This window comes from Gilliamella sp. N-G2 (assembly GCF_002142215.1).
Classification (GTDB): domain Bacteria; phylum Pseudomonadota; class Gammaproteobacteria; order Enterobacterales; family Orbaceae; genus Gilliamella.
This window is the reverse complement of the sequence record NZ_NAST01000017.1, coordinates 1-51,735: the sequence shown is the minus strand read 5'-3', so window position 1 is coordinate 51,735 and position 51,735 is coordinate 1. Positions and strand designations below refer to the sequence as shown.

Here is a 51,735-nt window from a genome sequence, read left to right as displayed (position 1 = left end):
CACTAAACTGAGTATAAATAAATTAAATAAGGATTATTTTTATAGATGGTCTTTATCCCCCGATAAATTGCTCTATAATAATTATCATTTTTGACAATTGTACACAGGATATATTTAATGAGAACAATTTATTGCGGACAATTAAACGCAAGTTATATTAATCAAGAAGTCACACTATGTGGATGGGTCAATAAACGCCGAGATTTAGGTGGAATGATTTTTATTGATATGCGTGATCGTGAAGGAATTGTGCAAGTTTTTTTTGATCCTGATTACCCACAAGCACACGAATTAGCTAGCGAATTACGTAATGAATTTTGTATTCAAATTAAAGGGAAAGTAAGAGCAAGACCTGATGGTCAAGTTAATAAAGATATGGCAACGGGTGAAGTTGAAATTTTGGCCACAGAGCTGATTATTTTTAATCGTAGTGATATCTTACCTCTTGATTTTAATCAAAATAACAGTGAAGAGCAGCGTTTAAAATATCGTTATATTGATTTGCGTCGTCCGGAAATGTCTACCATTTTCAAAACTCGAGCCAAAATTACCGCATTTGTTCGTTCTTTCATGAATGAACATGGCTTTTTAGATATCGAAACACCAATGTTAACCAAAGCAACACCTGAAGGGGCTCGAGATTATCTTGTACCAAGTCGTGTTCATAATGGTGAGTTTTATGCATTGCCACAATCGCCGCAGTTATTTAAACAGCTACTAATGATGTCAGGCTTTGATCGCTATTATCAAATAGTTAAATGTTTTCGTGATGAAGATCTTCGCGCTGATCGTCAACCAGAATTTACTCAAATTGATGTTGAGACATCTTTTATGAGTGCTGAACAAGTGCGTGAAATTATGGAGAAAATGATTCGTGAACTTTGGTTACATGTGAAAAATGTCGATTTAGGTAGTTTTCCAATATTAACTTTTGCTGAAGCAATGCGACGATTTGGTAGTGATAAACCAGATTTACGTAATCCACTGGAAATTATTGATGTGGCTGATTTAGTAAAAGATATTGATTTTAAAGTATTTTCAACGCCAGCGAATGATCCAAAAGGTCGTGTTGCGCTACTTTGCGTACCAAATGGTGCACAATTAACGCGCAAACAATTAGATGATTATACGCAATTTATCTCGGTATACGGCGCTAAAGGTATGGCGTGGATCAAAGTTAATGAACGTAACAAAGGTTTAGCTGGTGTACAAAGCCCTATAGCTAAATTCTTTAATGAAACTCAAATGGAAGCTTTATTGAATCGTGCTGATGCTAAAGATGGTGATATTTTACTATTTGGTGCAGATAGCTATAAAATTGTTAGTGATGCATTAGGGGCTTTACGTTTGAAAGTCGGTAAAGATTTAAGTATAACTGATGAAAACAAATGGGCAGTACTTTGGATTGTTGATTTCCCTATGTTTGAAGAAACAGACGAAGGCTTAAGTGCTATGCATCATCCATTCACATCACCGAAGGATTTCACTCCAGAGCAATTAATCAGTAACCCTGAAAATGCGGTAGCTAATGCATACGATATGGTTATTAATGGTTATGAAGTCGGTGGTGGTTCTGTGCGTATTCATCGAAGTGAAATGCAACAAGCCGTATTCTCAATTTTAGGTATTAATGAAGATGATCAACGTGAAAAATTTGGCTTCTTACTTGATGCGCTAAAATATGGTACGCCACCGCATGCAGGTTTAGCCTTTGGCTTAGATAGATTAACTATGCTATTAACTGGAACAGATAATATCCGCGATGTTATTGCTTTTCCAAAAACAACTGCAGCCACATGTTTGTTAACTGATGCGCCTAGTCCAGCTAATCCAGCAGCGTTAAAGGAACTTGGTATTGAAGTGAGCCAAAAGTAACGGTATTTATATGCAAAAGTATAAGAACCCTGAGTCTGTTTTAGTTGTTATTTATTGTAAAAGCACTCAGCGAGTTCTTATGTTGCAACGTAAAGATGATCCTAATTTTTGGCAATCAGTTACAGGTAGTTTGGAAAAAAATGAATTGCCTAGGGATACGGCAATTCGTGAGGTTTTTGAAGAGACCGGTATAGATATTAATGGAAAAAATCTTAAATTAATTGACGCAAAACATGTGGTTGAATTTGAAATTTTCCCTCAGTTTAGATATCGGTATGCACCAGAAGTAAAGATAAATAAAGAGCATTGGTTTTATTTACCTCTTTGTGATGAGATAACGCCAGTGCTTACAGAACATTTATCTTATCAATGGTTAACTATAAATAGTGCAGCCAATCTTACTGTATCACCAAATAATTGTGATGCTATTGGTAAAATTGGTTCAATTGAGAAAATTAATTTAAGAGACCAAAAATGAAATTTAATCAATATATCTTTTTGTTGTTTAGTTTATTCTTTCTAATGTCAAACAGTTATGCTGAGATAAATATAAAAAAATGTAAAGCTAATCAAGGTGACTACATTATTTTTGATGAGTATGATTCTCAAATTGCCGAAAAAATTATCGACTATAAATTACATAATCAACCTGAGAAACGAGAAAATAGCATTATTAAAATTTTTGCCAATGAAAATAGTGATGATCGTAATTACTGGTTAGCTTCGATTCAAACTGATAATAAAGCTGAGGATTATTTATTTTATCAAGTAGATCAAAATAAATTTACTGAAGTTGATCAACAACAGTTTCAAATTTTATTACCTAAAATTGTTGAGTGTAATCAGATCAAAGAAGTTCCTATATATAGTGAAAACTTCGATGCAGATTAGTTAATATTTATCAGCTTGTATTTGATTAATGTAATTTAGAGTTGAAAGGAGTCATAATGGCATTATCTAATTTTCGAAATTTTTTAGATTACCTTGAGCAGCAAGGCGAACTGAAACGAATTAGTTATCCAGTTAATCCTTATCTTGAAATGACAGAAATCGCTGATCGTGTATTACGTTCACAAGGCCCGGCATTATTATTCGAAAATCCAATTGGTTATAAAATTCCAGTATTGTGTAATCTTTTCGGTACGGCTAAACGAGTCGCTATGGCGATGGGACGTAAAGAAACTACAGAATTGCGAGAAATTGGCGAATTACTCGCTTTTTTACGAGAGCCTGAACCACCGAAAGGTATTCGACAGTTTTTTAATGTTTTGCCTAAATATAAACAAGTTCTCAATATGCCGGTAAAGCGTTGCTCTTCAGCACCTTGTCAGGAATTAATTTTTAAAGATGATAAGGTCAATTTAACTCAATTACCTATTATGCATTGCTGGCCAGAAGATGTTGCTCCACTTGTAACTTGGGGGTTAACAGTAACCAAAGGACCTCATAAAGAGCGTCAAAATATTGGTGTTTATCGCTTACAATTATTGGGTAAAAATAAATTAATCATGCGTTGGTTATCGCATCGAGGTGGCGCGCTTGATTTTGCTGAATGGCAAAAATCTCATCCAAATGAAAATTTTCCTGTTAGTATCGCAATAGGCGCTGATCCGGCAACTATATTAAGTGCTGTTACGCCGGTACCTGATACATTATCAGAATACGCTTTTGCAGGATTGTTACGAAATAGTCGAACTGAAGTTGTTAAGTCATTATCAAATGAATTAGAAGTGCCAGCGACAGCTGAAATTATTCTCGAAGGTTATATCGATCCAAACGAACTAGCTGTTGAAGGTCCCTATGGTGATCATACTGGCTATTATAATGAAGTTGAAAAATTTGCCGTGTTCACTGTGACTCATTTAACTAGACGCAAAGATGCCATTTATCATTCCACTTATACTGGTAGGCCACCAGATGAACCTGCAGTAATGGGATTAGCATTAAATGAAGTGTTTATTCCAATATTGCAAAAACAATTTCCTGAAATTGTTGATTTTTATCTTCCACCAGAGGGATGTTCTTACCGGATTGCTATTGTCACAATAAAAAAACAATATCCAGGGCATGCCAAAAGAGTCATGATGGGCATTTGGTCCTATTTAAGACAATTTATGTATACTAAATTTATTATCGTCTGTGATGATGATATTAATGCTAGGGATTGGAAAGATGTTATGTGGGCGATTTCAACACGAATGGATCCACACCGAGATACTACATTTGTTGATAATACTCCAATTGATTATCTAGACTTCGCTTCACCAGTGTCTGGCTTAGGATCTAAAATGGGATTGGATGCTACAAACAAGTGGCAGGGCGAAACAAATCGAGAATGGGGTAGCATTATTACTAAAGATGAAAAAGTGGTTGCACATATTGATGAAATTTGGGATGAATTAGGCTTATAGCACATTTAATTTATCGGTATATAATATTTAACCATCATAAAAAATAACATTAACTTTCAATCAAATAAAGAAAAAAGGTAACTATAAAAAAACAAAACTATTCCCTTTTTAATCAATTATGTATAATTACTTTCAATATTATAGCATTTACACAATTATGAAAAGATTTCAAATTATATTGGCTTTGATGTTATCTATCTCTTGTGGATCATTTGCAAGCGAGGCTAAAACACAAACAGATACCGAGCTAAAAGTTAGTGATCCTAGTTCATTAATTCCTTCTTTGCTATTGTCTGCTGAAAAGGGTGATATGCAATCACAATATTCATTAGGAACAATTTATAAGCAGGGATTGGGAGTAGAAGTTAATGATTTAAAAGCCTTTTTTTGGTTCAATAAAGCAGCTGAACAAGGATTAGCTAAGGCACAAAACAATTTAGCTTATATGTATCAAAATGGATTAGGAACTAAAGAAAATTTATCTGAAGCATTTAAATATTTTAAATTGGCAGCTGATCAGAACTACGCTTTAGCTAAATATAATTTAGCGTTAATGTATAAAAATGGTGAGGGAGTTGCTAAAGACATTTCTGCTACGATTAATTATTTTAGCCAAGCTGGTGATCAAGGTATTTATGATGCCTATTTAAATTTAGGTATTATGTACTTTTTTGGTGATGGTGTAGAGAAAGATCGAATGATAGCTGCTGACTGGTTTAGTAAAGCGGCCAAAGATAATAATCCTGAAGCACAATATTATTTAGGGGTAATGTCTCAAAATGGTGATGGTTTAACTCAGGATTATGTTGCTGCGCTTTATTTTTATACTCAAGCTGCAGAACGTGGTCATATATTGGCTATGTATAATTTAGGTATTATGTATGCAACCGGTGCAGGAACAAGACCTGATAATACTCAAGCTGCACATTGGTTTACTAAAGCTGCCGAAGGTGGTAATGCTGACGCTCAATATAATATTGCTGTTATGTATGATGTTGGTGGTGGTGTACAAAAAGATGAACAAAAAGCGATAGAATGGTATACCAAAGCCGCTAAGCAAGGAAGTGTTGATGCGCAATATAATTTAGGAATTAAATATCTAGAAGGTGAAGACGTTAAACAAAATGATAACCTTGCGATTTATTGGTTCACTAAAGCCAGCGAGCAGGGCGATGAAGATGCGAAAGCTTATCTAGAAGAGATTTCAGCGAAAAGTAAAAAGGGCGAATAAGCCCTTTTTACTTTTTATTATCCTGAATTTCGCATTCCTGCTGCAATGCCTGAAATAGTTATCATTAACCCTTGCTCAACGATACTATTTTCATCATTATTTTTACGAGAACGACTCAATAATTCGGCTTGTAATAAGTTAAGAGGTTCAATATAAGTATTACGCAATGCAACTGATTCAGCAATCCAAGGCAGGTCTGCCATTAAGCTAATATCATCCGTGATGGTTAGTACAGTATTGATATCTTCAGTCAATAAATTTCTTAATTCATCTCCTAGTGGCCATAATGCTGGAGAAACTAGACGTTGTTCATAATATTCATGAATATTTGGGGCAGCTTTAGCATAAACCATTTCTAGCATTCCTAAACGAGCATTAAAAAATGGCCAATTATGATACATATCTTGCAATTGCTCTTTTTTGCCCTCACTGATAACAACTCTAAGTGCACTACCTGCACCGAGCCATGATGGCACCATTAAACGGTTTTGTGTCCAAGCAAAAATCCATGGTATTGCTCGTAGGCTCTCAATTCCCCCACCTGTTCGACGTTTTTGTGGACGAGAACCTAATGGTAATCTACCTAGTTCAGCTTCTGGTGTAACTGCTCTAAAATAATCGACAAATTCAGCTTTTTCTCGAACATAGCTTCGATAGCATTGGCAAGAATAATCTGACATTTCATCCATAATATCTCGCCAGACTTGCTTAGGCTCTGGAGGTGGAAGTAAATTTGCTTGTAAAATTGCTGAGGCATAAAGCATTAAACTACTAAGTGCAACCTCAGGTAAACCAAGCTTAAATCTAATCATCTCACCTTGTTCTGTAACACGTAAACCTCCTTTAAGTGATCCAGGTGGTTGTGAAAGTAAAGCCGCATGAGCTGGTGCACCACCACGTCCAATTGAACCTCCACGACCATGGAATAATACTAAGTTGATATTATATTTTTCAAATAAATTGACTAGTTCTTCTTGTGAACGATATTGTGCCCATGACGCAGCAAGTGTTCCTGCATCTTTCGCTGAATCTGAATAGCCAATCATTACCATCTGTTTGCCATTGATCTTTTCACGATACCACGGAATATCTAAAAGTTTTTGCATAACAGATTTAGCATTATTTAAATCTTCTAAGGTTTCAAATAATGGCGCAACAGGTATATTTTTTTGGCAATCAACACTTTTTAGAAGTAAATAAACGGCCAAAATATCAGAAGGTGCTTTGGCCATTGAAATTACATAAGAAGCAATTGATTCCTCACCAGCTTTTTTGATAACTCGGCAGGTATCTAACACTTCTTGAACCATTTCATCAGGTTGCCAATTATAAGGAAGTAATGGTCGATTAGATTGTAATTCAGCTAATAAAAATTCCTGTTTTTCTTCTTCTGTCCATGAGGCGTAACTACCTAAATTAAGTTCTTTAGTTAAGGCGTCTAATGCTTCTGTGTGTACAGAACTATCCTGGCGAATATCTAATCGAACTAATTGTAATCCAAAGCTTTTAATACGTCTTAGTGTATCTAATAATGGCCCATGAGCAATAGTTGACATGCCATTCTCTATTAAAGATTCATAACAGATATAAAGTGGTGTCCATAATTGTTCATTTTTAGTCAACAGATCGACTGGCGCTAAAACTTGCTCATTGTTTAATAGTGAAACGATATAACTATGGGTTTTAACTAAACGAGATCGTAGTTGTTTCATTACTGCTCGGTAAGGCTCTGATGCTGTTTTATTTTGTTCGTTTAATAAATCAATAACCGATTGACTACATTCTGTCATGGATAATTCACGAACTAAAATCTGAATATCAGCTAAAAATAATTCGATTGCTTTTAATCTGGCTTGTAACATGACCTTTTCAGTCACCTTTGCTGTTACATTTGGATTGCCATCTCGATCTCCGCCCATCCATGAGGTAAATTTAACGGGTACATGTTCAACGGATAGTTCTTCATTAAAGGAATCAACTAGCTGGTCATTGAACTCACGTAAAAATAAAGGAACACCTTCCCATAAACTATCTTCAATAACCGAAAATCCCCACTTAGCTTCATCAAGAGGAGTAGGACGTTTTTTACGAATTTCATCGGTATACCATGCTTGGCAAACGAGCTGTTTTAAACGACGCATAATCCGTTCTTTTTCATAATCGGCTAAATCATTATGGTCAAGTTGTGATAAGCAACTATTAATTGCGGTATAAGTATTAATCATTGTGCGGCGGTTGATTTCCGTTGGATGAGCAGTAAGTACCAACTCAATAGATAAATTATCAATCGCTTGTGAAATAGTCTGAGGGGCAAAATTTAAGTTTTTAAGTGATTTGAATAATTCAGTCATTTTTTTAGGACTACTTGATGCTTCGCCATGAGGCGAAATACCATAATACTCTGCAGCAGTGTTAACTAAATTTAAAAACTGGTTAAATGCACGTGCAACATGAAGTAGATCTTGATCATTAAGATTCTCAATTAACTTAAGTAATTCATTATGCGCTTGTTTATTTCCTTGTTGCGCCGATTTGGATAACTGACGGATTTTTTCGACTAAATCGAAAGTTTCATTACCTGTTGCGCGTTTAATTGCATCGCCCAATAGGGTGCCTAACATGTTGACGTTGCTTCGCATTGATGAGTATTGATTATTCATTCTATTCTCTACTTGTTTATATTTTGCCTAAGTACCTTTAAGCTGCACGATTAAAATGACAATTTAAAGAAAAAGGTATAAATATAGGTTAATCGCTCAGGATATATACTTTATAACAATGTTGTATTGAATTTAAATAATAAAATTTTATGGATTTTATTATTTCTATTGTTTTTATTATATTTGCTAAATGAATATTCTTACTATCATGAAAAGTTAAAATTCTATTTAGAAAGACTTTTTTGTATTAACACTAGGTTAGTAAACTGTATATTGTTGTCAATTAAGTATATACTAATGACATTATGAATAGGTATTGGATGAATTAATGATCGTTGTTTTTTATATCGCATCGATAATTGCTGTTGTTGCAAGTATAAAAGTGATTTTTTGTCGGCGAGTAGAAAAAGCAATTTTATATTTGGCTATATCACTTTTTGCATCAGCATTAATATTTATTCTACTAGAAACATATATTTCGGCTGTTTTATATATTCTCTTGTTTATTAGCGGAGCAGTCATCCTGTTTAGGGCTGTTTCTTTAAGGCTGGAAATGCGTCGTGACAATGTTGAAAATGGTAAACATGGTATTAGCCCCAAAATTTGGCTAGGGCCATTAGTTTTAGCATTTATTTTATTAGTTGTTCTTATTTATGGCGTAGTAAGTACTGACTATACGCAGTTCACTGAATCGCATGAATTGATGCACCAAATGTCAATCTATGCTTATGTATTAATGGCTGAGTTAGCTGCGTTTTTACTGTTAGGCGCTGCAGTTATATCTTATCATTTTATGCATCGAATGCTGTCGGAGAAATAATGTGATACCACTTATGTATGGTTTGATTTTTGCCTCAATCTTATTTGTAATAGGACTTTTAGGGGTAATGATTAGACGTAATCTCTATTTCTTATTGTTAAGTCTTGTCATCATGAATAATGGGGCCATCGCTGCACTTTTTGTCGCAAGTAGTTATTGGCAGCAATCCGATGGAGAGGTGCTTGCTATATTAGCGGTAACCGCTGTATTAGCTCAAATATCGGTCGGGCTTGCTTTATTGGTAAAATTAATTTATCGACGTAAAAACTTTAATATTGACTCATTGAGTGAAATGAAAGGATGAATTTACTTTATTTAACTATCATTGTTCCATTGCTATCTTTCTTGATATTAGTCTGTTTTGGGCGACAAATACAATCCATTAATGTTATGTTAATCGGGATTTGTACGATGTTTCTTGTTGGATTAATAACAATATTTTCTTGTATTGATTTTACTACCAATACAGTTCCAGATATGACATTGGTTTATACAAGAAATTTATGGACTTGGTTTTCAGTTGGTGATTTTGATGTTCCTATATCTTTAACGCTAGATGGCTTATCACTGACATTCTTGGTATTAATATCATTCTTTGGTTTGTTGATCTATTTTTTTGCTGCCTGTTATTTAAAATCGAGGAAAGATATTTACACTTTTTATGCATATAGCAATTTACTGATAGCAAGTGTGTTAACGGTTGTTCTTGTTGATAATTTGTTTGTGATGTTACTTGGTTGGGAAGGGGTGAGTATAAGTACTTACTTACTTATTGGTATTTACTACAAACAAGCTCGCAATAGTTATGCAGCAGTTAAAGCATTTGTTATGATGCATTTAACTGATATTTTTCTAATCATAGGTATATTTTTACTTTATCAGACTTTAGAAACATTAAAAATCAGTGATATTTTAATAAAAGCTCATAATGACTTAGCAGTTGATTCAGACATTATTTTTTGGATTACGTTGATGTTATTCTTTGGCGCTATGAGTAAATCAGCGCTTTTTCCAATGCATTCATGGTTCAAAGAAACAACACTAGCACCGATGCCTGCTATCGCGTTATTGCAATCTTCTACTGTTATATTCGCGGGTGTTTATCTAGTCTTAAGGCTAAGTAATCTGTTTATGATGTCAAGTGATACGCTTTATATAATGCTTTTATTCGCTTCTTTGACTGTTATTTTTGCTAGTAGTATCGCTTTGGTTCAAAATGATATAAAACAGATTATAACTTATATCAATTTAGCGCAAATAAGTTATCTATTTTATGCATTTTCGACACAGAGCTGGAATTTATCCTTAAGTTGTTTGATTAATTATACTGTTACTAGCACTTTACTCATTCTTGCTTCTGCAATTTTAATCAAACAGTGCCAAGGTGAACGGGACATCAATAAACTTGGTGGCTTGTTAAAGTCTAATAGAGTCTTATATGCAATCTTCTTAGTAATCATGTTATCACTTAGTGCCTTACCGTGGGTTTCCGCATCATTTTATATTAAAGGCGATATTATTTGGGGGTTAATGGCTCAAGATAGCTTAATGGCCGGTACTATTGGCTTATTAGGAATTTTATTGTCGAGTTTATGCATTTGGCGTTTGATATTTTTAGTTTTTCATCATTCAATTAAAATTGAAAAAATAATAAGAATCAGAAAAATAAATTATTATCCGATTTTTATTTTATTGATATTTACTACGGCACTGTTTATCTACTTGCCATTACCGATACAAGGGATAATCCCAATAGCCAATTTAGATACACAAGGCCAGGTCCTATTTAGAATATTGTTGTGTGCAGTAACCCTATTAAGTTTAGTTATTGCATATATTCTTTATGCTCATCCGAATGCTGAGGTTCATGAAATTCTCAATACTCCGATGATCAAATCGTTAGGAAAATTATGTAAAAGTGATTGGCGATTCGACTATTTGTTAAATAATCTTTTTGTAAAACCGTATATTTATTTAGCAAACTTATTGAAAAAGGATCCACTAGCCTTATGGGATGATTGGATCATGTGGGGGATAAAGAAAATAAATGCCTATATTGTCAGTTTAGAAAATGGACAAATAAGATGGTATATGGTTTCAATGGTAATAGGTAGCATTATTATATTAATGTTATTGATTTTTATTTGATAAAGGTGTGAACTTAATGTTGCTATGGCTTGTTTTCTTACCTGTAATTGGTGGATTTATTGGTTGGTTTTGTCATGTATTTTTACAAAGAATCGTGACTTCAACCGATATACAGTTGCGTTGGCAACGTTTACCAATGATGATTGCTCTTACAACCATATTAGTCACATTTATTTTGGTAATTGTTTCATGGTCAGATGCAAATACTGCTTTAGAACAAAGTCCAAATTGGATTGAAGAAGTTAATATTGATTGGATACCTTTACTTGGCATTCATTTTCATCTGGTATTAGATGGTTTATCTTTGATTGTTATTAGTTCGACACTCTTTATTGTATTGTTAGTTATTGTTTATTCAAGTAAAGAAAATCTTAATAATGTCGGATTATTTTATTTATGTGTATTATTTATGACATCAGCTATTATGATGTTATTCGTAATTACTGATCTGTTTTTAATGTTTTTCTTCTGGGAAGCGGTAGCTATTCCAATTTATTTTTTAATTTCATTGTGGGGCAGACGTGATTTAAATTCTCAATTACGTTTTAATGGAGCTAGCAAATTTTTAATTTACACTCAGATAAGTAGCCTACTAATGCTAATATCGATTGTGTCGTTGGCTTTGATCAACTGGAATCTAACGGCAAAATGGACTTTTGATTATCAGATTCTAACAAAGACGCCGATTTCAAGTAATACCGAATTTTTATTAATGCTAGGCTTTTTAGCCGCTTTTATTATACGTATTCCTTTAATTCCTTTTCATAATTGGTTTATTGAGGCACATATCGAATCTTCAACAAGTGGTTCGATGATGATTAGTGGTTTATTAGTTAATACGGCGGCATTTGGTTTATTACGTTTTGTGATACCTCTTTTCCCTAATGCTTCGTTAGCGATTATGCCGTTTATTTTAGTATTAGCTATATGCACGCTATTTTACACCGCGTTACTTGCTTTTAATCAAACCGATATTAAGAAACTGATTGCTTATATCCATATTGCTTTAATGGGGTTTGTGACGGCGATTATCTTTAGCGGCTCAGTTATTGCTTTCCAAGGTGTTGTTATTCAAATGGTAGCGATTAATTTAGCTATTGTTGGCATGTTTATAATAAGTGGTTTATTAGCAGAATGCTATTTAACTCGAAACATTAACCAATTTATTGGCTTAAAAGAGCAAGTAAAGTATTTGTCTTCTTTTACTCTGTTTTTTATGTTAGCTGTGTTAGGTATTCCCGGAACGGCTAACTTCATAGGTAATTATATGATGTTATTAGGTAGTTATAATTCATATCCTTATTACACTATTTTATTAGCAATTGGATTATTGTTATTGTCAATATCGTTAATTATTCGAATGCAACCTATTTTTTATGGTGAAGTTGATAAAATTACGGTTACAAAACACTTGCTGAGTAAAAAAGATATTTTTCTATTGTCTAGTGTTCTTATTGTATTAATTTTTATTGGATTATATCCAAAAATGGTTCTAGATATGTCTTATTCTATTGTTAACCAAACACTGCAATATATAATTACTGAACGAGTGGGAGAGTAATAACTTATGATAGCTTTATTGCCAATATTTATATTGAGCTTTGCCATAATAATTTTGCTCATCGCACTATTTATTTTTAAAATAGATACTAAAAAATGTGCTACTTTAACCATATCGGGATTAATTTTTGCACTAATTTGTTCTGCATTTTGGGGGTATAAAATTTCGTTTAATACCCAAGCAATATCAGATATTAGTAGTGATAATATGCAAATATCGGTTTCTTCGTCACCAGAAAATACCGATACAACATCTGCAACAGAACAAACAGTCACTATTGATAGCGTACCTACGGAGCAAGAAACCACCTCCTCAACAAGTGAAGAAGTTACCGAATCTATTGCGGAAAATAATGATATGCTGGGACCATTCCCTCAGGTTGATGATACTCAGCAGAATGATACTAACAATGAATGGCAAGCACGTCATGTTACTGCATTATTTACTTGTGATGGTTATGGATTACTTTATACCTGCTTAATTTTATTTATTTCAATCGTAGTTTCATCATTAGCTTATCGATGGTTTGTACAAGAAGAAATCAACCATGGGTTATTCTATTTAATTTTGCTGTTTATGACGTTAGGTGGAGTCACTTTAGTTTATGCTAGCCATTTAATGTCATTCTTTCTTGGCATTGAATTGCTCTCGATTCCATTTATTGGTTTAATCGGCTATCAATATATCCAAACCCATGCGCTTGAAGCCGCGATTAAATATATGATTTTGTCCGCCATTGCTAGTTCATTTTTGTTAATGGGAATTGCTTTCTATTATGCAACTACTGGCGAGCTCACATTTAGTGGTTTAAGTTATCAATTATCAACCATGACTTATCCAAGTACTTTATTATTAATTGGTATTTGTTTAATGTTAGTTGGTATTGGTTTTAAACTTTCGCTAGTACCTTTTCAACTTTGGTTACCCGATGTTTATCAAGGGGCTCCGACTGTTATTTCATTACTACTATCAACTGTAGGTAAAGTTGCTGTGTTTTGTGCTATTGCAAGATTATTTTTATTAGCGCCAATAGTAAATAATGAAACAATCCGTATTATTTTGGTTATTATGGCCTTCTGTTCAATTCTATGGGGAAATTTATCGGCATTATTGCAAAGTAGCTTAAAAAGGTTATTGGCTTATTCATCAATTGCTCATTTTGGTTATCTTTTGCTGGCATTAATTGCCGTGCAGTATCAAGTGCTCGCTTTAGAAACAATTGGTGTTTATTTAATTGGCTATATTTTTGCCAACATCTGTATCTTAGGCGTGATCAGCTTAGAGTCCCATTCCAATGAATTACAGGATCATGAAAAGGAAATTGATCTTTCGGGATTATTTTGGCGTCGACCTGTTTTAGCCTTAGCAATGGGAGTCGGCTTATTATCTTTAGCTGGAGCACCACTTACTGCGGGTTTTGTGGGGCGTTTTCTTTTAGTTTTATTAGGGGTTACTGCTGAATTATGGTGGTTAATTGCTGCAGTAGTGATTGGTAGTACCATAGGATTATATTTCTACTCAAGACTTATACTCAATCTATATATCAGGCCTATCAATCGTGATGATTCCTCAAGTAATAATTCTATTATTAAATTGAAGTGGCAAGACATAAAAGTGAGTGAATTGTTTATTGTTATCGCAGCATTTTTAACCATGGTATGTGGTGTTTATCCTAAATGGTTATTTAACTTGGTTAGTATGGCACAATATTTAACGACTTAATTTTTTTGCTGGTTCATTGTTGGTGGGTACTGTATTTAGTTAGTTAATTGAATAAAATAGTTAATAATAATGATATTTGTTGTTGACTTAAAAGATATTGGCAAGAAATAGTTAATAATCGATTTATTTATTGTGTTATAATTCTGCACTTTAATATTTTTATATACATTTAAGAGGACCAATATGGACTTTTTTATTTCTAATGCATACGCAGCGGATGGTGCTAGTGCTGAAGCAAATCCTTATTTTTTACCTATCATGTTAGTCGTGTTTGGACTGTTTTTCTATTTTATGATTATGCGTCCACAACAAAAACGTGCTAAAGCACATCGCGAGTTAATGGCTTCTATTTCAAAAGGTGATGAAGTGTTAACTAATGGTGGACTTATTGGTCGAGTATCGAAAGTTAATGAAAATGGTTATATTGTGTTAGAGTTAAATGATACAACTGAAGTTGTTATCAAACGTGACTTCATCACATCAGTATTACCAAAAGGAACAATGAAATCATTATAATAGATTTTCCTATTATAATTCATTGTATTAATTATCTAATCCCACAAGAGAATATGTCGTGCTAAATCGCTATCCTTTGTGGAAGTACATTATGTTGGTCGTCGTGATTTGCGTCGGCCTACTTTATGCTCTTCCAAATATTTATGGTGAAGATCCCGCTATACAAATTTCAGGTTCAAATAGTGCCGAAATTAATGTTGCTACGCAAGATAAAGTCAAACAACTTTTGGTGAAAAATCAAATTGAACCTAAATCACTGGTTTATGAAAATAAATCTATTTTAATTCGTTTAAGTGATAATGATACTCAGCTGAAAGCTAAGGAATTAATATCACAAGAATTAGGAGATGATTATACTGTTGCACTAAATCTAGCGCCTGCAACACCATCATGGTTAACGATGATTGGTGCCGAACCCATGAAATTAGGGCTCGATTTGCGTGGCGGTGTGCATTTCTTAATGGAAGTAGATATGACTACTGCGTTAAGTAAATTGACAGAACAATCGATTGAAAATTTAAAAGCAGAGTTCAATAAAAATAATCTAAAGTACAAAGCATTAAATAAAAGTAGTAATCAACAAATCTTAATGCAATTTGATAATACAGAAGATCGAAACAAAGCCATTAGTAAAATTAATGGATTGCAAGATTATGAATTAACTTCGCAAAGTGAAAATAGCATCGTTATTAGTGTTAGCCAACAGCGCCTACAACAAGCTAAAAGTGATGCTGTACAACAAAACACCACCATTTTGCGTAATCGTGTTAATCAATTAGGTGTTGCTGAACCAATTGTTCAACGTCAAGGCTCTGATCGTATTGTTGTTGAGTTACCTGGTATTCAAGATACTGCATTAGCTAAACGAATTTTAGGTGCAACTGCAACCCTCGAGTTTAGACAAGTAAATGAAGATGGTTCAATTAATTTAGAAGCTATTTTAAAAGGTGAAATGCGTGTTCCATATGGTTCTGAAATAAAATATATGGAAAATGGTCGTCCGGTCTTACTTTATAAACGTGTGGTATTAACGGGTGATCATATTACCGATTCTTCATTTAGAGTAAATGAATATAGCCAACCTGAAGTTTCTATTAACTTAGATAGTGCTGGTGGCAAAACTATGCTTGATTTCACGCAGAAACATCTGAAAGAAGCAATGGCAACATTATTTGTTGAATATAAAGATACGGGAAAACGTGATGAAAATGATAAACCTATTCTTGAAAAACAAGAGAGAGTTATCAATGTAGCAACGATCCAAGGTATTTTTAGTGACCGGTTCCAAGTAACTGGGATTAGTAGTGTTGATGAAGCTAGAAATTTATCACTACTATTAAGAGCAGGGGCCTTAATTGCGCCGATCCAAATAATTGAAGAACGCACAGTTGGTCCATCAATGGGGCAAGAAAATATCACTCAAGGTTTAGAATCTTGTATATGGGGATTATTAATTTCGGTAATCTTTATGTTAGTGGTATATCGTCTATTTGGTGTATTTGCTAGTCTTGCATTAGTTGCAAACTTAATTTTAATTGTTGGTGCAATGTCTTTATTACCTGGAGCAACATTAAGTATGCCAGGGATTGCCGGTATCGTACTAACTGTAGGTATGGCGGTCGATGCTAATGTTTTAATTAATGAACGTATAAAAGAAGAGCTCAGTAATGGTCGAGGTGTCCAACATGCAATTAACGAAGGTTATGCTGGCGCTTGGAGTAGTATTTTTGACGCCAATATTACCACATTAATAACTGCGATTATTCTTTATGCAGTAGGTACAGGTTCTATTAAAGGCTTTGCCATTACATTAGGTATCGGTATCGTAACATCGATGTTTACCTCGATCGTAGGGACTCGAGCTCTGGCCAATCTTATTTATGGTGGTCGTCGCGTCAATAAGTTATCAATTTAGAGGTTTATTGTGACTATTAATAAAAAAGAAAATCATGATGTTAGAGAATTAAATCATGGACGAAGAGTACTCGACTTTTTAAAATTTGGCTTTATTGCTTTTGTTATCTCAATGTTATTGGTTGTGGCTTCATTTGTGGTTATTCTTGTTAAAGGCTTTAATCTTGGACAGGATTTTACCGGTGGTACCACCGTTGAACTGACAGTAACTAAAGCCGTAAATCTTGATGATTTACGTAATAGTTTACGTGATGCAGGTTATCATGAACCAGTCGTTCAGTATTATGGCAGCAGTAAAGATATTATTATCCGATTAGCCACCGCCAATCAAAATGAGGGTAGTGCATCATCTGCAATTGATAATGCATTAGGTACTAAAATCTCTAATTTAGTACATAAAGATATTGATAGTAATGCTGAAATTAAGCGAATTGAATTCGTTGGTCCTACGGTTGGTTCTGAATTAGCTCAAGATGGTATTTTGGCGATCTGCGCTGCATTAATTTGTATCTTAATCTATATTGCATTTCGATTTGAATGGCGATTTGGTACTGGTGCTGTTGTAGCATTAGCGCATGACGTGGTTATTACCGCTGGTTATTTATCACTCTTTGATCGTGAGTTGGATTTAACCATTATTGCAGCAATGTTATCTATCATTGGTTATTCTCTTAATGATACTATCGTTGTATTCGACCGAATTCGTGAGAATTTTAGAAAAATACGACGTGCGTCGCCATATGATGTTATAAACATTTCGTTAACCCAAACATTACATCGAACCTTAATGACATCTGGCACAACGTTAGCCGTGGTTATTATTTTATATATCTTCGGTGGTTCAATGTTAAAAGGTTTCTCTGAAACATTAGGGGTTGGTATTGTGTTAGGTACAATTTCATCAATTTATGTAGCAGCATATATGTCGCTTAAATTAGGTGTGAAACGTGAACACTTTATGCCACCAAAAGTTGAAGCAGAAGGTGCGGATCAAAACGCAATTTTACGTTAATCATTTAAGCTCTGTCATATCCTGACAGAGCTTTGTTAGCTTGTTTTTTGAGCAAATAATATTAAATTATTTGACACCCTTTAACTAGTTGCATATTATTAGCCACAGTTTTTTTATCCCTTTAGGGGCCATAGCTCAGCTGGGAGAGCGCAACGCTGGCAGCGTTGAGGTCAGGGGTTCGATCCCCCTTGGCTCCACCAATTCCAAATTCTGCAATTTAAATCCTTTTAGCAATATTTATACAGTGCTAAGATAGTAAAACTATCAATTATCGGCCATATTATATGTTCCAATACCGTCCAAATGTCTTAGCCAATGAATGTCGTGATATGAATGATATTCGCGCGGAAATTGATAATATCGATCATCTGGTAATTCAATTACTAGCAACTCGTTTTGACTATGTTAAAGCTGCCAGTCAGTTCAAAAAAAATGCTATCGATGTTCAAGCTAAAGAACGTTTTAATAGTATGCTTGAGCAACGTAAGCTTTGGGCTGATGAGTTAGGTCTCGATGGTGATATCATTAAAGAATTGTATGCTAATTTAGTGAAATATTTTATTGATGAAGAATTAAAGCATCTTCAACATAAAGAAGAATAATTACGTTAACTTGTTATTAACAATTTAATTTAAGCTTATTAATTGCTAGGTTAAATGTTTATGCTTGGTTCTTAACTTCCCCAACATTATTTATCTGGATAATGTTGGGAATGCGATACACTTATTTAAATAAACCATTGGTTTCAATAAATTCAATGACTTTATCTAATCCTTGTTTCGTCCTTAAATTAGTAAATGCCCATGGTTTATCAATGCGCATTTTATTGGTATCAGATTCCATCACTGCTAAAGAAGCACCGACATACGGTGCGAGATCAATTTTATTAATAACTAAAAAGTCTGATTTAGTTATACCAGGACCTCCTTTTCGTGGAATTTTTTCTCCTTCAGCAACATCAATGACATAGATAGTCAGATCGGCTAATTCAGGACTAAAAGTTGCACTAAGATTGTCACCTCCACTTTCGATAAAAATAATATCTAGATGTGGAAACATTTCCATTAATCCCTCAACTGCAGCTAAATTCATTGATGCATCTTCGCGAATTGCTGTATGTGGGCAACCACCAGTTTCAACACCAACAATACGTTCGGGATCTAATGCTTTTGCATCGGTTAATATTCGCTGATCTTCTTTTGTATAAATGTCGTTAGTGACAACGGCTAATTGATATTTGTTGCGCATTGTTTTACATAGCATTTCAAGTAGGGCCGTTTTTCCTGATCCTACCGGTCCGCCAACTCCAATTCTTAGCGGTGTATGTGTAATGGTATTCATATTCTCTTCTCTTTTTTCTATAATTTTATGAGCTTAATTTATGATCGAAACAGTCTTGAGTACTGTGTTTCGTGACAACTACTGGCAATAGCTACTAAAGGCGATCCAGCGCCAATATCATCATCTTTAACATCATTTGCTTGCTTAATAATTGAAGGTAATAATGTTGATAATTGATAAATCAGCTGTTGTCCTGCTTGCTGTCCTAAAGGTACTAATTTGATTGCCGCCATAATGTTGCTTTCGAGCCAACTGTAACTCCAGCTTATTTGTATATCTTCTAATGACATTTTATTTGTCGCACCATACCAAGCAAATCCGGCAACTTGTGACTGTATTAATAAATTTTGCCATGGATGAATAAACCCTAATCCTTCTAGGAATCGAAAAAAGGCTTTTCCTCGTTGCTGTTCTTCAAGTCTTAATTCACTTGTTTCTCGTTGACGTAGTAAATTTCTAGTCCAATAACTAAAACCTTGTTCATCTTGGTTAATAGTACATTGATGTAGTCGAGCCAAAATAGGTAAGTCACAAAAGCGCAATGTGCTATACATTTGCTGTATTAGCCAATCTTTGGTTTCGATTTGATTAGTTACCCATTTGGCTTCAACTGCCCATTCTAATCCTTGAGAATAGGTGAATCCCCCAACAGGTAAATTTGCACTGGCTAATTGTAAGTTACGTAAATATTGCAGCATGTTTTTTATCTTAATGATGATGGTGGCCAATAGCACTACTTTGATAGGCTCCAGCTTCCGGTTCAAATGGAGCTTGTTCAACCAGTACTTTAATTCCTAATTGTGTTAGCATTTCATCCAACACATGATCATGTTGATAACGAACAAAGTCTGTAGCAATTTGTAATGGAACATGACGATTACCTAAATGATAACATGCTCTGGCTAACAACAATTTATCATTGCAGTAGGCTGTGGATACATTTTCGTTTGCAGCCAATACTTCAATAATTATTGATTCATCCTCTGTTGCAAGATAATCACCACCGCGAATTAATAAACCTCTAGGTAATATAACACCGGCTTCCTGACCACTATTAAGCACTATTTTGCTGCGGCTTTTTATTCGGCTATCAATATCTAATTTAGTACAGTATTTGACAGACTGTAGTTGTGTTTTTGTTAATGGTTTAGTCAGTATCTTTGTTAAAATTATCATGATGTTATGTTCTCTATTTATTAAAATAAAAAGTATCTCTGTGCCATTGGTAAGATAGATGCAGCTTCACAACTCAATAGATTGTTATCGGCCTTTACTTCATAGGTTTGGGCATCCACTTCAATATTGGGTTGCCATGAGTTATGGATCATGTTTTGTTTTTTAATCTGACGGCAATTTTTTGCCACACCAATCAAACTTTTTAATCCCAAGTTTTTTGCTACATTTAAATCGGCAGCTGTTTGTGAAATAAATGTCATTCTAGATAAAAAACCTGCTTTTCCTAAGCTAGCAAACATAGGGCGATAGTGTACGGGTTGTGGTGTGGGAATTGATGCATTAACATCACCCATTTCGGCGTAAGCAATCATTCCCGCTTTAATAATTAAACTTGGTTTTATGCCAAAAAAAGCAGGTTGCCAAATGACTAAATCGGCTAATTTTCCTACTTCAATAGAACCTACTTCATGGCTTATACCATGGGTAATCGCTGGATTTATAGTGTATTTAGCTAGATAACGTTTAACTCTAAAATTATCATTCTGTTGATTATCTGGATATAATGGGCCACGTTGCGTTTTCATTTTATGAGCAGTTTGCCATGTTCTTATGATAACCTCTCCCACTCGTCCCATGGCCTGAGAGTCTGATGAAATCATAGAAAATGCGCCTAAATCATGTAATATGTCTTCCGCAGCAATAGTTTCTCTGCGTATCCTTGATTCGGCAAAAGCAACATCTTCTGCAATTCCAGCATCTAAGTGATGACAAACCATCAACATATCTAAATGTTCATCAATAGTATTGATAGTATAAGGGCGAGTAGGATTTGTGGAGGAAGGTAAAATATTAGCGTAACCACAAGCTTTTATAATATCGGGGGCATGGCCGCCTCCTGCGCCTTCCGTATGATAAGTGTGAATGGTTCGCTCTCCAATGGCAGCGAGAGTGTCTTCTACAAAGCCAGATTCATTTAAAGTATCGGTATGAATAGCTACTTGTACATCCATCTTATCGGCTACATCAAGGCAATTACTTATTGCTTGTGGTGTTGAGCCCCAATCTTCATGTAATTTTAAGCCAATAGCGCCGGCATTGACTTGTTCGATTAATGGCTCAATAACACTGCAATTCCCTTTAGCTAATAACCCAACATTTACAGGTAAATTATCACAAGCTTGTAACATTTTTTCGATATGCCACTTACCTGGTGTACACGTGGTTGCGTTTGTTCCCGTTGCTGGGCCGGTACCACCACCTATAAATGTAGTTATTCCTGAACATATAGCCTCTTCAGCTTGTTGTGGGCAAATGAAATGGATATGAGAGTCAATTCCGCCTGCTGTAACAATGCTATTTTCGCCAGCAATAATTTCAGTGCTAGCACCAATAGCGATGGTTATATCTGGTTGTATATCGGGATTTCCCGCTTTACCAATAGCTAAAATACGTCCATTTTTAATACCAATATCAGCTTTAACAATTCCCCAATAATCAATGATTAAAGCATTGGTTATTACAACATCGGCAACCAAATCTGCACATAATTGGCTTTGTCCCATACCATCACGGATTACTTTCCCACCACCAAATTTAACTTCTTCACCGTAAGTAGTGAAATCTTTTTCAACTTGTATCCATAAATCGGTATCGGCTAAGCGAACTTTATCTCCTGTGGTTGGGCCAAACATTTCTGCATACGCTTGTCTAGAAATATTACTCATTTTCAATTCCTTTATCATCTAATACACCCATTACAGCACCTTGGAATCCATACACTTGCCTTTTACCAGCTAGTTCAACTAACACTACAGTACGGCTTTGCCCAGGCTCAAACCGTACAGCAGTACCGGCTGCAATATCTAAGCGATATCCATAACTTTTGGCACGCTCAAATTTTAAGGCTGGATTAACCTCGAAAAAATGATAATGAGAGCCTATTTGAATAGGTCTATCACTATGATTAGCAACTGTTATTTGAATGGTTTTGCGATTTTTGTTTAATTCAATATTACCCGCTTGTACAATCACTTGGCCTGGAATCATATAATTTACCTTTTAAATAATAGGATTATGAACAGTAACTAATTTAGTCCCATCAGGAAATGTTGCTTCAACCTGAACATCTTGGATCATATCGGAAATTCCCTCCATTACGTCGTTACGCGTTAAGACTTTTCGTCCTAGATTCATTAATTCAGTAACGGTTAAACCATCTCTAGCGCCTTCTAAAATTGCGGCACTAATTAGTGCTATTGATTCAGGATAATTTAATTTTACCCCTCGTGCTTTTCGCCTTTCGGCAACCAATGCCGCTGTAAATAGTAATAATTTGTCTTTTTCTCTCGGTGTTAATTTCATTGTTTTTTTCTCATCATATTTATAAAAAGTAACTTAGGTCGCCCAAATTCGAGGTGGGCATGCAGGTAGATTGATAATTAATGGACGTAATAACGACCATAATCGCTGTAAATATTGCTGACAAATCTGATTGTCATTGGCCAACAAACGAACGATTAATAATTGTCCTAGAGCCGTTGCGCCTATTGGAATAATGCTATCTTCAAGCCGTTTTTGTACTAGTTGTAAAATGGCAGGCTCAATAGGGTAGGCAAATAAAGTCGCACTATATGTGTAATTACCTATAGGGGCACAATTACCATTAATAATTTTTAAGTGCTCATCAAGACCTAATTCATCCGGTAAATTAATTGTTAAACAGCTTTTGATATTGCCTTGTCCAAACTTTTCATGCATAACCGGTCGACCAAAGCATAATGTTTCCCATCCAAGCAATCGACTATTTAGCGTTAAATTAAATTCAGTCGTTAAATTAGCATTAGTACCATTAAAAAAAATATTTTCTTGGGGTAACCATTCAATAATACTATTCGGCGCTAAAGTAAATTTTTGTTTTAGCTGTGCAATATTGCCGTGACTGCGATAAAATTTACTTGCTCCGGGCATAGTCATTAATAGATGGCTATCGTGATCTAAAAAAATATCCAGCTCAAGTTTATCGCCACCTACAATCCCCCCTGGAGGATGGAGTAAATAAATATGGCAAGGTTTTCCTTCTGGATAGAATGGCCGTTGTATAGTTAAAGGCCCTTGTTGTTGACGATCAACTAACTCAGTTCGCTGTAGTTCACCATTTACAAAACGGTTAGCAAAAGATAGTGATAGTTTACCTAACCAGCCATTAGCATTTTTTTGAGCTGTATTATTTTGAATCATACCGTTAAATAATTTTTTATTAAATCTGGTGTTAGTTGTTGTAAGGCGCCATTAGCGATATTTCGTCCTCGGTCAAGTAAATAAAAATCATCAGCAACCATCTGAATAAAAGGCAATTTTTGTTCAACTAATAATACAGTTAAACCTAATTCATGATTGAGTCGATTAATGATATCGCCTATATCATGTACAATATTGGGTTGAATACCTTCGGTTGGCTCATCTAAAATTAATAATGATGGTTCAATAACTAGAGCTCTTCCAATCGCTAATTGTTGTTGTTGTCCTCCAGATAGATCGCCGCCACGACGGTTTTTCATCTCTTTTAATACAGGGAATAACGAATAAACTAAATCAGGTATTTTGGCTGAGCGGGATCTTTTAGCAGCTAAACCAATACGTAGATTTTCTTCAACAGTTAGTTGAGAAAAGATTTGTCTACCCTGTGGAACGTAACCTATTCCCATATAGGCGCGGGTTTCGATAGATTTATGGGTAATATCGGTATCATTAAATTGTATATTGCCTTTTTTGATTTTTAAATTTCCCATAATAGACTGTACTAGAGTAGTTTTGCCAACGCCATTACGTCCCATTAGACATGTACATTTACCTTTGGCTAAACACAGATCGATATCCCATAAAATGTGCGTTTGTCCATAAAATTGATTGACATTAGATAATTTAAGCAACATTAACGTTCCTCCCAGTAGTAGATTGTCCTAAATAGACTTCAATTACTTTAGGATTATTTTGTACTTGTTCCATATTTCCTTCAGCTAGTATTGAACCTTGATGCAATACTGAAACAGTTTTGGCAATTTGTCTGACGAAATCCATATCATGTTCAACAACAATTAACGTATGTTTGCCCGCTAACGAGTTTAATAATTCTGCGGTTTTATCCATTTCTTGAGTTGTCATCCCAGCAACGGGTTCATCAACTAACAGCAGTTGAGGTTTTTGCATTAATAACATTCCTAATTCTAACCACTGTTTTTGTCCATGAGATAAAATAGCGGCAGATTCATTACGCATCTCCATTAAACCGATTAGTAAAAGTATCTCTTCTATCTGTTCTTGTTCTATCTGGTTAACTTGATGGCGAAGAGTGTGCCAAACTGTTTTTTTTCCGGCATTGGCTATCATTAAATTATCATTCACAGTTAATGCTTCAAATACTGTCGGTTTTTGAAATTTACGCCCGATGCCAGCTTGGGAAATTTGTGGTTCATCCATTGTTAATAAATTGAGTTTTTGACCAAACCATGCGGTGCCTGCTTGTGGTTTTGTTTTACCAGTGATTACATCCATCATTGTCGTTTTACCTGCGCCATTAGGACCAATAATGCAACGTAATTCACCTTGTTTAATATAAAGATTCAAATCATTAATCGCTTTAAAGTTATCAAAACTAACATTAATGCCTTCCAAGTAAAGAATAATACCTTTACTGGTATCCAAATCTGGTTGAGGTAGTGCTTCAAAATCTTTAAGCAAAGAAGAGGCTGATTTTGATTTTTTATTTAAACTTCTTTTATTCATATATTTGCCTCCAATGGTTTTAGTTTGTATTTTTTAGATATAGTTAGATTGATGAAACCAACAATACCTTTTGGTAGAAATAAAGTAACTAATACAAACAGAAGGCCTAAAGCAAATAACCATTGGTCAGGGAACCATACGGTGAAAAGTGATTTGCAATAATTAACTAAAAATGCACCAATAATGGCACCATATAAAGTCGCTCGGCCACCGACAGCAACCCAAACGACAATTTCGATTGAATTTAGAGGTAAAAATTCAATAGGTGTGATAATTCCTACTTGTGGCACATATAACGCTCCTGCAATACCAGCTAGTATGGCTGAAAAAGTAAAAACAGCTAATTTTATATTTTCAACTCGATACCCAACAAACCTAATGCGTGGTTCGGCATCTCGAATAGCAATAATCACTTTACCCAATTTACTTTTGATTAATTGATAACATATCAGATAACTAATAATGACAGCCATTAAGGTAATAAGTAATAATGTTATCCGCATTCCATTACTGGTGATTGAAAAATCTAATAAATATTTAAAGTTAGTCAGACCATTATCACCACCAAACCCCATCTCATTACGTTGAAACGCTAACATTAAAGCAAAGGTGAGTGCTTGTGTAATAATTGAAAGGTAAACCCCAGAAACACGGGAACGAAATGTCATATAACCGAATATAAAAGCTAATAATCCAGGTACTAGCATAATTAATAGCAAAGTAATTAAAAAATTATCTGAGCCTTGCCAATACCAAGGTAAACTTTGCCAATTAATAAATGAGGCAAATTCAGGCAGAATGGTCGAACCATTTTCTCCCTGTACAGACAAATACATTCCCATCATATAGCCGCCCAGCGCAAAAAAAGCACCGTGACCTAAACTTAAAATACCTAAATATCCCCAAACTAAATCAACAGATAGGGCAAGCAGGGCATAACATAGATATTTACTGACTAAAATAATAGTCTGATTACCGACATAAAATAGGCTATTAGTTGGGAAAAAAAGATTAGCTATTACTAAATAACTGACTAATAAAATTAGGCAAAATAGTACATAACGGCCATTATCTTGATTAAAATATTTCGTTAACATATTTATCCCTCTACAGCTCGACCACGTTGTGGGAAAAGACCACGAGGTCGTTTTTGAATAAATAGTACTAAACTAATAAGTACCATAATCTTAGCTAACATGGCTCCGGTAATTGGTTCTAAAAATTTATTGGCTAATCCTAAAGTTAAACCGGCTATTAAAGTCCCCCATAAATTACCAACACCGCCAAATACCACCACCATAAATGAATCAATAATATAATTTTGCCCAAGATTAGGACCAACATTAGTGATTTGTGATAGCGCAACTCCCGCAAGCCCGGCAATGCCTGAACCTAGCCCAAAGGTTAATGCATTTACCCAGCTAGCTTTAACCCCTAAACATCTTGCCATTAATGGATTCATGGAAATAGCTCTGACATTTAGTCCTAAAGATGTTTTTTTCATAATTAATAGCAGAACAATAAAAATAGTTAAGCTAAAGCCAATAACATATAGCCGATTAATTGTTAGCGATAAAAAGTCATTAACCTGAATTGAACCTTGCATCCAACTAGGCGTGATTATTGCTTTATTTAACGGTGAAAATATTGTTCTGAATAACTGTTGTAATAATAGACTGATACCAAAAGTGGCGAGTAGGGTTTCGAGAGGCCTACCATATAGATATCTAATGACACTGATTTCAATTAACATACCTACCGCACCACATACTAAAAATGCAGCAGGGACAGATAGAATTAACGCAATACCAGGATAGTTAGGCAATAGTTGTTGCATTACATAGGTGGTATATGCACCAATCATAATTAATTCGCCATGAGCCATATTAATGACACCCATAACACCAAACGTGATGGCTAAGCCAATTGCTGCAAGCACAAGTACCGCACCTAAACTAATGCCAAAATAGACTTGTTCAGTTTTTTCATACATCGCTTTTTTTTGAGTTAATTTATCAAGTAGGCTTTGCGCTTTTTCTTTGACTATTTGCGACCCCTCTATTGATGTCAATTGTTGCAGTTTTTGTACAAATATAGGATTAGTTACGTTGCTAAGTTGGGTAAGTAGAATTAAACATTCGTTTTCATCGCAATTTGTCAGTTTTGCGAATGATAATGCTTCAAGTAGGCGCTGTTTTACTTCACTATCTTGTTCTTGTGCTAATCTTTCAACAATGAAATTCATTGTTGATGGTGATTGAATAAGTCCAAATAGTTCTTTTGCTGCACTACGTCTTGTTGGAATAGTATTACTACTTAGCTTCATTTGAAGTTGATATTCGGCAATTAATTGACGAATATTATTGTTTATCGCAATACGTTTAAACTTATTATTAGGCACATCCAGTACTTGCTTGTTATTCCAATTAACAAATTGATTATCCTTTTTTATGGCTAGTGTACTATTGGTATCCAACCAATATAAGTTACCCTCAACTAATGCAGTGAAAAGTGGCTGTATTGATGCATCGTTTTCCTTAATCATTTCACTGATTAATTGTTGTTTTTCAGTCAAGGAACCTTTGGCTAACCGCTGAGCAAATTGGTCCGGTGGCGCTGCTGTTGCTAGATTGGTGATCATCCATAACAGACATATCAATATCATTCTTCTCATTATTTATTCCTATGCTTCTGCTCGTCATATTGATTAACCGATTATGCATTGAGATCTTTATTACAGATAAATGGTGAGAGTGACTCACCATGCATAATTTTTTGGCTTCAAATGATTAATCTTTTAGGCAAACTTTTTTACTCACATCATATTTACCGCATGTTAATGGCGCTCGCCAATCAGCAATCATTGATTTAGATCCAGGTAAATAATCTGACCATTCATCACCAACAATGGTCCCTGCTGACTTATATACCACTTCAAATTGACCATCGTTTTGAATTTCTCCAATCATAATAGGTTTAGTAATATGATGGTTTGGCATCATTACTGCATAACTACCAGATAAATTAGGTACTGTTACACCTATTAATGCATTTTGAACTGCGGTTGGATCATCGGTACCAGCTTTTTCTACCGCTTTTACCCACATATTAAATCCGATATAAGTGGCTTCCATTGGGTCATTTGTTACCCGTTTATCACTTTTAGTAAAGCTGTGCCAGTTATCTATAAATTCACTATTTAAGTCATTATCAATTGATTGGAAATAATTCCATGATGCTAAATGACCGACTAATGGAGCCGTATCAATACCTGATAATTCTTCCTCACCTACAGAAAAAGCAATGACCGGTAGTTGGTTTGCTGTAATACCTTGGTTAGATAATTCTTTATAAAAAGGAACATTAGCATCACCATTGATGGTTGATATCACGGCTGTCTTTTTACCTGTTGCACCAAATTTTTTGATATCAGCAATAATTGATTGCCAATCTGAATGGCTAAATGGGGTGTAATTAATCATTATGTCACTATTTTTCACACTATAATTGTCTTTAAGATAGGTTTCTAAAATTTTGTTAGTAGTTCTAGGATAAACATAATCAGTACCCACTAAAACCCAACGTTCGATATTAAATTCTTTTTTCAAATAATCTACAGCAGGAATTGCTTGTTGATTTGGTGCTGCGCCGGTATAGAAGATATTTTTTGAGGATTCTTCTCCTTCATATTGTACCGGGTAGAAGAGAATGCCGTTAAGTTCCTCAAAGATAGGTAAAACCGATTTTCTTGATACCGATGTCCAACAGCCAAATACTGCAGAGACTTTATCTTTTGCTAGTAGTTCTCGTGCTTTTTCCGAAAAAAGACTCCAATTTGATGCTGGATCGACGACTACTGCTTCTATTTGTTTACCTAACACACCACCTTTTTTATTTTGTTCATCTACAAGCATTAAAAGTGTATCTTTCAAGTTACTTTCTGAAATTGCCATCGAGCCAGAAAGGGAATGTAGTACACCAATTTTAATGGTATTTTCAGCCGCATAGATTAGATTAGTCGTGAATAAACCAACTGCTAGACAAGTTAACTTAATGGATGTATTTAATTTGCTCATTATTGACATAGTAATACCTCTTTAAACATAAAATTGGTGGTGATTTATTGTTATTTAAGATAATGCAAAAGTTATGCCAAATAGATGATGAACTGTTTTTTTATTTAATAAACTTATAGATACAATATTTTATAGTAGAAATAGACGTTTATGGAGTAGGTTGACTATTGTTATTTTTAGTTTATAAACAATATGAATGAAAATAGATAACGCACTTTATTTGATCGAATGGTCTAAATTGGTGCAGATTGAATATGTCTTTTGACCCAACCCTATAGTATTGATATGATTGATTAAAATGATATAAAAATGAAAGATAATCAGATATGAATTACTCCAATAAACAACAACTATTAGATGAAATTAATAAAACAGCTAAGCTATTTATTGATGAATTCAGTGGATTAACCGAAGCGGAAAAAGATAAACTAATTGAAGGTGTTGATCGAACACCAGCCCAGATGATAGCTTATCAATTAGGATGGTTAGATCTTGTAAAATCTTGGGATGATGCCGAACTTGCTGGGCAAACGCCTATATTGCCAGCGGAAGGATATAAATGGAATCAGTTAGGTGAATTATACCAACATTTTTATAAAATATATCAAGATTATTCATTACAAGAACTGATCCAATTATTTAAGCAAAAACTGACTACTTGGAATAGTTGGATTGAGTCATTAGATGATAATACGCTTTTTACTAAAGATGCTCGCAATTGGACAAAACCTTATCCTTCAGCATGGCCTGTGGCACGATTTATTCATATTAATTCAGTTGCGCCATTTAAATCTTTTAGAACTAAAATCAGGAAATGGAAAAAACTAAATTCACATTAGTAACATCATAACAATTTTTTTAAATGGATGGAAAAAAATGGCCTTTTCAGAATTAGAAAAAGAACAATTGCTACAACTTAAATATGTTGGCGATAAAATTATTGAAAGATTACAACAGATGGAATTAGATTCCTTCGAAAAACTACGTAATAGCAATTTAGATGAAATATTAAATAAAGGTGCTTTACTAACTGGATCATCATGTTGGAAAAATAGCCATCAAGCTAAAACAGCCATCCAAAATATTTTGGCTTTGGTTAATAACGGATAACTCATTGCTAGTATTACATTAATATTAATAATAGAGCCAATTCAAAAGAAATTTTTTAGCAATTTTAAATTAACTTATTTTGGAACTCATTTTCAATTGAGGCCAATAATTTTTTAACGGTTAACAAAGGTTAGTTTTATAAAAAAGTGTAACATTGATTTATATTACGATTAAAATTGCTAAAAATAGCGTTAAAAAACCCCGTTCCTCAAAATTTTTTTATTATGAATCATGACGATTTATTCTTATCTAGTTAAAATTTGTTTTTATAAAAGAATATATCTTAAACAAATATTGATAACAATTAATGTTATAATCGCTGTTCATTATTAAGTTTATTAATAAGGTTTTGCTCATTCGCTGGAAGTTTGGCAAAATAGTTAACTTACTATGTTATTTAGCGTATTCTAAATCGTTTGAAATTTTTAATACTCAATAGGGTAAAATCTTATTTTGATAAATTGTTGATAAAACAGGAACTAAATTAGGATGATTAGTCAAAGAAAAAAAAATATCAAAAAGTTATTCATCTCAAGCTGTTTGAGTGGATTATTATTTTGTTCAATGACTATCTATGCCGAAGAAGAACCAAATGTCACTTTGCTGTCAGATACACCGCTACAAGCTAACCCATCAACTGAGACCATTGAATCCCAGCCGATTGACAGCATAGAACCGAATCAACCAACCGAGCATATTTACCATAAAACCATTTTTTCGTTATTGGGTGATCCGAAATATCCTGAAAATTTTGACCATCTAGAATATGTGAATCCCAATGCCCCTAAAGGTGGGATTATCAAACTACATGAAATAGGTACCTTTGATAATTTTAACCGTTATGCTAGTCGTGGCGCACCTGAACATTATTCTGGTGAGTTATATGATTCTCTTTTTACCTCAACAGCTGATGATATTTCCAGCTTTTATCCACTGATAGCCACTTCAATTACTTATTCTGATAGTTATCGTTGGGCAGAAGTCTCGATTAATCCTAATGCACGTTTTCAGGATGGTAAGCCAATAACGGCATATGACGTGGAATTTACTTTTCATAAATTTATGACCGAAGGTGTTTCACAATATCGAGTTTATAACAAAGGGGTAAATGTTAAAGTGATAGATGATTATCGAGTCCGTGTTGAATTACCTGAAAGCGATCGTGAAAAATTACTTTCTTTTGTTGGTAGTATGCATGTTTTACCTAAACATTTTTGGCAAGATCGTGATTTTTCCGAGCCATTAAGCACCCCTCCTATTGGCAGCGGTCCTTATTATATTAGTGATTATAAAATGGGACAGTATGTGGTTTATAAGCGTAATCCTGACTATTGGGCAAAAGATTTACCTGTTAATAAAGGTTTAGATAATTTTGATGAAAAGCGTATTGATTATTATATGGATGATAGTATTGCTCTAGAGGCATTTAAAGCTGGGGAATACGATTTCCGCGGTGAAGGGCAACCTAAAAACTGGTTTACTCAGTATCAAGGCAAATACTTTGATTCAAAAGATATCATAAAGCAAGAACAAAACGTCGAAACTGCAGTAGATACTAGATGGTTAGCGTTTAATTTGCAGAAAGATCTTTTTAAAGATGTTAAAGTTCGCCAAGCAATAACCTTAGCTTTTGATTTTGAATGGCTTAATCACGCTTTTTATTATGATAGTTATAAAAGACCGTTTAGCTTTTTTGAAAATACTATTTATGCTGCAAAAGGTAAACCTAGTGAACAAGAACTTAAATGGTTAACACCATATAAAGATATTATTCCCGAGCAAGCCTTTGATGAAGCCTACACTATTGCGAAAAGTGATGGACAAGGTTTTAACCGCAATAACTTATTAAACGCCGCTAAATTGTTAGAAGAAGCGGGTTGGATTATTAAAGATGGTAAGTTAATTAATGCTAAAACCGAGCAACCTTTTGAATTCGAGCTATTAACTTATACGGGTGCGGACGTCAAATATGCAATTCCATTTCAGCAAAATTTAGCCCGTTTAGGGATTACAATGAAAATAACTTCATTAGATTATGCCCAATTGACGCGCAGAATGCGTGAGCGTGATTATGACATGATGCCACGTAATTATAGTGCAATAGACTATCCATCTTCAAATTTAGTGCTTTTTTGGGGAAGTGAATATTTAAACTCTACATATAATGGTTCCGGCTTACATAATCAGGCAATTGATTCGATTATTGCTGAAATAATTAAAAATGTAGGTAATCAAAGTGAGTTAATTTCACTGGGTCGAGCGCTTGATCGTATTTTAACTCAAGAATATCCGATGATTCCAATGTGGTATAACAGCAAAACTTATTATGCATATTGGAACAAGTTTGGGCAACCAGCCATACAGCCAACTTATGCAATAGGTATTGATAGCTGGTGGTATGATGCAGACAAAGCAGCTAGTTTGACAAAGAATAGAGTACACTAATATGTTGAATTATTTTATCCGTCGATTATTGCTAATTATACCAACCTTACTAATCATTTTGACTATCAATTTTTTTATTGTGCAAATTGCACCGGGTGGCCCTGTTGATCAAGCTTTAGCTATGATGGAGAATGGACCTCAAGCTGGGCAAGTATTGCTGCCTGGCAGTGAAAATATTCCGGTAAAGTTAACCGAACCAAAAAATGAATCAAATTATCGTGGTGCTCGTGGTTTAGATCCAGAAATTGTGGCAATGATTGAAAAACAGTATGGATTTGATAAACCGCTTTGGGAACGCTACATCAATACGTTAAAGCAATATATCCAGTTTGATTTTGGTAACAGTTTTTTTAAAAGTGAATCAGTATTAAGTTTAATTGCCAAAAGTTTACCTGTTTCTATTTCATTGGGATTATGGAGTACATTAATCATTTATTTAATCTCAATCCCATTAGGAATTCGTAAAGCGGTTAAAGATGGTTCAAGATTTGATTTTTGGTCAAGTACGTTAATTATCATTGGTTATGCAATACCCGCTTTTTTATTAGCCGTATTATTAATTGTTTTGTTCGCAGGTGGCAGTTATTGGGATATTTTCCCACTGCGCGGATTGATTTCTAATAATTTTGAACAATTAGATTTTTGGGGCAAAGTTAAAGATTATGCGTGGCATATTTGCTTACCGACTATTGCTATGGTAGTAAGTGGTTTTGCCACACTAACCATGTTAACCAAAAACTCATTCTTAGATGAGATTCGTAAACAATATGTTGTTACTGCCAGAGCGAAAGGGTTAAGTGAAAGGCAAATTCTGTATAAACATGTTTTTCGTAATGCAACCTTGCTTATTGTATCGGGTTTTCCTGCTGCATTTATTGGAATTTTATTTACCGGTTCAGTATTGATTGAAGCTATTTTTTCGCTTAATGGATTGGGTCTTCTCGGCTATGAAGCAATTATTCAGCGTGATTACCCGGTTATTTTTGGTTCATTGTATATATTTACATTGATTGGGCTTATTACCAAACTCTTATCAGATTTATCTTATATGATAATCGATCCACGTATTGACTTTGAGGCTCGCAACTGATGACTACGCACTATTCAATTAATCAGCTACGTTGGCAACGATTTAAACGCAATCGACGTGGGTATTATTCATTATGGTTATTTTCAATATTGTTTATAATCAGCCTATTTTCTGATTTTATATTTAATGATCGACCAATATTTATCAAGTATCAAAATAACTATTATTCGCCAATATTCCATTTTTATCCGGAAACCGAATTTGGTGGGCAATTTAAAACACAAACTAATTATTTAGATCCAGCGGTACAAAATAAGATTGAGTCTGATGGTTGGATACTTTGGCCTCCATTTCGTTATACTCATAATACTGTGATTCATGACACAACCAGCACGTTCCCTACACCACCATCAAAAAACCATCTGCTTGGCACCACCGATGCTGGATTTGATGTTTTAGCAAACATTGCCTATGGTTTTAGAGTTTCAATGTTTTTTGCCTTGTTTCTTACCTTTTTCACCTCCATTATCGGCGTACTAATTGGCGCAATTCAAGGTTATTATGGCGGAAAAGTTGATCTATTAGGACAGAGATTTATTGAGATTTGGAGTGGTTTACCTGAGCTATTTGTGATAATTCTACTTGCCAGTATCTTACCGCTTAATTTTTGGTGGTTATTAGGTATTACGGTGTTATTTGGCTGGATGGCATTGGTCGGTGTTGTTCGAGCAGAATTCTTCCGAACCCGTAACTTCGATTATATTCGAGCCGCTAAAGCTATGGGAGTAAGCGATAGTAAAATTATGTTACGGCATATGCTACCAAATGCGATGGTGGCGACATTAACATTTTTACCATTTATTCTTTGTGGTTCAATTTCAACACTAACGGCACTTGATTTTCTTGGCTTTGGTTTACCAATTGATTCACCATCTTTAGGGCGATTATTACTCCAAGGCAAAAATAATTTGCAAGCGCCTTGGTTAGGAATTAGTTCTTTTTTAGTTATTTCCATCTTATTGTCACTGTTAATTTTTATTGGTGAAGCAATTAGAGATGCATTTGATCCAAACAAAGGAGTATATAAATGAGTTCTCCTTTATTGTCTATCATTGATTTAAGTATTGCCTTTAAAACTGGCCAGCATTCACAAAATCAAGTTGTTGACGCTATTAGTTTTGATATTAATGAACAAGAAACAGTGGCATTAGTCGGTGAGTCAGGCTCTGGTAAAAGTGTAACAGCACTGTCAATATTAAGGCTGTTATCAAAAGATCGAGTGATTTATCCTTCAGGAGATATTATTTTCGAAGATAAATCATTATTACATGCCTCTGAAAAAGAATTGCGTAAAATTCGCGGTAATGAAATTAGTATGATATTTCAAGAGCCAATGGTATCACTTAATCCATTGCATACCGTTGAAAAACAACTTTATGAAGTCTTATCTTTACATAGAGGTATGCGACGTAATGAGGCTCGAAGTGAAATCTTACAATATCTCGATCGGGTTGGCATTAAAGATCCTAAAAGCAAACTGGCTTCTTATCCTCATCAGCTATCTGGTGGTGAAAGGCAACGTGTAATGATTGCCATGGCCATTTTAACTCATCCAAAATTATTAATTGCTGATGAACCAACTACTGCTTTAGATGTTTCTGTTCAGGGACAAATTATTGAACTACTCAAAGAGCTCAAAAAAGAGCTTAATATGAGCATGTTATTTATTTCACATAATTTGGGAATAGTAAAAAAATTGGCAGATAAAGTAGCGGTAATGCAAGATGGCCAACTTGTTGAATTCAATAATAAACAACGCATCTTTTTACGTCCACAACAAGAATATACTCAAACATTATTAAATTCTCAGCCTAGTGGTGAACCGGTTCCTTTACCTGATACTCCCGGTATATTGCTGAATGTGAATCATCTTAATGTTGAGGTCGTCACTCAAAAACGATTATTTAGCAGCAAAAAGAAAAAAATTGTTGATAATATAGGTTTTGCGGTACACCAAGGTGAGACTGTTGGAATTGTCGGTGAGTCAGGCTCAGGTAAAAGTACCTCCGCACTGGCTATTTTACGTTTAATCAAATCAAAAGGTGATATTCTATTTGATAGCCATCCTATCCAGAATTTATCTGGTAAGAAGTTATTACCATTCCGTAGCCGAATTCAGGTTGTATTTCAAGATCCATTTTCATCACTTAATCCGCGCTTTAATGTTGAGCAGATCATTAGTGAAGGTCTAATGACGCATAAAAAATTGACTAAAACCGAGCGAGAACAAGCGGTAATTGATATTATGCTAGAGGTTGGTTTGGACCCTGAAATGCGTTTTCGTTATCCAAATGAGTTTTCTGGTGGACAAAGGCAAAGAATAGCGATTGCTCGAGCCTTAATATTGCAACCGGAATTATTAATTTTAGATGAGCCGACGTCATCTTTAGATCATACAATTCAAAAGCAGATAATTAATTTACTTAAATCATTGCAAGAGAAACATCATCTTAGCTATCTGTTTATTAGCCATGATCTTGCATTAGTCTATTCAATATGTCATCAGATTGTGGTTATGAAGGACGGTAAAATTGTTGAACAAGGTTCACGAGAAAAAGTGTTTTATACGCCGGAATCTGAGTACACTAAAGTTTTACTATCATTTCTAGATAAACCACCAAGAAAAGCAACTAAAACGTTAATTCATGCTGATATTATCGAAAAAACTCAAAAAGCAGAATCACCTGAAAATGTAGAAAAAGATGAACAGTCTGATGAAAAACAACAAGCTCAGCAAGAGCATAAACAAGAACAAAAGGTTAATTGGGAAGACGCATTATTAATGCGAAAAAAATAAATGTACAACTTTGTGGCTTAGCTATGAGCCACTATTAAAGATTTAGTTTAGTAAACGAGTTAACAGGTTCATTATGCAAAAAAATATATTCTGTTTTTTAACCGCTTCATGTTTATCATTTATCTCAATAAATGCAATGGCATTGACGTGTTCAGATAATCCCGATCAAAATACAGTTGAGGCAAATAACTATATTTTTAAAATATTAGACTTTATTGATTCAACAGCTAAAGGGATTAAGCAAGAAGTAAGAACTTCAACCATTACATCAGATACTGGTACGATACGTTCAATTGTCAAACATAGTTTGAATTATGATCTAAATGGTTTGATTACAGAAAGTCATTATGATCTTTATTCCGGCGACAATGAAAAACTCTATTCTGAACATCTACAAAAAAACGAATCTGGCTGGCAAAATGTGATTGAGGATATTGAGGATAAAACAAGGAGCACCACTCAGTTCAAAATCGATACACAAGGTAGAGTTATTGCCTCTGAACAGATAAAACAAGCTCCCGATTTTACCTTTATTGAGAATGATAGTTATCAATTTGATAATAACAATTGTTTAATTAATAAAAATGTGCAATGGCAGCTAAAAGAGTTGGATGCTAATGGTCAAGTAGTAGGAACAGTGCAAAAAGGTGCTTCGATTTATGCGTTTGGTTATCAAAATCGGCATTTAGCAAAAGTATCAGCGCAATATAGTAATAAAACTAAAAATGAAAGCGATTTTTCTTACCAATATGATGATAAAAATCGATTAAATGCAATCCAATCGACTTATTCAATAATTGGAAAAAATACCACTCATTACATGACTGAATTTTTAACTTTTAATGAGAAAAATGATTGGTTGAGTGCAACACAATCAAAACAAAATAGAAAAAACAAACAAACTAATATAGTACGGCAGATTACTTATTATTAATCAATTAAACACGGCGTTATCACAAGTGAACTCGATAACGCCAATGAATTAACATCACTCTAGTTTTATCTTACAAATAAAATATAAATCGCATGAGCTGTCCATGCTAATGCTAAACCATACGCAAGTAGTTTTTCTCGCTTTGGATAGATATTAAATTGATGTAACAAAGTTAGAATCTGTTGCAATCCACACCAAATTGGTAACGAAATCATTAAGCACAAAAATAATTTACCTAATTCAGTATTGGCTAACTTTAAAATATATGAACGCGTTATTGCGTCACCAAAAGGAATGATAAACGCAACAATGATTAATACTACTGGTGCGAAAATAGCTGCCCAAAGTCCACCTAAAGCAAATAATCCTTTGGCCACTTTTGAGTCTGACTGTATTGGTTGAGTTTCTTGATTTTTCATTGATCAAATACCACTTATTTAATTATCAATAATAGTATGCAATATGAAAGTAAAATTGTTGCACCCCATAAGCCAATAATAAGTAAATATCCTTGTTTCTTTTTATGAATATTTTGCTTAAAAATAACATTTGGCATTAACCTAAACCAGTTTATTGAATGAAATAAAGCGAGTGATAATGCAATACAGTTTAGCACTACAACAACTGGGCTTTGTAAGAAAAAGATAAAACGATAAAACTCATCTTGTCCCATTCTATTTGTATACATACAGATAACACCATACATCAACACCAAACTAACCCAAATCATGGAAAAAGGCGTTAATTTATCAATAATTGACAGAAATAGCGGCTGTTTTGTCTGTAACGATGTGATTTCGGATTGTGTACCAGTATTGTTATTATTTAAATCATTATTTGCTGGATAATTATCATTATTCTTCTTAATCATAACTTTCTCAATGTGAGTAACATTATTATGTAATTAACGTTTCTAGGGATGAATGTTTAATGTTGTATTATAAACATTAAGTGATTCAAATCGTCAAATTAAAGTCCTGCATAATATCGGTTTTTAAGGTAATGACACTAGGCAGAAAGTGCGTTGAAATAGTTTGCATTATCTTGCAAATGTGATTAGCTAATAAATTATTTGCTAGTAACAAATAACTTATAATCAGTTAAATATGAGCCTATAGGTGTTCCTTTGACTCTTACTTGAGCTTTAGTACCATATTTGATTTTGTCATTTAAATTTATACATAGAAAAAAGAAATAATTGTTATCTTTATCAAGAATCTTTAAACCATTTTTACAACGTCCATGTTTACCTCTACTTGGCCCTGGCGCGGTAATTTTATATTCAGTGGTATAAGTTTTAGATTCAGTAGGATAGAAATAAATAATATCTATTGGTAGACCTAAAAAAATTAGGAGATTAAAAGAAAAAATCATAAAAGCACGTGCAAGGTACTGTTTAATTCGTTCTAAAAATGGTTTTTTCAACATTTTTTTTCTAGAAAAAGCGAGAAGAAAACTAAGCAGGATGGCTACAGCAAAAAATGAAAATTCAATTTCAGTGAAGATAATAGTTCTTTGGTGTAATCGCAAAGTAAAAAGAATATTAAGAATAAACAAGAGTACCACTGAAAGCTGTACTATTGCTGTTATATTTTTCTTTAATACAACTTTTTTTAATAGATCTTGATTATAATTTTTAAAGTTTTGTGGCATATAAGATCTCTATCATCTCTTCTTAATAAAGTTTATTTTTACTATATCATTAATAGCTAATTTTTAGCTAAACTAAAATAATTATTAAAAATAGCGTACAATACTCAATATTAATCATCAATTCATTATCAATCATTTAGGAATTTTGTATGACAGGTAAATTTATTGTCATCGAAGGTTTAGAAGGTGCAGGCAAAACAACAGCCATCAATACTGTTGCACGTATTTTAAAACAACATCATATTTCTGATTTACAATTTACTCGCGAACCTGGAGGTACTCCAATTGCAGAAGCATTACGAAATATTATTAAAAATGGTTTAGATAATGAGCCGCTAACCGATAAAGCGGAATTGCTAATGCTTTATGCTGCTCGTATTCAATTGGTTGATAATGTAATTAAGCCGGCATTAAAAATGGGGAAATGGGTTATTGGTGATCGACATGATTTATCAACTCAAGCTTATCAAGGTGGTGGACGACAGATCGATAAGGTTTTTATTGAAACATTACAAGCTCAGGTTTTGGGTAATTTTAAACCTGATTTAACATTGTACTTAGATATTGCACCAGAACTCGGTTTAATGCGGGCCAGATCTCGCGGCCAGCTTGATCGCATTGAACAACAATCATTACCATTCTTTGAGCGTATTCGTCAGCGTTATTTACAACTAGCTGAGCGTGATAATACTATTGTTACCATCGATGCCAATAAATCTATAGAAGAAGTGACAGCTCAAATTGAAACTATCTTGAATTCATGGCTAATAAATTAGGTTTTAGTTTTATGATTTTTAATAAATATCCTTGGCTTGCATTACCTTTTCAGCAACTTGCTGATACGATTGTTAATAATCGGGCACATCATGCCATGTTAATTAATTATATTCAGGGAAGTGGTGAAGAAGAATTGATAAATCTACTGGTTAATCGATTAATTTGTCAATCTTCACAACAATTAGAGCCTTGTGGTAATTGTCATAATTGCCAGTTGTTTTTATCTCAGCATCATCCTGATTATTACGTCATTACACATGAGCAAGGTAAACAATCAATTGGTATTGATCAAATACGTAATATTTCGACTAAAGTTTATGAAAAATCACAGCAAGGTGGCAATAAAGTGATTTGGATCAAACATGCGGCTTCAATGACGGAAGCGGCAGCTAATGCATTGCTAAAAACATTAGAAGAGCCACCTGAAAATACCTATTTTATTTTGAGTGATGATCATAATAGCCAATTCTTACCTACGATTCATAGCCGTTGTTTTTGTTATTTTCTGCCTATCCCACAATTAGAAGAATCAGTTGGTTGGTTAAAAAAGCAACACAATCATCTATACAGTGATAATGAGCTTGCCACTGCTTTATTATTGAGCGAAAATGCGCCAATAAATGCAACTATTTTATTGCAACCAGATAAATGGCAACAACGGAAATTATTTTGTGAAAATTTGTTAGAAGTTTTGCCACAAAACAATTTTTGGCAATTAGCAAAAACATTCAATTATGAAGATTTTTTTGAACGGATCACATGGTTTTGTGCATTGTTAAGTGATGCATTGAAAGCTAAACAGAAAGTTGGTAAATACATTGTTAACCGTGATCAAGTTCCATTAGTTAGGTTACTTGCCAGAAAAAGTAATGATGAAATTACATCGCTTTATCAATTGTGGTTGCGAGCAAGAAGCTTGTTGTTATCGGTCACTGGTCTAAATAAAGAATTGATCGTATACAATGTTCTTGCTCAGTCCCAACTAATTGGGTATCAGAAATAAACTTTTTTAAAGCAATGAAGTTTTAGGTCAACGGTATATTTACATATAAAAGGACTGTAGTGAGTTATTTATCGATTGAATTTGGTCTAATTTTTGTAGTTTTCTTTGCGATATATTGGGCTTTAAGATTATTACCAAAATCCCAAAATAATTTACTCTTGATTTCAAGTTATCTTATTGTTGCTAGTTATAGTTTTCAATTTGCTGTCATCCTTTTTTTTTATACTTGTGCAATATATTTCTTTTCAGTAATGATTGCTACATCTAAGTATCATGCAAAAAGATGGTTGATTTTGGGATTAAGTGCAGCAATTATAAATTTAGCATTATTTAAATATTTTGACTTCTTTCGATATGAGTTACAGTCGTTACTTAACTATTTAAATTTATCTATTTTATTACCAGTAATTACTGTTCTTATTCCAATAGGCATTTCCTTTTATACTTTTCATTCGGTAAGTTATTTAGTTTCTGTAAAAAATAAAGAGTTATCTGTTGCCAAATTTTGGGATTTGGCTTTATTTTTATCATTTTTTCCAAGCATAATTGCCGGCCCTATTAATCGCGCAAAAACGTTTCTTCCACAAATTGTTGTTAGTAAACCTAGAGAGGTTTTAGAACCGTTTCGGGCATTTACATTAATTATACTGGCTATTATAAAAGTTTATTGTTTGGGTGGATTAATTAGTGAAAACTGGGTAACTCCCATTTTTTCAAATCCATTAGAATACTGTACTCTTGATTTATTGGTTGGCTTATATGCTTATGCTATACAAATTTATTTAAATTTTTCTGGTTACACTGACTTAGTAACTGGGATTGCGCTTTTATTAGGTTTCCGACTACCAATTAATTTCAATTTTCCTTATTTAGCTACTAATTTACGTGATTTTTGGGATCGTTGGCATATTAGTTTATCTCATTGGATTCGGGATTATATTTATATCCCTCTAGGTGGTAGCCGTCATGGTTTTGTTCGTACTCAGCTCAATGTGATGTTAGCCATGTTACTGTCTGGACTATGGCATGGCGCAGGAATTAATTTTATTATTTGGGGCTCATGTCATGGTATAGGCATTGTTTTTCTTAATATTTTAGACCGTTATGTAGGTCGAGGATGGATAGTTCAACGTTCACCAATTATTGCTCGATTACTAACTTGGCACTATATTTGTTTTACTTGGCTATTTTTTTGTTGTGAAAGCTTAACTGATGCATTAGATTATCTAAATGCGTTATGCCATAATTTTTTAGTCGACTCACATTATATAGGTGTATTCATAATAATATGTATAGTTTTTTTAATGTATCCAATATGTAAAAATATCCCTAATTGGTGTACTGCACAACTTAGTAAAATAAATAGCATTTTTTTGCCTGTTTTCTTTACATTGATATTATGGCTAACAATCTATTTAGCACCTTCTGGCGTACCAAATTTTATTTATGCTAATTTTTGATTATGATGAAAAATTAAAATGAAATATAAAAAAACATTATCGAAAAACAGAAGAAAAAACAGACCAAAAAAGATTGAAAAGCAAAATCGAGTGTTAAAAAATAACACCACAAAGAACATTAAAAGAGTTCAAAAAAAATCTGAAAAATTGGATTTTTTACAAAATAATCAAGCTACGTTTTCGGCAAAAAATATTTTTATTCTATTATTTATTACTGGTATTGCGCTAATTGTAATTTTTCATAGATCAGTTTTAATCTATTGGCAACAAACCTATCATTCCGATTTTTTAAACTCAGGAAGTGTTACTCAAGAAATTATTCGGGAAGATTTTGATGAACCTTCGAATGAAATTTTATTAGGAGCACCAGCCACAATTATTGAGCAGAATAACTATTTAAATGACGCAAATATCCAATTGAGAAAAGATGTATTAATTTTTTTACAACCAGATATTATTGAAATCAAAAAAAACAATAAACATGAACAAATCCATACTCAATCAATTCAAGATAATAAGGAAGTTACTCAATTAAGTAACAATACGAATGAATCAGTAAAGGATCAAGTAACTGTATCAACTGATCTTGATACACAAAAAGTATTAAAACATGATATACCTTTAATACATGAACCATTACCTATAGTCTTAACTGAAAATGATAAGGTTTTTTTTGCGGGTGATTCATTAATGCAAGGTGTTGCACCATATGTTAAAAAAATGTTATTCAAACAATATAAAATAGAAAGTATTGATCTTAGTAAACAAAGTACAGGACTTACCTATCCAAATGCTTTTAATTGGCCAAAAACAATTAATGATATTTTAATTACAGATCCTTCTATTAAGTTACTTATAGTATTTTTGGGGCCAAATGACCCTTGGGATTTTCCTGTAAAAGGGTATTCTAAATATGTTAAATTCAAATCTCCCTTGTGGGAACAACAATACCGTTTGCGTATAGCAGCTATTTTAAATAGTGCTTATGAACATGGTGTTCAGGTTCTTTGGCTTGCTGCTCCTTGTATGCGAAAATCAAAACTTAATGATGGAATGGTATATTTAAATATGTTATATCAGTCCGAAATAGAAAAAACACAACAACATTTTTTAACTACTAACCAACTATTAGGTTGTACTTATGAAAAATTTAATAGCTTTATTGAATCTGATAAAGAAAAAATAAAAGTAAGGGTTGATGATGGGGTTCATTTTACACCTACTGGTCAAAAAATTTTAGCTAAAGCTATTATGGATAAAATCACTTTTAAAGAATTAGAGGGCAACGATAGTGATTAAATTTTTAAAGTATATTCTAACTATAATAATTCTAATAGTTTCTGTTGGATGTAGTGTCGCAGAAAGTAAAACGAGCACACAATCTAATGTGGTTGACTTTGGTGACCCGAATGCAAAACAATTTTCTCAACGCTTGAATTCATTGTTTAATAATAAAAACAGTAATCAAATTGTTAATATTACTCAATTTGGAGATTCTCATTCAGCAGCAGATTTTTTTACTGGTGAATTTCGGTTATTGATGCAACAAAAATATGGTAATGCAGGGATAGGATGGATTACCCCTGTTCCTATAAAAGGTCAAAGTCATGCAGCAGTGAGTTGGAAAACGAAAAACTGGAATGTATTAAGTAGTCGTACATTAAGTAACTTGGATTTTCCAATGGGTGGATTTATTGCTAAACCAACTAAAGATGTTGGTGCTATACAGGTTATACCTAGAAATGCTAGTAATAAGGAATGGCATGTAAAATTAACTTTTAAAACTTTGAAGAATGCTTCTAATTTGCTGAATATTTATGATGTAAATGATAAAAAAGTAGATATTTCTTACACATCTAAAAGTAATGTATGGCAAACTATATCTTTTACTACTAAAGTACCTTTTTCAATTAAAGCAACTAATGATATTGAAATCGGTGGTATATGGTTAAATCGTTCTCAACAATCAGGAGTTATTGTATCATCTATTGCAACTAATGGCGCAAAACAAACCATATGGCAAAAATGGGGTCCTGACTGGTTGAATGAATTGTCATCATTAAACAGTGACTTGATTATTCTTGAATATGGTACAAATGAAAGTTTTGATGAAACTTTAGATGCAAATGCTTATCGTAAAAATCTAGTAAAAAATATTCGCCAAATTCGTAAATCATCACCTAATTCGGTAATATTATTAATGACACCACCAGATACTATGTTAAATGAGAAGAGTTTTCCAAAGTCTTTTGCTAAAGTGATGAGTATCCAAAAGCAAGTCGCTAAATCGGAGAAAACGCTATTTTGGGATTGGCAACTGGCTATGGGGGGACCTCATTCTATTAAAGATTGGAGGATAAGAGGCCTTGCTCGTCCAGATTTAGTACATCAAACATTACAAGGTTATAAAGAAAGTGCACGTATTTTCTATGCTGATTTAAATGAATTTATTAATAAAAATAGTTAAAATTTATAATTAAAAGGAATAACTAAGTTATGTTCTCTCCAATTATTGTTGCTGTTGATTTTTCTAATACAAAGTCAGCTTGGAATTTTATAGATAAAGTTGAACCTAAAGATTGCCGTCTTAAAATTGGTAAAGAGTTGTTTACTCATGCTGGTCCTGATTTTATTAAACAGATACAACAAAAAGGTTTCGATATTTTTTTAGATCTCAAATTTCATGATATTCCTAATACGGTAGCCAAAGCAGTAGCTGCTGCTGCTGATTTAGGTGTTTGGATGACAAATATCCATGCTAGTGGTGGTGTTCGCATGATGGAAGCTGCAAAAGATGCACTTTATCAATATGGAAAAGATGCACCTTTGTTAATTGCGGTCACCGTACTAACGAGTATGGAATCTTCAGATCTTAAAGAAATTGGTATTGAAGTTTCGCCATTAGAACAAGCAACGCGTTTAGCATTATTGGCCAAAAACTGCGGTCTTGATGGTGTAGTTTGTTCTGCTAAAGAAGTACAGAGTTTTAGAACACGACTTGGTAGTGATTTTAAATTGGTTACACCTGGTATTCGTCCTGCCGGTTCTACTCCTGATGATCAGCGACGAATTATGACTCCACAACGGGCGCAAGCTGCGGGTGCAGATTATTTAGTTATTGGTCGTCCAATTACTCAAGCAGAAGATCCAAGCAAAGCATTACAAGCTATTTTATCGACACTTGATTCATCTAAGAGCAAATAGTATGTCAGATAATCCAATTGTTTATTCAACTGAGCAAGGTCGAATAATGCCTGAAAAAAACACTAAGCCTCATCCTAAAGGTGATGGTATTATTCGTATTTCACGTCAGACATTGGGCCGAAAAGGGAAGGGGGTTTGTGTGATTGAAGGTTTTGACTTAGATGATTGCCAATTACAGAAATTAGCTGCCGATCTTAAAAAGCGTTGTGGTTGTGGCGGTTCGGTTAAGAATAGGAAAATTGAAATTCAAGGTGATAAACGTGATCTATTAAAAGCATTAATAGAAGATAGAGGATTTAAGGTTAAACTTGCTGGCGGTTAGTTATTTTAAAAATAATACCCTTTTCATGAGGGTATTATTTAAAAGAAATTAATTAGAACGATAACCACGCATTTTTTTACTGATTTCGCGTCGTTCTTTAGAGATTTCAGCATTTTTGATAATGTAATCATCAACACGATCATCGTAATCACTTTTCATGTTAGCAATAATAGCTTGTAGCTCATCGTAAGTCATATCAGGTTTAATATAATCACTTAAATTTTCAAGTAATAATACGCGTTTTTGATTGTCACGAATTTTCTTCTCATTATCTGAAATCTCGCGTTTTAATTTGTTTAAACGGCGTGACAAACGAATGTATTCAAGAACATCTTGAAATGATGGTGCGGCTGATTTTTCCTTGTCCATCTATAACCCCTTATTTCTGAAAAAATGAAAAACAATAATATGCTAATTATATACCAATAATTTTTTTAGGTCATATTAATTATATTTTTATTGGAAAATGTTAAGTTTGAATATCAACCATACCTATTTGCGGTTATTTTAGATCAAATTTTTTAAAGTATGAATTAATGATATTTTTGAAAACTAATGATAAATTCATTTGCTTTGCTTCAAATTGCGATAAAAATAAAAACAACTATTAAGTATTATTGTAAAGTATTATACAATATGGCGTTAATTGAAAAGAGTACCGAATGAGAGAATTATAATGAGCTGGATTGAAAAAATTCTGAGTAAAAATAATATATCGTCAGATCATAAAAAAGCGAATATTCCTGGTGGTGTATGGACTAAATGTAGTAATTGTGAGCAGGTTATTTATCAAGCAGAACTTGATCGTAATTTAGAAGTTTGTCCAAAGTGCGATCATCATATGCATATTCCTGCCCGTGTTCGTTTATATCGTTTTTTAGATGACGGTTCTGATGTAGAGATAGGTTCAGAACTTGCTCCTAAAGATATTTTAAAATTTAAAGATACTAAAAAGTACAAAGATCGTTTAACTGCTGCACAAAAAGAAACACATGAAAAAGAAGCTATGGTTGTAATGAAAGGAACACTATTGGGTATTCCTGTTGTGGTAGCTTGCTTTGAATTTGCTTTTATTGGTGGTTCAATGTCGTCTGTGGTTGGTGCTTTATTTACTCGAGCTGCTGAACAGGCAATTGAAGATAAATGCCCATTAATCTGTTTTTCAACTAGTGGTGGGGCTCGAATGCAAGAAGCATTATTTTCATTAATGCAAATGGCAAAAACTAGTGCTATCTTAGCTAAAATGCAAGATGAAGGTTTACCGTATATTTCTGTAATGACAGATCCAACAATGGGTGGTGTATCAGCTAGTTTAGCGATGTTAGGTGATATCAATATTGCTGAACCTAAAGCATTAATTGGTTTTGCTGGTCCTAGAGTAATTCAACAAACTGTACGTGAAACATTACCTGAAGGATTTCAACGAAGTGAATTTTTACTCGAAAAAGGTGCAATTGACATGATTATTCATCGCCGAGATATGCGTACCAAGATTGCAGCTTTATTAGCTAAATTAATGAAATTACCTGTTTCAATTGATCCTAGCGTTAATGATGAGACTATTTAATTAATCATGCAAATTAAAACCCCTGATGCCGGGTCTGATCTTGGGACATGGCTTTGTTATTTGGAGCAATTACATCCTACGACTATTGATTTAGGGCTTGATCGTGTTAAATCAGTCGCAGAACGACTTGATCTTTTGAAACCTGCACCTTATGTTTTTACGGTAGCGGGAACTAATGGTAAAGGGACGACTTGTCGTGCACTAGAGATGATATTACTTGCAGCTAATAATAGTGTTGGGGTTTATAGTTCTCCTCATTTATTGCGTTTTACTGAACGAGTTAGAATAAATAATCAAGAGTCAAAAGAACAAGATACAGTTGATGCATTTGTCGAAATTGAAAAAGTACGTGGAAATATTTCTTTAACCTATTTTGAATATGCAACATTAGCTGCGTTATATCAGTTTAAATATGCACAATTAGATGTCGTCATTTTAGAAGTTGGTTTAGGTGGAAGACTTGATGCCACCAATATTATCGATGCTGATATGGCAATTATCACCACAATCGGAATCGATCATGTTGAATATTTGGGTAATACTAGAGAAAGTATTGGTCGGGAAAAAGCGGGTATATTTAAACCAAAAAGTATAGCTGTTGTTGGCGAACCAGAAATACCTTCATCTATTTTAGATGTTGCTAAAACTGTGAATTGTCCTATTTATGCAGTAAATAAAGATTGGTCTTATCAACAAATAGATAATTCATTATGGCAATTTGTTTCTCCGCTAAAGCAGTTTAATAAATTACCTATACCTTATGTACCTTTAGCTAATGCCGCTACTGCAGTTGCAGCACTAAGTTATTCTTCTCTTTCAGTAAATCAGAGTCAAATAATAAATGGTCTTAAAAACACAAGTTTAATTGGACGTTTTCAAATAATACAAACATCACCAATTGTGATTGTTGATGTTGCACATAATCCCCATGCCGCCAACTATTTAGCTCACCAAATTGAGTTATTAAAAAAGAGCCAACCTAATATTGATAAAGTAAGACTTGTGATTGGTATGCTTAAAGATAAAGATATTAGAAGTACTTTATCTATTCTAAAGGCTGATCAATGGTATTGTGCTTCACTTTATGGCGAACGTGGATGTGATGCTAAAATATTACACCAATATTTACAAGATAATAAAGTGAAAAATATAACGACGTTTGAATCGGTTGCTGATGCATATCAAAAAGCCATAAAAGATGCAAAAGAAGATGATATTATTGTCGTTTGTGGTTCATTTTATACTGTATCTGCTATTTTAGGTAAATTGGGCTACTAGGCAAATGTAATCATGGATACTAATCGAGAGAAGAACAAAACTACTTCAAATAAAGTTAGAAACCAATTAGTCGGTTTTGCTACATTGCTATTAATCGTTGCTATAGTTGCGCCTAATATAATTACTGATAAATCTAATTTACAGACACCTACAATTCCTATTTTACAGCCAGAAGTAGTTAATAAGCAAAATAAAGTGATCACATCACAAAGTGAGTTAACTATTAATGAAAGTTCCAACAATAATGGATTTGAACAATCTTATACACCTGATTCTGAGCAATATACTAGTCCTTTGGCTTTACCAGATACAGTTGAAGACAATTTTGCTTCTTCTATTACTAATTCTGAACAAACAGATAAATCCTATATGATTCAACTTGGGGCTTTGAAAAACAAGAAAAAAATTGAAGAATTAGTTGCCTTACTAAGATTAAATAATTATAACGTTAGAATTATTCCAAACAATTCTGCGCCAAATCAATTAATAAAATTACAGGTAGGTCCCTATGCAAAAAAAGAGCAAGCAGAGCAGTTAATTAGCAACTTAAATAATTTAACGAAATTAAAAGGTGTGATTGTTACTAATTAAAAATTATTTTATTCTTTAATGAGTATAAACATTAGATATAAATATAAAATTGTGAGTTATTATGATGAATTGGGTTGATTATGCAATTATTGGTGTGATTATTTTATCTGCACTGATTAGTATCGTTAGAGGTTTTGTTAAAGAAGCATTATCCTTAATTAGTTGGGTACTGGCTTTTTTTATAGCAAGTCGTTTTTACATGTATATCACTAGTTACTTAACTTATTTTGATAGTGATGTAATTCGTATTGCTGTAGCTATCGCGATTTTATTTATTTCTACACTAATTGTGTGTGCCATTATTTCTTATATTATTGGACAATTGGTGCAAAAAACAGGTCTTTCAGGCACAGATCGGGTGTTAGGTATATGTTTTGGTGTATTAAGAGGTATTTTAGTTGTTGCGTTAGTACTCTTTTTTATCGATACTTTTACTCCATTATCTCAATCGCAAGAGTGGAAGCAATCACAATTAATCCCTCATTTTCATTTTATTATTCGTTGGTTTTTTGATTTTATACAGCAGTCGTCTTCATTTTTAGTTCAATAACTTTAAGGTAATAATTGTATGTGTGGTGTTGTTGGTATTGTAGGATGCAGTACAGTTAATCAATCTATTTATGATGCTTTAACAGTATTACAGCATCGAGGGCAAGATGCTGCAGGAATTGTGACCATTGATGAGCAAAATCGTTTTCGCTTACGTAAAGCAAATGGTTTAGTTAAAGATGTATTTCAAGAACATCATATGTTGCGTTTACAAGGTAACTTAGGAATAGGTCATATTCGCTATCCCACTGCGGGTAGCTCAAGTCCTTCAGAAGCACAACCATTTTATGTAAACTCACCGTATGGTATTGCACTGGCTCATAATGGTAATTTAACTAACACTGATCAGTTACGTGATAAGGTTTTTGAATTAGCAAGACGTCACATAAATACTAGCTCAGATTCAGAAGTATTACTTAATATTTTTGCCAGTGAACTTGATAAATTCCCGACTTATCCATTAACCGCAGATAATATATTTAGTGCTGTCCATCAAGTTCATAAAATTATTAAAGGTGCTTATGCTTGTGTAGCAATGATAATTGGTCATGGGCTGGTTGCTTTTCGAGATCCATTTGGCATCCGACCATTGGTTATTGGTAAAAAAGTAATTGATAATCAGAAAATAGAATATATGGTTGCATCGGAAAGCGTTGCCTTAGATATTCTCGATTTTGAATTTGTGCGTGATATAGAACCGGGCGAAGCTATCTATATTACTCAAGATGGGCAACTTTACTCTAAGCAATGTGCGAATAATCCTCAATATTATCCTTGTATCTTTGAATATGTTTATTTTGCTCGTCCAGATTCACTAATGAATGGTGTTTCAGTATACCAATCTCGTATATTGATGGGCCAAAAATTAGGTCAAAAAATTGCTAGGGAATGGAAAGACATTGATATTGATGTGGTAATTCCTATTCCTGAAACATCGTGTGATGCCGCGCTTGAAATTGCCAGAATATTAAATAAACCATATCGACAAGGATTTGTAAAAAACCGATATGTTGGACGTACTTTTATTATGCCAGGACAAGCAGAACGAAAACTTTCGGTAAGAAGAAAACTAAATGCTAATCGTATTGAATTTGAAGGTAAAAATGTTCTTTTAGTCGACGATTCTATTGTACGAGGAACTACATCAGAAAAAATACTTGAAATGGTGCGTTCAGTTGGTGCTAAAAAAGTCTTTTTAGCTTCTGCCGCTCCTGAAATCAGGCATCCTAATGTTTATGGTATTGATATGCCAGTGGCCAGCGAACTAATTGCATATAATCGTTCTGTTGAACAAATTGCAAAAGAAATTGGAGCTGATAAATTAATATTTCAAGATCTTTCAGATTTAATAGATTGTATTAGAGAACAAAATCCTCGTATTCACCATTTAGAATGTTCTGTTTTCGATGGGAAATACGTTACTGAAGGAATTGATGATAACTATTTTGATACTCTTGAACATCACAGAGCTGAAAGTAAATCATCTTTATCAATTAGAGAATCTGAAAATCTCGAAATTTATAATGAAGGACAATAATAAATTTGTCATAAATAAAATTATGATAAATTTATTAGCTTAAAAATTGAGATTTTTATTTAATTTAGCTTAGTAAATAATAATATTTTTCAATAAACTATAAAAAAATTAATATTTAGTTCAATTTTTTCTTATTGTAACATAATGATAAATAACAAAAAAAAATATCTTTA

The 51,735-nt window shown here is 33.6% G+C and carries 50 protein-coding genes and 1 tRNA gene; 34 read left to right on the top strand and 17 right to left on the bottom strand.

Features of this window, described 5'->3' with window-relative positions; all coding sequences use genetic code 11:
- Positions 1-117 precede the first annotated feature (117 nt).
- The 5 genes from aspS (at position 118) to B6C99_RS09125 (ending at position 5,517) form a co-directional block, all read left to right on the top strand.
- Entirely contained in the window at positions 118-1,875 is a 1,758-nt protein-coding gene (gene aspS / locus B6C99_RS09145; RefSeq protein ID WP_086359544.1) for an aspartate--tRNA ligase, read from the top strand.
- 10 nt (positions 1,876-1,885) lie between these two features.
- Positions 1,886-2,353, top strand: coding sequence for a dihydroneopterin triphosphate diphosphatase (nudB, locus tag B6C99_RS09140; protein WP_086359543.1), 468 nt, complete (start codon positions 1,886-1,888; stop codon positions 2,351-2,353).
- Positions 2,350-2,766 (top strand): hypothetical protein, encoded by a 417-nt coding sequence (locus B6C99_RS09135; RefSeq protein WP_086359542.1) that lies wholly within the window; start codon positions 2,350-2,352, stop codon positions 2,764-2,766. The genes nudB and B6C99_RS09135 overlap by 4 nt, the downstream gene beginning before the upstream one ends.
- A gap of 56 nt (positions 2,767-2,822) precedes the next feature.
- Positions 2,823-4,286 (top strand): 4-hydroxy-3-polyprenylbenzoate decarboxylase, encoded by a 1,464-nt coding sequence (ubiD, locus tag B6C99_RS09130; protein WP_086359541.1) that lies wholly within the window; start codon positions 2,823-2,825, stop codon positions 4,284-4,286.
- Between the two features lie 157 nt (positions 4,287-4,443).
- Positions 4,444-5,517 (top strand): SEL1-like repeat protein, encoded by a 1,074-nt coding sequence (locus B6C99_RS09125; protein ID WP_158092465.1) that lies wholly within the window; start codon positions 4,444-4,446, stop codon positions 5,515-5,517.
- Positions 5,518-5,534: 17 nt separating this feature from the next.
- Here B6C99_RS09125 and ppc read toward each other — a convergent pair whose 3' ends face one another.
- A complete protein-coding gene (ppc, locus tag B6C99_RS09120; protein WP_086359539.1) occupies positions 5,535-8,177 on the bottom strand; it encodes a phosphoenolpyruvate carboxylase in 2,643 nt (880 codons plus the stop codon).
- A gap of 328 nt (positions 8,178-8,505) precedes the next feature.
- On the opposite strand from ppc, the gene B6C99_RS09115 reads away from it, so the two are divergent.
- From B6C99_RS09115 to B6C99_RS09070, 10 genes are all read left to right on the top strand, one after another.
- Positions 8,506-8,997, top strand: coding sequence for an NADH-quinone oxidoreductase subunit J (locus B6C99_RS09115; protein WP_086359538.1), 492 nt, complete (start codon positions 8,506-8,508; stop codon positions 8,995-8,997).
- Position 8,998: 1 nt separating this feature from the next.
- Positions 8,999-9,301, top strand: coding sequence for an NADH-quinone oxidoreductase subunit NuoK (gene nuoK / locus B6C99_RS09110; protein WP_065577763.1), 303 nt, complete (start codon positions 8,999-9,001; stop codon positions 9,299-9,301).
- The gene (locus tag B6C99_RS09105) at positions 9,298-11,145 is read left to right on the top strand and encodes an NADH-quinone oxidoreductase subunit L (RefSeq protein ID WP_086359537.1); all 1,848 of its coding nucleotides are present in this window, start codon (positions 9,298-9,300) and stop codon (positions 11,143-11,145) included. The genes nuoK and B6C99_RS09105 overlap by 4 nt, the downstream gene beginning before the upstream one ends.
- Before the next feature lie 16 nt (positions 11,146-11,161).
- Positions 11,162-12,706 carry a NuoM family protein gene (locus B6C99_RS09100; protein WP_086359536.1) on the top strand — a complete coding sequence of 515 codons (1,545 nt, stop codon included), beginning with the start codon at positions 11,162-11,164 and terminating at the stop codon, positions 12,704-12,706.
- Between the two features lie 6 nt (positions 12,707-12,712).
- Entirely contained in the window at positions 12,713-14,428 is a 1,716-nt protein-coding gene (locus B6C99_RS09095; RefSeq protein WP_086359535.1) for an NADH-quinone oxidoreductase subunit N, read from the top strand.
- A gap of 183 nt (positions 14,429-14,611) precedes the next feature.
- Positions 14,612-14,944, top strand: coding sequence for a preprotein translocase subunit YajC (yajC, locus tag B6C99_RS09090; protein ID WP_086359534.1), 333 nt, complete (start codon positions 14,612-14,614; stop codon positions 14,942-14,944).
- A gap of 58 nt (positions 14,945-15,002) precedes the next feature.
- Positions 15,003-16,859 (top strand): protein translocase subunit SecD, encoded by a 1,857-nt coding sequence (gene secD / locus B6C99_RS09085; RefSeq protein WP_086359533.1) that lies wholly within the window; start codon positions 15,003-15,005, stop codon positions 16,857-16,859.
- Positions 16,860-16,874: 15 nt separating this feature from the next.
- Entirely contained in the window at positions 16,875-17,870 is a 996-nt protein-coding gene (secF, locus tag B6C99_RS09080; RefSeq protein WP_086359548.1) for a protein translocase subunit SecF, read from the top strand.
- Between the two features lie 124 nt (positions 17,871-17,994).
- Positions 17,995-18,070 (top strand) — tRNA-Ala (locus B6C99_RS09075).
- Positions 18,071-18,154: 84 nt separating this feature from the next.
- Entirely contained in the window at positions 18,155-18,472 is a 318-nt protein-coding gene (locus B6C99_RS09070; protein ID WP_086359532.1) for a chorismate mutase, read from the top strand.
- 121 nt (positions 18,473-18,593) lie between these two features.
- Here the strand turns inward: B6C99_RS09070 and ureG are convergent, their stop codons facing one another.
- The 12 genes from ureG to urtA all read right to left on the bottom strand — a co-directional run bounded on the left by ureG (position 18,594) and on the right by urtA (position 29,254).
- The gene (ureG, locus tag B6C99_RS09065; protein WP_086359531.1) at positions 18,594-19,211 is read right to left on the bottom strand and encodes an urease accessory protein UreG; all 618 of its coding nucleotides are present in this window, start codon (positions 19,209-19,211) and stop codon (positions 18,594-18,596) included.
- A gap of 38 nt (positions 19,212-19,249) precedes the next feature.
- On the bottom strand, positions 19,250-19,918 hold the full coding sequence (locus B6C99_RS09060; protein WP_370527345.1) for an urease accessory protein UreF: 669 nt from the start codon (positions 19,916-19,918) through the stop codon (positions 19,250-19,252).
- A 1-nt stretch (position 19,919) separates the two neighbouring features.
- Complete coding sequence (ureE, locus tag B6C99_RS09055; RefSeq protein ID WP_086359529.1) at positions 19,920-20,387, bottom strand: urease accessory protein UreE; 468 nt, start codon at positions 20,385-20,387, stop codon at positions 19,920-19,922.
- A gap of 20 nt (positions 20,388-20,407) precedes the next feature.
- Positions 20,408-22,111: an urease subunit alpha gene (ureC, locus tag B6C99_RS09050; RefSeq protein WP_086359528.1), complete on the bottom strand. Its 1,704-nt coding sequence runs from the start codon at positions 22,109-22,111 to the stop codon at positions 20,408-20,410.
- The gene (locus tag B6C99_RS09045) at positions 22,104-22,433 is read right to left on the bottom strand and encodes an urease subunit beta (RefSeq protein ID WP_086359527.1); all 330 of its coding nucleotides are present in this window, start codon (positions 22,431-22,433) and stop codon (positions 22,104-22,106) included. The genes ureC and B6C99_RS09045 overlap by 8 nt, the downstream gene beginning before the upstream one ends.
- Before the next feature lie 12 nt (positions 22,434-22,445).
- Positions 22,446-22,748, bottom strand: coding sequence for an urease subunit gamma (ureA, locus tag B6C99_RS09040; protein ID WP_086359526.1), 303 nt, complete (start codon positions 22,746-22,748; stop codon positions 22,446-22,448).
- 33 nt (positions 22,749-22,781) lie between these two features.
- Positions 22,782-23,624: an urease accessory protein UreD gene (locus B6C99_RS09035; protein ID WP_086359525.1), complete on the bottom strand. Its 843-nt coding sequence runs from the start codon at positions 23,622-23,624 to the stop codon at positions 22,782-22,784.
- On the bottom strand, positions 23,621-24,316 hold the full coding sequence (gene urtE, locus B6C99_RS09030; protein WP_086359547.1) for an urea ABC transporter ATP-binding subunit UrtE: 696 nt from the start codon (positions 24,314-24,316) through the stop codon (positions 23,621-23,623). Before urtE ends, B6C99_RS09035 begins: the two co-directional genes overlap by 4 nt.
- Positions 24,309-25,169, bottom strand: coding sequence for an urea ABC transporter ATP-binding protein UrtD (urtD, locus tag B6C99_RS09025; RefSeq protein WP_086359524.1), 861 nt, complete (start codon positions 25,167-25,169; stop codon positions 24,309-24,311). The genes urtE and urtD overlap by 8 nt, the downstream gene beginning before the upstream one ends.
- Positions 25,166-26,266 carry an urea ABC transporter permease subunit UrtC gene (gene urtC, locus B6C99_RS09020; RefSeq protein WP_086359523.1) on the bottom strand — a complete coding sequence of 367 codons (1,101 nt, stop codon included), beginning with the start codon at positions 26,264-26,266 and terminating at the stop codon, positions 25,166-25,168. The genes urtD and urtC overlap by 4 nt, the downstream gene beginning before the upstream one ends.
- A gap of 2 nt (positions 26,267-26,268) precedes the next feature.
- Positions 26,269-27,843: an urea ABC transporter permease subunit UrtB gene (gene urtB, locus B6C99_RS09015; protein WP_086359522.1), complete on the bottom strand. Its 1,575-nt coding sequence runs from the start codon at positions 27,841-27,843 to the stop codon at positions 26,269-26,271.
- Between the two features lie 115 nt (positions 27,844-27,958).
- Positions 27,959-29,254, bottom strand: a complete 1,296-nt coding sequence (gene urtA / locus B6C99_RS09010) for an urea ABC transporter substrate-binding protein (RefSeq protein WP_086359521.1) — start codon at positions 29,252-29,254, stop codon at positions 27,959-27,961.
- A 317-nt stretch (positions 29,255-29,571) separates the two neighbouring features.
- Between urtA and B6C99_RS09005 the strand changes: the two genes are divergently transcribed.
- The 7 genes from B6C99_RS09005 to B6C99_RS08975 all read left to right on the top strand — a co-directional run bounded on the left by B6C99_RS09005 (position 29,572) and on the right by B6C99_RS08975 (position 37,621).
- Entirely contained in the window at positions 29,572-30,084 is a 513-nt protein-coding gene (locus B6C99_RS09005; RefSeq protein ID WP_086359520.1) for a ClbS/DfsB family four-helix bundle protein, read from the top strand.
- Between the two features lie 37 nt (positions 30,085-30,121).
- Positions 30,122-30,355: a Pathogenicity locus gene (locus B6C99_RS09000; RefSeq protein WP_065614355.1), complete on the top strand. Its 234-nt coding sequence runs from the start codon at positions 30,122-30,124 to the stop codon at positions 30,353-30,355.
- A 489-nt stretch (positions 30,356-30,844) separates the two neighbouring features.
- Complete coding sequence (locus B6C99_RS08995) at positions 30,845-32,800, top strand: extracellular solute-binding protein (RefSeq protein ID WP_216819441.1); 1,956 nt, start codon at positions 30,845-30,847, stop codon at positions 32,798-32,800.
- Position 32,801: 1 nt separating this feature from the next.
- Positions 32,802-33,890 carry a microcin C ABC transporter permease YejB gene (locus B6C99_RS08990; RefSeq protein WP_086359519.1) on the top strand — a complete coding sequence of 363 codons (1,089 nt, stop codon included), beginning with the start codon at positions 32,802-32,804 and terminating at the stop codon, positions 33,888-33,890.
- Complete coding sequence (locus B6C99_RS08985; RefSeq protein ID WP_065614357.1) at positions 33,890-34,921, top strand: ABC transporter permease; 1,032 nt, start codon at positions 33,890-33,892, stop codon at positions 34,919-34,921. The genes B6C99_RS08990 and B6C99_RS08985 overlap by 1 nt, the downstream gene beginning before the upstream one ends.
- On the top strand, positions 34,918-36,687 hold the full coding sequence (gene yejF, locus B6C99_RS08980; protein ID WP_086359518.1) for a microcin C ABC transporter ATP-binding protein YejF: 1,770 nt from the start codon (positions 34,918-34,920) through the stop codon (positions 36,685-36,687). Before B6C99_RS08985 ends, yejF begins: the two co-directional genes overlap by 4 nt.
- A 73-nt stretch (positions 36,688-36,760) precedes the next feature.
- Entirely contained in the window at positions 36,761-37,621 is an 861-nt protein-coding gene (locus B6C99_RS08975) for a hypothetical protein (protein ID WP_086359517.1), read from the top strand.
- 65 nt (positions 37,622-37,686) lie between these two features.
- Here B6C99_RS08975 and frdD read toward each other — a convergent pair whose 3' ends face one another.
- The 3 genes from frdD to B6C99_RS08960 all read right to left on the bottom strand — a co-directional run bounded on the left by frdD (position 37,687) and on the right by B6C99_RS08960 (position 39,274).
- Entirely contained in the window at positions 37,687-38,040 is a 354-nt protein-coding gene (gene frdD / locus B6C99_RS08970) for a fumarate reductase subunit FrdD (RefSeq protein ID WP_086359516.1), read from the bottom strand.
- Between the two features lie 14 nt (positions 38,041-38,054).
- On the bottom strand, positions 38,055-38,492 hold the full coding sequence (locus B6C99_RS08965) for a hypothetical protein (RefSeq protein WP_086359515.1): 438 nt from the start codon (positions 38,490-38,492) through the stop codon (positions 38,055-38,057).
- A 197-nt stretch (positions 38,493-38,689) separates the two neighbouring features.
- Entirely contained in the window at positions 38,690-39,274 is a 585-nt protein-coding gene (locus B6C99_RS08960; protein WP_086359514.1) for a hypothetical protein, read from the bottom strand.
- A 149-nt stretch (positions 39,275-39,423) separates the two neighbouring features.
- Between B6C99_RS08960 and tmk the strand changes: the two genes are divergently transcribed.
- The 7 genes from tmk to yciH are packed head-to-tail and all read left to right on the top strand — an operon-like array spanning position 39,424 to position 46,040.
- Positions 39,424-40,050, top strand: coding sequence for a dTMP kinase (gene tmk, locus B6C99_RS08955; RefSeq protein WP_086359513.1), 627 nt, complete (start codon positions 39,424-39,426; stop codon positions 40,048-40,050).
- Between the two features lie 11 nt (positions 40,051-40,061).
- Positions 40,062-41,054 carry a DNA polymerase III subunit delta' gene (gene holB, locus B6C99_RS08950; RefSeq protein WP_158092464.1) on the top strand — a complete coding sequence of 331 codons (993 nt, stop codon included), beginning with the start codon at positions 40,062-40,064 and terminating at the stop codon, positions 41,052-41,054.
- Between the two features lie 59 nt (positions 41,055-41,113).
- The gene (locus B6C99_RS08945) at positions 41,114-42,514 is read left to right on the top strand and encodes an MBOAT family protein (protein WP_086359511.1); all 1,401 of its coding nucleotides are present in this window, start codon (positions 41,114-41,116) and stop codon (positions 42,512-42,514) included.
- Between the two features lie 18 nt (positions 42,515-42,532).
- The gene (locus B6C99_RS08940) at positions 42,533-43,813 is read left to right on the top strand and encodes a DUF459 domain-containing protein (protein WP_086359510.1); all 1,281 of its coding nucleotides are present in this window, start codon (positions 42,533-42,535) and stop codon (positions 43,811-43,813) included.
- Complete coding sequence (locus B6C99_RS08935; RefSeq protein WP_158092463.1) at positions 43,806-44,981, top strand: GDSL-type esterase/lipase family protein; 1,176 nt, start codon at positions 43,806-43,808, stop codon at positions 44,979-44,981. The genes B6C99_RS08940 and B6C99_RS08935 overlap by 8 nt, the downstream gene beginning before the upstream one ends.
- Before the next feature lie 29 nt (positions 44,982-45,010).
- Positions 45,011-45,718 (top strand): orotidine-5'-phosphate decarboxylase, encoded by a 708-nt coding sequence (pyrF, locus tag B6C99_RS08930; RefSeq protein ID WP_086359508.1) that lies wholly within the window; start codon positions 45,011-45,013, stop codon positions 45,716-45,718.
- 1 nt (position 45,719) lies between these two features.
- On the top strand, positions 45,720-46,040 hold the full coding sequence (yciH, locus tag B6C99_RS08925) for a stress response translation initiation inhibitor YciH (protein WP_086359507.1): 321 nt from the start codon (positions 45,720-45,722) through the stop codon (positions 46,038-46,040).
- Positions 46,041-46,088: 48 nt separating this feature from the next.
- Here the strand turns inward: yciH and tmaR are convergent, their stop codons facing one another.
- Positions 46,089-46,409, bottom strand: coding sequence for a PTS system regulator TmaR (gene tmaR, locus B6C99_RS08920; protein WP_086359506.1), 321 nt, complete (start codon positions 46,407-46,409; stop codon positions 46,089-46,091).
- Positions 46,410-46,716: 307 nt separating this feature from the next.
- Between tmaR and accD the strand changes: the two genes are divergently transcribed.
- The 5 genes from accD to purF all read left to right on the top strand — a co-directional run bounded on the left by accD (position 46,717) and on the right by purF (position 51,562).
- Complete coding sequence (accD, locus tag B6C99_RS08915) at positions 46,717-47,607, top strand: acetyl-CoA carboxylase, carboxyltransferase subunit beta (RefSeq protein ID WP_086359505.1); 891 nt, start codon at positions 46,717-46,719, stop codon at positions 47,605-47,607.
- Between the two features lie 6 nt (positions 47,608-47,613).
- Positions 47,614-48,885, top strand: coding sequence for a bifunctional tetrahydrofolate synthase/dihydrofolate synthase (gene folC, locus B6C99_RS08910; protein ID WP_086359504.1), 1,272 nt, complete (start codon positions 47,614-47,616; stop codon positions 48,883-48,885).
- Between the two features lie 12 nt (positions 48,886-48,897).
- Positions 48,898-49,476: an SPOR domain-containing protein gene (locus B6C99_RS08905; protein WP_086359503.1), complete on the top strand. Its 579-nt coding sequence runs from the start codon at positions 48,898-48,900 to the stop codon at positions 49,474-49,476.
- A gap of 64 nt (positions 49,477-49,540) precedes the next feature.
- A complete protein-coding gene (locus tag B6C99_RS08900) occupies positions 49,541-50,026 on the top strand; it encodes a CvpA family protein (RefSeq protein WP_086359545.1) in 486 nt (161 codons plus the stop codon).
- Between the two features lie 18 nt (positions 50,027-50,044).
- Positions 50,045-51,562 (top strand): amidophosphoribosyltransferase, encoded by a 1,518-nt coding sequence (gene purF / locus B6C99_RS08895; protein WP_086359502.1) that lies wholly within the window; start codon positions 50,045-50,047, stop codon positions 51,560-51,562.
- Positions 51,563-51,735: the final 173 nt, after the last annotated feature.

Bases quoted from the DNA above. Each gene is read 5' to 3' on its own strand.
- aspS (WP_086359544.1), top strand. From the start codon at position 118: ATGAGAACAATTTATTGCGGACAATTAAACGCAAGTTATATTAATCAA.
- nudB (WP_086359543.1), top strand. From the start codon at position 1,886: ATGCAAAAGTATAAGAACCCTGAGTCTGTTTTAGTTGTTATTTATTGT.
- B6C99_RS09135 (WP_086359542.1), top strand. From the start codon at position 2,350: ATGAAATTTAATCAATATATCTTTTTGTTGTTTAGTTTATTCTTTCTA.
- ubiD (WP_086359541.1), top strand. From the start codon at position 2,823: ATGGCATTATCTAATTTTCGAAATTTTTTAGATTACCTTGAGCAGCAA.
- B6C99_RS09125 (WP_158092465.1), top strand. From the start codon at position 4,444: ATGAAAAGATTTCAAATTATATTGGCTTTGATGTTATCTATCTCTTGT.
- ppc (WP_086359539.1), bottom strand. From the start codon at position 8,177: ATGAATAATCAATACTCATCAATGCGAAGCAACGTCAACATGTTAGGC.
- B6C99_RS09115 (WP_086359538.1), top strand. From the start codon at position 8,506: ATGATCGTTGTTTTTTATATCGCATCGATAATTGCTGTTGTTGCAAGT.
- B6C99_RS09105 (WP_086359537.1), top strand. From the start codon at position 9,298: ATGAATTTACTTTATTTAACTATCATTGTTCCATTGCTATCTTTCTTG.
- B6C99_RS09100 (WP_086359536.1), top strand. From the start codon at position 11,162: ATGTTGCTATGGCTTGTTTTCTTACCTGTAATTGGTGGATTTATTGGT.
- B6C99_RS09095 (WP_086359535.1), top strand. From the start codon at position 12,713: ATGATAGCTTTATTGCCAATATTTATATTGAGCTTTGCCATAATAATT.
- yajC (WP_086359534.1), top strand. From the start codon at position 14,612: ATGGACTTTTTTATTTCTAATGCATACGCAGCGGATGGTGCTAGTGCT.
- B6C99_RS09070 (WP_086359532.1), top strand. From the start codon at position 18,155: ATGTTCCAATACCGTCCAAATGTCTTAGCCAATGAATGTCGTGATATG.
- ureG (WP_086359531.1), bottom strand. From the start codon at position 19,211: ATGAATACCATTACACATACACCGCTAAGAATTGGAGTTGGCGGACCG.
- ureE (WP_086359529.1), bottom strand. From the start codon at position 20,387: ATGATAATTTTAACAAAGATACTGACTAAACCATTAACAAAAACACAA.
- ureC (WP_086359528.1), bottom strand. From the start codon at position 22,111: ATGAGTAATATTTCTAGACAAGCGTATGCAGAAATGTTTGGCCCAACC.
- B6C99_RS09045 (WP_086359527.1), bottom strand. From the start codon at position 22,433: ATGATTCCAGGCCAAGTGATTGTACAAGCGGGTAATATTGAATTAAAC.
- ureA (WP_086359526.1), bottom strand. From the start codon at position 22,748: ATGAAATTAACACCGAGAGAAAAAGACAAATTATTACTATTTACAGCG.
- B6C99_RS09035 (WP_086359525.1), bottom strand. From the start codon at position 23,624: ATGATTCAAAATAATACAGCTCAAAAAAATGCTAATGGCTGGTTAGGT.
- urtD (WP_086359524.1), bottom strand. From the start codon at position 25,169: ATGAATAAAAGAAGTTTAAATAAAAAATCAAAATCAGCCTCTTCTTTG.
- urtC (WP_086359523.1), bottom strand. From the start codon at position 26,266: ATGTTAACGAAATATTTTAATCAAGATAATGGCCGTTATGTACTATTT.
- urtB (WP_086359522.1), bottom strand. From the start codon at position 27,843: ATGAGAAGAATGATATTGATATGTCTGTTATGGATGATCACCAATCTA.
- urtA (WP_086359521.1), bottom strand. From the start codon at position 29,254: ATGTCAATAATGAGCAAATTAAATACATCCATTAAGTTAACTTGTCTA.
- B6C99_RS09005 (WP_086359520.1), top strand. From the start codon at position 29,572: ATGAATTACTCCAATAAACAACAACTATTAGATGAAATTAATAAAACA.
- B6C99_RS09000 (WP_065614355.1), top strand. From the start codon at position 30,122: ATGGCCTTTTCAGAATTAGAAAAAGAACAATTGCTACAACTTAAATAT.
- B6C99_RS08995 (WP_216819441.1), top strand. From the start codon at position 30,845: ATGATTAGTCAAAGAAAAAAAAATATCAAAAAGTTATTCATCTCAAGC.
- B6C99_RS08990 (WP_086359519.1), top strand. From the start codon at position 32,802: ATGTTGAATTATTTTATCCGTCGATTATTGCTAATTATACCAACCTTA.
- B6C99_RS08985 (WP_065614357.1), top strand. From the start codon at position 33,890: ATGACTACGCACTATTCAATTAATCAGCTACGTTGGCAACGATTTAAA.
- yejF (WP_086359518.1), top strand. From the start codon at position 34,918: ATGAGTTCTCCTTTATTGTCTATCATTGATTTAAGTATTGCCTTTAAA.
- B6C99_RS08975 (WP_086359517.1), top strand. From the start codon at position 36,761: ATGCAAAAAAATATATTCTGTTTTTTAACCGCTTCATGTTTATCATTT.
- frdD (WP_086359516.1), bottom strand. From the start codon at position 38,040: ATGAAAAATCAAGAAACTCAACCAATACAGTCAGACTCAAAAGTGGCC.
- B6C99_RS08965 (WP_086359515.1), bottom strand. From the start codon at position 38,492: ATGATTAAGAAGAATAATGATAATTATCCAGCAAATAATGATTTAAAT.
- B6C99_RS08960 (WP_086359514.1), bottom strand. From the start codon at position 39,274: ATGCCACAAAACTTTAAAAATTATAATCAAGATCTATTAAAAAAAGTT.
- tmk (WP_086359513.1), top strand. From the start codon at position 39,424: ATGACAGGTAAATTTATTGTCATCGAAGGTTTAGAAGGTGCAGGCAAA.
- holB (WP_158092464.1), top strand. From the start codon at position 40,062: ATGATTTTTAATAAATATCCTTGGCTTGCATTACCTTTTCAGCAACTT.
- B6C99_RS08940 (WP_086359510.1), top strand. From the start codon at position 42,533: ATGAAATATAAAAAAACATTATCGAAAAACAGAAGAAAAAACAGACCA.
- pyrF (WP_086359508.1), top strand. From the start codon at position 45,011: ATGTTCTCTCCAATTATTGTTGCTGTTGATTTTTCTAATACAAAGTCA.
- yciH (WP_086359507.1), top strand. From the start codon at position 45,720: ATGTCAGATAATCCAATTGTTTATTCAACTGAGCAAGGTCGAATAATG.
- tmaR (WP_086359506.1), bottom strand. From the start codon at position 46,409: ATGGACAAGGAAAAATCAGCCGCACCATCATTTCAAGATGTTCTTGAA.
- accD (WP_086359505.1), top strand. From the start codon at position 46,717: ATGAGCTGGATTGAAAAAATTCTGAGTAAAAATAATATATCGTCAGAT.
- folC (WP_086359504.1), top strand. From the start codon at position 47,614: ATGCAAATTAAAACCCCTGATGCCGGGTCTGATCTTGGGACATGGCTT.
- B6C99_RS08905 (WP_086359503.1), top strand. From the start codon at position 48,898: ATGGATACTAATCGAGAGAAGAACAAAACTACTTCAAATAAAGTTAGA.
- B6C99_RS08900 (WP_086359545.1), top strand. From the start codon at position 49,541: ATGAATTGGGTTGATTATGCAATTATTGGTGTGATTATTTTATCTGCA.
- purF (WP_086359502.1), top strand. From the start codon at position 50,045: ATGTGTGGTGTTGTTGGTATTGTAGGATGCAGTACAGTTAATCAATCT.